General features: G+C 56.3%; 59 protein-coding genes and 1 other RNA gene (1 of these 60 only partly in view). 40 read left to right on the top strand and 20 right to left on the bottom strand.

Features of this window, described 5'->3' with window-relative positions; genetic code table 11:
* Together N2M06_RS14365 and tldD are read left to right on the top strand one after the other, a co-directional pair.
* A protein-coding gene (locus N2M06_RS14365) for a carbon-nitrogen hydrolase family protein (RefSeq protein WP_317075113.1) crosses the window boundary here: on the top strand, window positions 1–645 show its 3' portion. 183 nt of this gene lie to the left of the window's left edge; the window shows 645 of its 828 coding nt (coding positions 184–828); its start codon lies off the left edge, out of view; it ends in the stop codon at window positions 643–645.
* Window positions 642–2087, top strand: coding sequence for a metalloprotease TldD (gene tldD, locus N2M06_RS14360; RefSeq protein ID WP_019935056.1), 1446 nt, complete (start codon window positions 642–644; stop codon window positions 2085–2087). The genes N2M06_RS14365 and tldD overlap by 4 nt, the downstream gene beginning before the upstream one ends.
* 76 nt (window positions 2088–2163) lie before the next feature.
* Here tldD and yjgA read toward each other — a convergent pair whose 3' ends face one another.
* Window positions 2164–2685 carry a ribosome biogenesis factor YjgA gene (yjgA, locus tag N2M06_RS14355; protein WP_019935055.1) on the bottom strand — a complete coding sequence of 174 codons (522 nt, stop codon included), beginning with the start codon at window positions 2683–2685 and terminating at the stop codon, window positions 2164–2166.
* 110 nt (window positions 2686–2795) lie between these two features.
* Here yjgA and pmbA point away from each other — a divergent pair, with 110 nt between their 5' ends.
* Complete coding sequence (gene pmbA / locus N2M06_RS14350) at window positions 2796–4139, top strand: metalloprotease PmbA (RefSeq protein WP_346352194.1); 1344 nt, start codon at window positions 2796–2798, stop codon at window positions 4137–4139.
* A gap of 167 nt (window positions 4140–4306) precedes the next feature.
* Window positions 4307–5716 (top strand): IS4 family transposase, encoded by a 1410-nt coding sequence (locus tag N2M06_RS14345; protein ID WP_346350935.1) that lies wholly within the window; start codon window positions 4307–4309, stop codon window positions 5714–5716.
* A 107-nt stretch (window positions 5717–5823) separates the two neighbouring features.
* On the opposite strand, the gene mgtE is transcribed toward N2M06_RS14345, so the two are convergent.
* The 11 genes from mgtE to N2M06_RS14290 are packed head-to-tail and all read right to left on the bottom strand — an operon-like array spanning window position 5824 to window position 13863.
* The gene (gene mgtE, locus N2M06_RS14340) at window positions 5824–7185 is read right to left on the bottom strand and encodes a magnesium transporter (protein ID WP_019935053.1); all 1362 of its coding nucleotides are present in this window, start codon (window positions 7183–7185) and stop codon (window positions 5824–5826) included.
* Window positions 7186–7194: 9 nt separating this feature from the next.
* Window positions 7195–7470 (bottom strand): HPr family phosphocarrier protein, encoded by a 276-nt coding sequence (locus N2M06_RS14335; RefSeq protein ID WP_019935052.1) that lies wholly within the window; start codon window positions 7468–7470, stop codon window positions 7195–7197.
* Complete coding sequence (gene rapZ, locus N2M06_RS14330) at window positions 7457–8323, bottom strand: RNase adapter RapZ (RefSeq protein WP_346351097.1); 867 nt, start codon at window positions 8321–8323, stop codon at window positions 7457–7459. Before rapZ ends, N2M06_RS14335 begins: the two co-directional genes overlap by 14 nt.
* 10 nt (window positions 8324–8333) lie before the next feature.
* The gene (gene ptsN / locus N2M06_RS14325) at window positions 8334–8780 is read right to left on the bottom strand and encodes a PTS IIA-like nitrogen regulatory protein PtsN (RefSeq protein WP_019935050.1); all 447 of its coding nucleotides are present in this window, start codon (window positions 8778–8780) and stop codon (window positions 8334–8336) included.
* A 2-nt stretch (window positions 8781–8782) separates the two neighbouring features.
* Window positions 8783–9070, bottom strand: a complete 288-nt coding sequence (hpf, locus tag N2M06_RS14320) for a ribosome hibernation promoting factor (protein WP_019935049.1) — start codon at window positions 9068–9070, stop codon at window positions 8783–8785.
* 24 nt (window positions 9071–9094) lie between these two features.
* Window positions 9095–10531 carry an RNA polymerase factor sigma-54 gene (locus N2M06_RS14315; protein WP_019935048.1) on the bottom strand — a complete coding sequence of 479 codons (1437 nt, stop codon included), beginning with the start codon at window positions 10529–10531 and terminating at the stop codon, window positions 9095–9097.
* Between the two features lie 43 nt (window positions 10532–10574).
* Window positions 10575–11300 carry an LPS export ABC transporter ATP-binding protein gene (lptB, locus tag N2M06_RS14310; RefSeq protein ID WP_317075115.1) on the bottom strand — a complete coding sequence of 242 codons (726 nt, stop codon included), beginning with the start codon at window positions 11298–11300 and terminating at the stop codon, window positions 10575–10577.
* Window positions 11301–11302: 2 nt separating this feature from the next.
* Window positions 11303–11824, bottom strand: a complete 522-nt coding sequence (gene lptA / locus N2M06_RS14305) for a lipopolysaccharide transport periplasmic protein LptA (RefSeq protein WP_346351096.1) — start codon at window positions 11822–11824, stop codon at window positions 11303–11305.
* Entirely contained in the window at window positions 11793–12341 is a 549-nt protein-coding gene (gene lptC, locus N2M06_RS14300; protein WP_019935045.1) for an LPS export ABC transporter periplasmic protein LptC, read from the bottom strand. The genes lptA and lptC overlap by 32 nt, the downstream gene beginning before the upstream one ends.
* Window positions 12338–12892, bottom strand: a complete 555-nt coding sequence (gene kdsC, locus N2M06_RS14295; protein WP_346352193.1) for a 3-deoxy-manno-octulosonate-8-phosphatase KdsC — start codon at window positions 12890–12892, stop codon at window positions 12338–12340. The genes lptC and kdsC overlap by 4 nt, the downstream gene beginning before the upstream one ends.
* Window positions 12889–13863: a KpsF/GutQ family sugar-phosphate isomerase gene (locus N2M06_RS14290; RefSeq protein ID WP_019935043.1), complete on the bottom strand. Its 975-nt coding sequence runs from the start codon at window positions 13861–13863 to the stop codon at window positions 12889–12891. Before N2M06_RS14290 ends, kdsC begins: the two co-directional genes overlap by 4 nt.
* A 174-nt stretch (window positions 13864–14037) precedes the next feature.
* Here N2M06_RS14290 and mlaF point away from each other — a divergent pair, with 174 nt between their 5' ends.
* The 7 genes from mlaF to murA are packed head-to-tail and all read left to right on the top strand — an operon-like array spanning window position 14038 to window position 18545.
* Window positions 14038–14838 (top strand): phospholipid ABC transporter ATP-binding protein MlaF, encoded by an 801-nt coding sequence (gene mlaF / locus N2M06_RS14285; protein WP_317075118.1) that lies wholly within the window; start codon window positions 14038–14040, stop codon window positions 14836–14838.
* Window positions 14828–15607: a lipid asymmetry maintenance ABC transporter permease subunit MlaE gene (mlaE, locus tag N2M06_RS14280; protein ID WP_346351095.1), complete on the top strand. Its 780-nt coding sequence runs from the start codon at window positions 14828–14830 to the stop codon at window positions 15605–15607. The genes mlaF and mlaE overlap by 11 nt, the downstream gene beginning before the upstream one ends.
* Before the next feature lie 7 nt (window positions 15608–15614).
* Entirely contained in the window at window positions 15615–16088 is a 474-nt protein-coding gene (gene mlaD / locus N2M06_RS14275; RefSeq protein ID WP_019935040.1) for an outer membrane lipid asymmetry maintenance protein MlaD, read from the top strand.
* Window positions 16089–16110: 22 nt separating this feature from the next.
* Complete coding sequence (gene mlaC / locus N2M06_RS14270; RefSeq protein ID WP_346352192.1) at window positions 16111–16746, top strand: phospholipid-binding protein MlaC; 636 nt, start codon at window positions 16111–16113, stop codon at window positions 16744–16746.
* Complete coding sequence (locus N2M06_RS14265) at window positions 16743–17030, top strand: STAS domain-containing protein (RefSeq protein ID WP_019935038.1); 288 nt, start codon at window positions 16743–16745, stop codon at window positions 17028–17030. Before mlaC ends, N2M06_RS14265 begins: the two co-directional genes overlap by 4 nt.
* Window positions 17014–17274: a BolA family protein gene (locus N2M06_RS14260; protein WP_019935037.1), complete on the top strand. Its 261-nt coding sequence runs from the start codon at window positions 17014–17016 to the stop codon at window positions 17272–17274. Before N2M06_RS14265 ends, N2M06_RS14260 begins: the two co-directional genes overlap by 17 nt.
* A gap of 11 nt (window positions 17275–17285) precedes the next feature.
* On the top strand, window positions 17286–18545 hold the full coding sequence (gene murA, locus N2M06_RS14255) for a UDP-N-acetylglucosamine 1-carboxyvinyltransferase (protein WP_019935036.1): 1260 nt from the start codon (window positions 17286–17288) through the stop codon (window positions 18543–18545).
* Window positions 18546–18688: 143 nt separating this feature from the next.
* Here murA and degS read toward each other — a convergent pair whose 3' ends face one another.
* Window positions 18689–19786 carry an outer membrane-stress sensor serine endopeptidase DegS gene (gene degS, locus N2M06_RS14250; RefSeq protein ID WP_026344835.1) on the bottom strand — a complete coding sequence of 366 codons (1098 nt, stop codon included), beginning with the start codon at window positions 19784–19786 and terminating at the stop codon, window positions 18689–18691.
* A 94-nt stretch (window positions 19787–19880) separates the two neighbouring features.
* Window positions 19881–21239 (bottom strand): Do family serine endopeptidase, encoded by a 1359-nt coding sequence (locus tag N2M06_RS14245; RefSeq protein WP_317075121.1) that lies wholly within the window; start codon window positions 21237–21239, stop codon window positions 19881–19883.
* Window positions 21240–21447: 208 nt separating this feature from the next.
* Between N2M06_RS14245 and zapE the strand changes: the two genes are divergently transcribed.
* The 8 genes from zapE to N2M06_RS14205 all read left to right on the top strand — a co-directional run bounded on the left by zapE (window position 21448) and on the right by N2M06_RS14205 (window position 27635).
* The gene (gene zapE, locus N2M06_RS14240) at window positions 21448–22548 is read left to right on the top strand and encodes a cell division protein ZapE (protein WP_019935033.1); all 1101 of its coding nucleotides are present in this window, start codon (window positions 21448–21450) and stop codon (window positions 22546–22548) included.
* Between the two features lie 251 nt (window positions 22549–22799).
* Window positions 22800–23228 (top strand): 50S ribosomal protein L13, encoded by a 429-nt coding sequence (rplM, locus tag N2M06_RS14235; RefSeq protein ID WP_019935032.1) that lies wholly within the window; start codon window positions 22800–22802, stop codon window positions 23226–23228.
* 15 nt (window positions 23229–23243) lie between these two features.
* Window positions 23244–23636: a 30S ribosomal protein S9 gene (rpsI, locus tag N2M06_RS14230; RefSeq protein WP_019935031.1), complete on the top strand. Its 393-nt coding sequence runs from the start codon at window positions 23244–23246 to the stop codon at window positions 23634–23636.
* Window positions 23637–23933: 297 nt separating this feature from the next.
* Window positions 23934–24524, top strand: coding sequence for a ubiquinol-cytochrome c reductase iron-sulfur subunit (petA, locus tag N2M06_RS14225; protein ID WP_019935029.1), 591 nt, complete (start codon window positions 23934–23936; stop codon window positions 24522–24524).
* Window positions 24525–24528: 4 nt separating this feature from the next.
* Window positions 24529–25746, top strand: coding sequence for a cytochrome bc complex cytochrome b subunit (locus N2M06_RS14220; RefSeq protein WP_019935028.1), 1218 nt, complete (start codon window positions 24529–24531; stop codon window positions 25744–25746).
* The gene (locus tag N2M06_RS14215; protein ID WP_346351094.1) at window positions 25743–26477 is read left to right on the top strand and encodes a cytochrome c1; all 735 of its coding nucleotides are present in this window, start codon (window positions 25743–25745) and stop codon (window positions 26475–26477) included. The genes N2M06_RS14220 and N2M06_RS14215 overlap by 4 nt, the downstream gene beginning before the upstream one ends.
* An 88-nt stretch (window positions 26478–26565) precedes the next feature.
* Window positions 26566–27195, top strand: a complete 630-nt coding sequence (sspA, locus tag N2M06_RS14210; RefSeq protein WP_346351093.1) for a stringent starvation protein SspA — start codon at window positions 26566–26568, stop codon at window positions 27193–27195.
* A gap of 11 nt (window positions 27196–27206) precedes the next feature.
* The gene (locus N2M06_RS14205) at window positions 27207–27635 is read left to right on the top strand and encodes a ClpXP protease specificity-enhancing factor (RefSeq protein ID WP_346352191.1); all 429 of its coding nucleotides are present in this window, start codon (window positions 27207–27209) and stop codon (window positions 27633–27635) included.
* A gap of 46 nt (window positions 27636–27681) precedes the next feature.
* On the opposite strand, the gene dolP is transcribed toward N2M06_RS14205, so the two are convergent.
* Genes dolP through N2M06_RS14185 form a run of 4 tightly spaced genes read right to left on the bottom strand, consistent with a single transcriptional unit; the run spans window position 27682 to window position 30957 of the window.
* Complete coding sequence (gene dolP, locus N2M06_RS14200; protein WP_346351092.1) at window positions 27682–28260, bottom strand: division/outer membrane stress-associated lipid-binding lipoprotein; 579 nt, start codon at window positions 28258–28260, stop codon at window positions 27682–27684.
* A gap of 3 nt (window positions 28261–28263) precedes the next feature.
* Window positions 28264–28854, bottom strand: coding sequence for an SIS domain-containing protein (locus tag N2M06_RS14195; RefSeq protein WP_019935023.1), 591 nt, complete (start codon window positions 28852–28854; stop codon window positions 28264–28266).
* Between the two features lie 8 nt (window positions 28855–28862).
* Window positions 28863–29246 carry a YraN family protein gene (locus tag N2M06_RS14190; protein WP_040614592.1) on the bottom strand — a complete coding sequence of 128 codons (384 nt, stop codon included), beginning with the start codon at window positions 29244–29246 and terminating at the stop codon, window positions 28863–28865.
* On the bottom strand, window positions 29200–30957 hold the full coding sequence (locus tag N2M06_RS14185) for a penicillin-binding protein activator (protein WP_346351091.1): 1758 nt from the start codon (window positions 30955–30957) through the stop codon (window positions 29200–29202). Before N2M06_RS14185 ends, N2M06_RS14190 begins: the two co-directional genes overlap by 47 nt.
* 81 nt (window positions 30958–31038) lie before the next feature.
* Between N2M06_RS14185 and rsmI the strand changes: the two genes are divergently transcribed.
* The 21 genes from rsmI to N2M06_RS14080 all read left to right on the top strand — a co-directional run bounded on the left by rsmI (window position 31039) and on the right by N2M06_RS14080 (window position 54627).
* On the top strand, window positions 31039–31878 hold the full coding sequence (rsmI, locus tag N2M06_RS14180) for a 16S rRNA (cytidine(1402)-2'-O)-methyltransferase (protein WP_346351090.1): 840 nt from the start codon (window positions 31039–31041) through the stop codon (window positions 31876–31878).
* Window positions 31879–31929: 51 nt separating this feature from the next.
* An RNA gene (gene rnpB / locus N2M06_RS14175) (RNase P RNA component class A) lies at window positions 31930–32312 on the top strand.
* 203 nt (window positions 32313–32515) lie between these two features.
* Window positions 32516–32974 (top strand): division/cell wall cluster transcriptional repressor MraZ, encoded by a 459-nt coding sequence (mraZ, locus tag N2M06_RS14170; RefSeq protein WP_019935019.1) that lies wholly within the window; start codon window positions 32516–32518, stop codon window positions 32972–32974.
* Window positions 32975–32976: 2 nt separating this feature from the next.
* Window positions 32977–33921 carry a 16S rRNA (cytosine(1402)-N(4))-methyltransferase RsmH gene (gene rsmH / locus N2M06_RS14165; protein WP_019935018.1) on the top strand — a complete coding sequence of 315 codons (945 nt, stop codon included), beginning with the start codon at window positions 32977–32979 and terminating at the stop codon, window positions 33919–33921.
* Window positions 33921–34232: a cell division protein FtsL gene (ftsL, locus tag N2M06_RS14160; RefSeq protein ID WP_019935017.1), complete on the top strand. Its 312-nt coding sequence runs from the start codon at window positions 33921–33923 to the stop codon at window positions 34230–34232. The genes rsmH and ftsL overlap by 1 nt, the downstream gene beginning before the upstream one ends.
* Before the next feature lie 29 nt (window positions 34233–34261).
* Entirely contained in the window at window positions 34262–35977 is a 1716-nt protein-coding gene (locus N2M06_RS14155) for a penicillin-binding transpeptidase domain-containing protein (RefSeq protein ID WP_346352190.1), read from the top strand.
* Entirely contained in the window at window positions 35961–37433 is a 1473-nt protein-coding gene (gene murE / locus N2M06_RS14150; RefSeq protein ID WP_317075708.1) for a UDP-N-acetylmuramoyl-L-alanyl-D-glutamate--2,6-diaminopimelate ligase, read from the top strand. Before N2M06_RS14155 ends, murE begins: the two co-directional genes overlap by 17 nt.
* On the top strand, window positions 37430–38770 hold the full coding sequence (murF, locus tag N2M06_RS14145; protein WP_317075707.1) for a UDP-N-acetylmuramoyl-tripeptide--D-alanyl-D-alanine ligase: 1341 nt from the start codon (window positions 37430–37432) through the stop codon (window positions 38768–38770). Before murE ends, murF begins: the two co-directional genes overlap by 4 nt.
* Window positions 38764–39846, top strand: a complete 1083-nt coding sequence (mraY, locus tag N2M06_RS14140) for a phospho-N-acetylmuramoyl-pentapeptide-transferase (protein ID WP_317075706.1) — start codon at window positions 38764–38766, stop codon at window positions 39844–39846. The genes murF and mraY overlap by 7 nt, the downstream gene beginning before the upstream one ends.
* A 4-nt stretch (window positions 39847–39850) precedes the next feature.
* Window positions 39851–41149 (top strand): UDP-N-acetylmuramoyl-L-alanine--D-glutamate ligase, encoded by a 1299-nt coding sequence (gene murD, locus N2M06_RS14135; RefSeq protein WP_346351089.1) that lies wholly within the window; start codon window positions 39851–39853, stop codon window positions 41147–41149.
* Complete coding sequence (ftsW, locus tag N2M06_RS14130) at window positions 41146–42321, top strand: cell division protein FtsW (RefSeq protein ID WP_019935011.1); 1176 nt, start codon at window positions 41146–41148, stop codon at window positions 42319–42321. Before murD ends, ftsW begins: the two co-directional genes overlap by 4 nt.
* Entirely contained in the window at window positions 42318–43385 is a 1068-nt protein-coding gene (gene murG / locus N2M06_RS14125; protein WP_346351088.1) for an undecaprenyldiphospho-muramoylpentapeptide beta-N-acetylglucosaminyltransferase, read from the top strand. The genes ftsW and murG overlap by 4 nt, the downstream gene beginning before the upstream one ends.
* 13 nt (window positions 43386–43398) lie before the next feature.
* The gene (gene murC, locus N2M06_RS14120) at window positions 43399–44859 is read left to right on the top strand and encodes a UDP-N-acetylmuramate--L-alanine ligase (RefSeq protein WP_346351087.1); all 1461 of its coding nucleotides are present in this window, start codon (window positions 43399–43401) and stop codon (window positions 44857–44859) included.
* Entirely contained in the window at window positions 44856–45773 is a 918-nt protein-coding gene (locus N2M06_RS14115) for a D-alanine--D-alanine ligase (protein WP_346351086.1), read from the top strand. Before murC ends, N2M06_RS14115 begins: the two co-directional genes overlap by 4 nt.
* Before the next feature lies 1 nt (window position 45774).
* Entirely contained in the window at window positions 45775–46545 is a 771-nt protein-coding gene (locus tag N2M06_RS14110) for a cell division protein FtsQ/DivIB (RefSeq protein ID WP_317075701.1), read from the top strand.
* Entirely contained in the window at window positions 46505–47761 is a 1257-nt protein-coding gene (ftsA, locus tag N2M06_RS14105) for a cell division protein FtsA (protein ID WP_019935006.1), read from the top strand. Before N2M06_RS14110 ends, ftsA begins: the two co-directional genes overlap by 41 nt.
* Window positions 47762–47806: 45 nt before the next feature.
* Window positions 47807–48943, top strand: a complete 1137-nt coding sequence (ftsZ, locus tag N2M06_RS14100; protein ID WP_019935005.1) for a cell division protein FtsZ — start codon at window positions 47807–47809, stop codon at window positions 48941–48943.
* A gap of 96 nt (window positions 48944–49039) precedes the next feature.
* Window positions 49040–49963 (top strand): UDP-3-O-acyl-N-acetylglucosamine deacetylase, encoded by a 924-nt coding sequence (lpxC, locus tag N2M06_RS14095; RefSeq protein ID WP_019935004.1) that lies wholly within the window; start codon window positions 49040–49042, stop codon window positions 49961–49963.
* 257 nt (window positions 49964–50220) lie between these two features.
* Complete coding sequence (gene secA, locus N2M06_RS14090) at window positions 50221–52953, top strand: preprotein translocase subunit SecA (protein ID WP_346351085.1); 2733 nt, start codon at window positions 50221–50223, stop codon at window positions 52951–52953.
* A 238-nt stretch (window positions 52954–53191) separates the two neighbouring features.
* Complete coding sequence (locus tag N2M06_RS14085; RefSeq protein ID WP_346351084.1) at window positions 53192–53884, top strand: chemotaxis protein; 693 nt, start codon at window positions 53192–53194, stop codon at window positions 53882–53884.
* Window positions 53885–54009: 125 nt separating this feature from the next.
* Window positions 54010–54627 (top strand): chemotaxis protein, encoded by a 618-nt coding sequence (locus N2M06_RS14080; RefSeq protein ID WP_346351083.1) that lies wholly within the window; start codon window positions 54010–54012, stop codon window positions 54625–54627.
* 152 nt (window positions 54628–54779) lie between these two features.
* On the opposite strand, the gene N2M06_RS14075 is transcribed toward N2M06_RS14080, so the two are convergent.
* Both N2M06_RS14075 and N2M06_RS14070 read right to left on the bottom strand, forming a co-directional pair.
* Entirely contained in the window at window positions 54780–55235 is a 456-nt protein-coding gene (locus tag N2M06_RS14075; protein WP_257216433.1) for a methyl-accepting chemotaxis protein, read from the bottom strand.
* The gene (locus tag N2M06_RS14070) at window positions 55124–56356 is read right to left on the bottom strand and encodes a PAS domain-containing methyl-accepting chemotaxis protein (RefSeq protein WP_269467627.1); all 1233 of its coding nucleotides are present in this window, start codon (window positions 56354–56356) and stop codon (window positions 55124–55126) included. The genes N2M06_RS14075 and N2M06_RS14070 overlap by 112 nt, the downstream gene beginning before the upstream one ends.
* Between the last annotated feature and the right edge of the window lie 258 nt (window positions 56357–56614).

The raw sequence follows: 56614 nt of genomic DNA, 5'->3' as shown, positions 1-56614 counted from the left end.
CCGGTGCAAGACTGTCTGGCCCAGTGGGCAAGGCAATACGGCATCTGGCTGGTGGTGGGTTCCATGCCGACCCAGACAGAGCAGAGTGACAAGCTGCATACCAGCTGTCTGGTATTTAACGATAAAGGCGAGCGGGTAGCCTGTTATCACAAGCTGCATCTGTTTGATGTGGATGTGGCCGATGGCCATGGTCGTTATCGCGAATCCGATACCTTCAGCCCCGGTCATGAGTTATGTGTGGTTGACAGCCCCTTTGGTCGTCTGGGGCTGTCAGTCTGTTATGATCTGCGTTTTCCCGAGCTGTACCGGGCCCTGCGTGAACAAGGGGCGGATATTCTGCTGGTGCCGGCCGCCTTCACCCGCGTTACCGGCAAGGCACACTGGCTGCCCTTGCTACAGGCCAGAGCCATTGAAAATCAGTGTTATGTTCTGGCGGCAGCCCAGGTGGGTGAGCATGCCGGGGGCCGGCAAACCTGGGGGCATTCGGTGATCCTGGATCCCTGGGGGGACATTCAGGCCTGCCTGCCCAATGGTGAAGGCCTGATCGTGGCCCCCCTTGAACAACATCGCCTCGACAGCATACGCCGGCAAATGCCCGTGGCCCAACATGCCCGCCTGCGAGCGGTGTGGAGAGACAACGAATGAGTATTGAACAGATTAATCAAAGCCTGCTGGTGCCCAATGAGCTGGATATGGCCTTGCTCGATGCCCAGCTGGCGCGGCTCAGCCGCCACCAGATCGACTTTGCCGATCTGTATTTTCAGAACAGTGTGCATGAGTCCTGGGTGCTGGAAGACGGCATCGTCAAGGACGGCAGCTACAACATAGAGCAGGGTGTGGGCGTGCGCGCCGTCAGCGGTGAAAAAACCGGCTTTGCCTATTCTGACGAACTTAACGCCACGGCGCTGGATCAGGCGGTGAGTGCCGCCCGGGGCATTGCCGCTCACGGTGGCGACGGTCGCTTCAAGGTGGGCCAGCCGCAGCCGGTAACCGCCCGTTACAGGGGGCTGAACCCGCTGGACAGTCTGCCCCGGGAGCAAAAAATAGCCCTGCTGCAGCAAATGGACGCCTTTGCCCGCAGTCTGGATCCGTCCATTACACAGGTGATCGCTTCCATCTCAGGGGTATATGAAGAAATACTGGTGCTGGCCACCGACGGCACTCTGGCCACGGATCTGCGCCCGCTGGTGCGGCTCAACTGCTCGGTACTGGCAGAGCGCAATGGCCGGCGGGAGCGGGGCAGCAGCGGCGGTGGCGGTCGTTTTGGTTATGATTATTTTCTGGAAGAGATCGACGGCCAGCCCAGAGCCATGAGCTATGCCCGGGAAGCGGTGCGTCAGGCGCTGGTGAACCTGGAAGCGGTAGACGCGCCAGCCGGCACCATGCCGGTAGTGCTGGGTGCCGGCTGGCCCGGTGTGCTGCTGCACGAGGCGGTGGGTCATGGTCTGGAAGGGGATTTCAACCGCAAGGGCTCTTCTGCCTACTCCGGTCGCATTGGTGAAAAGGTGGCCTCGGAGCTGTGCACCATAGTGGATGACGGCACCCTGGCCAATCGTCGTGGCTCTTTGACCGTGGATGATGAAGGCACCGCCAGCGGCTATAACGTGCTGATTGAAAACGGCGTGCTCAGGGGCTATATGCAGGACAAGCTCAACGCCCGGCTGATGGGCATGGCACCCACCGGCAACGGCCGGCGCGAGTCTTATGCTCACCTGCCCATGCCGCGCATGACCAACACCTATATGCTGGCCGGCGAGACACCGCCGGACGAGATTATTCGCAGCGTGAAGAAGGGCATTTATGCGCCCAACTTCGGTGGTGGTCAGGTAGACATTACCTCGGGCCGGTTTGTGTTCTCGGCGTCAGAAGCCTATCTGATTGAAGATGGCAAGCTGACCGCGCCAATCAAGGGGGCCACCCTGATTGGTAACGGCCCTGAGGCCATGAGCCAGGTGTCCATGGTGGGTAATGATCTGAGCCTGGACGCCGGCGTGGGCGTCTGTGGCAAGGACGGCCAGAGTGTGCCGGTAGGCGTGGGCCAGCCCACCCTCAAGCTGGACCGCATGACGGTGGGCGGCACCCAGTAACCCGCCACTGAACGCAAAAAACGCCGGCATCATGCCGGCGTTGTTATTTTTATAAGGCTTCGCAGTGAAGGGCTGCTTACGGCTCCAGGTTTTGTTTCAGGTACTGGAACAGTTCCCGGTAGGCTTTGGGGGGCAGGCCGGCGGCCAGCTCCTTGCGGCCGGTGCGGGCCAGCTGGCGCAGCTTTTGCCGGTCGAGCTGGCGGTGCTGGGCCACCAGGTCATTCACCGCTTTGTCACCTTCCTTGATCAGCCGGTCGCGCCATTGCTCCAGCTTATGAAAACGGGCATTGGCCACGGCACTTTTCTGATCAAAGGCATTTAACGCGTCGCGAATAGCGGTGACATCCCGGGTGCGCATCAGCTTGCCGATAAACTGCAGGTGACGGCGCTGCGCCTCACGCTTGTTGGCCAGCTTGTGAGCCAGATCAATGGCGTCTTTCAGCTCGTCATCCAGAGGAACCTTGGCCAGCTCGCTCGGGTTGAGTTTAACCAGGTCCATGCCAAGCTGCTGCAACGCCTGACTTTCCCGTTTCATTTCGCTTTTACTGACCCATTCAATCTCGTCGTCATGATCGGGCTGGTCGTCGTGATGGCGCATTACGTCTCTCTGGAATCGTTAAATAATTGGCTGATGATGATTATTCTACCAGCTTCTCCCAAGGGGCGCAGGGGTCTGTTATGCTAGCAACAAACAGAACCAGCGATTTCATTATGACTCCTGAAGAGATTCACAACGAACAGCGTCAGCTAGAGCTGGCGGTAGAGCAGGCGCTGGAAAGCGCGAAGCGGCTGGGTGCGGACGCCGCAGAGGTTTCCATCAGCAAGCAAACCGGACTGTCGGTCAATACCCGCAATGCTGAGCTGGAAAACATCGAATTCAATAAAGACGGCGCCCTTGGCATTGCCGTTTATCGTGATGGCCGCAAGGGCTCGGCGTCCACCTCGGATCTGCGCCCCGACGCCATTGCCCGCACCGTGGCGGCGGCACTGGATATTTCCCGCTATACCACAGCCGACCCTCATGCCGGCCTGGCTGATGCGGATCAGCTGGCCTGGGAGTCCCCCGAGCTTGAACTGTGCTTTCCCCGTGTCATGGATCCTGCCGAGGGCATTGAGCTGGCGCTGCAATGCGAGCGCTCCGCGCTGGGGCGGGACAAGCGCATCAAACAGTCTGACGGAGCCAGTTACTCTGCCAATGTGGGCATTCGTGTCTACGGCAACAGCCATGGCTTTGTGAAAGGCTTTGCCGGCTCCCGCTACGGTATGAGTTGTGTGCTGATTGGCGAGCAGGACGGCGATATGCAGCGGGAGTACGGATTTACCTCGGCGCGCAGCTTTGATGATCTCTGGGCTCCGGAAACAGTGGCCGACGAGGCGGTCAGCCGTACCCTTGGCCGGCTTGGCGGCCGCAAAATCGGGACCACTCAGGCCCCTGTACTGTTTCATTCCGACGTGGCGGCGGGCCTGTTCGGCCATCTGGTCATGGGCATCAGCGGCGGCAACCTCTATCGCAAATCGTCCTTTCTGCTGGATGCCTGCGGTGAGCAGATATTTCCGGACTGGCTTACCATTCACGAGCAGCCTCACCTGCACAAGGGCCTGGCCAGTGCGCCTTTTGATAATGAAGGAGTGCGCACGGTCGAGCGTAATATCATTGAAAACGGTGTGCTGCAGACCTACCTGCTGACCAGCTACTCGGCGCGCAAGCTGGGCTTGCCGCTCACTGGCCATGCCGGCGGCATTCATAACTGGACCATTTCCAGCAGCGGCCAGAGCCATGCCGAACTGCTCAAACAAATGGGCACCGGCCTGCTGGTGACCGAGATGATGGGGCAGGGAGTGAACATAGTGACCGGCGATTACTCCCGGGGGGCCGCCGGCTTCTGGGTTGAGAACGGCGAAATTGCTTATCCGGTGGAAGAAATCACCATCGCCGGCAACCTGAAAACCATGTTTGCCGGCATTCAGGCCATCGGCACCGACGTGGAAACCCGCTCCAGCCTGCACACCGGCTCGGTACTGATCGACAAGATGAAGATTGCAGGGCAATAAACATAGCTGTAAGCCGGAAGCCTGTCTCTTAGTCACAAGTTTTTCTTGACATCAATTGAAAATAAAAGGTTGGCCGTAGTGCACTACGGCCAACCTTTTCCACCTAATGTTATTCTCAAACGCCCTATCACTATGATCTAATGGCATTTTGACTCAAAGAGCGTGCCATGTTTGAAGCCGATCCAACCCAGTGGGCAACATTGATTTTCGGAAATGCCAGGCTGGGTGACCCCCGTCGAACCAGAAGACTGACCAAGATGGCGGCAGACATGGCGGCACGCGCTGACGGCTCTGTTGCCGAGGCTGCGGTCGATCCTGCCAGCATTGAAGGGGCATACCGTTTTATTCGCAACGAGGTGATTTCACCGGACACCATTGCTGACGCCGGGTTTGAACGTACCCTTGCCATTGCCTCAGTGCGCCCGCTGGTGCTGGCGTTACAGGACACCACCGGACTCAGCTACAAGCATGCGGTGCGTGAGGAGCTGGGCGAGGTCAACTCCGCCAGTAACAAGAAAGCCTCAGCCAAAGGCAGAACCCTCTATGCCCATTCCACGCTGATGCTGGATGCCGATAATGAGTGCGTGATTGGGTTGGCTAACCAGTATTACTGGCACCGTGAGCAGAAACAAACCGGAAAAGGTCATCAGCTGCAGTGTCGTGAACGGACTAAAAAAGAAAGCTATAAATGGCAACGCGGTATGGAAACACTGGCCGGCCGAGTTAATGACATGAGCCATATCATCGATGTGTGTGACCGGGAGGCTGATATCTATGAATATCTCGCTTACCAGCAGCAGCATCAACATCGCTTTGTGGTGCGCGCCTCCGATAACCGTAATGTCCTCGACGACGAGACCTCGACAGGCAAACTGCATGATGTGCTGCAGGCACTGAAGCCCGTGGCGTGTTACCAGGTCTATGTGGCTCAGCGAGGTGGACGACCGGCCCGAACCGCCCATGTAGCCTTGAGCTATACCCAGCTGACCATCAAAAAGCCACAACGCGCCAACGCGGAGAAAACCCTGACGTTGAACGTGGTGTACTGTCAGGAAGTCGATCAGGACAGGAAAGACCCATTGCAGTGGATCCTGTATACATCAGAGCCGCTGCCTGATGCCGCAGCCGCCCTGCGTATTGTCCGTTTTTATGAGCTACGCTGGCGAATTGAGGAGTTCCATCGGGTGTGGAAATCCGAAGGCACCAAGGTGGAAGACGTGCGCATGCAGACTCGGGAAAACCTGCGCCGGATAGCGGTGGTGAAAGCGTTCATCGCCGTTCGCTTGATGCAGTTGAAAGAAGTGGCGCAGAATCGGGAAGATGCAAAAGCGGTGAGCTGCGAATGCCTGCTGCCCCCGATTGCATGGCGATTGCTCTGGCGTAAGACAGAGAAGAAGGCAGCCTTCCCGACACATCCCCCTTCGCTGTACTGGGCCTATTATGCTCTGGCCCGACTTGGCCGCTGGCATAACACCGCCAGGAATGGTCGGGTAGGAACGAAAGCGCTATGGAGTGGCTGGTTCACCCTGATGAATTACGTCGAGTCCTATGAGTTGTTCCATGGACTCGACTTGTGACTAAGAGACAGGCCGGAAGCTTGAAGCTGTAATAAGGGCCGCGCATGCGGCCCTTGGTGTTTTTTGGGGGCTTCCCGCTTCCCGCTTCTAGCTTTCGGCTTCCAGCCTCAGTGCAGCAGGATCAGTGTGGCCAGGCCGAGGAAGGACAGCAGGCCCACTGTGTCGGTGATGGTGGTTAATGCCATGGAGCCGGCCAGGGCCGGGTCGATATTAAAGCGTTTCATGATAATCGGAATACTGGCCCCGGCCAGGCCGGCTACCGACAGGTTGATAAACATGGCGGCGGCAATGACCAGGCCAATTTCCCAGCTGCCTTTCCACAGCCCCACCACCACGGAAATGGCCAGCGCCCACAGCATGCCGTTAAACAGACCTACCAGGGCCTCTTTGGTGAGCAGCCAGCGGGCGTTGCTGTCACTGATATGGCCCACCGCCATGCCGCGGATCACCAGTGCCAGAGTCTGGTTGCCGGCAATGCCGCCCATGGACGGTACTATGGTCATTAATATGGCCAGGGTGGCCAATTGGGAGAGAGTGGCTTCAAACATATTGGACACGCTGGCGGCGACCAGTGCCGAGCCCAGATTGATGGCCAGCCAGAAAGAGCGACGGCGGGCACTGACCAGTACAGGAGCAAAGGTGTCTTCGTCATCATCCATTTTGGCCATGCCCATCATGGAGTGTTCACCTTCTTCCCGAATAATGTCGACCACATCGTCGATGGTAATACGGCCCAGCAGCTGATTTTGCTCATCAACTACAGGGGCCGAGAGCCAGTCATGGCGCTCAAACAAATTCGCCACCTCGGTGTCGCTCATGGTCAGCGGAATGGCTTCGACTGTGGTATCCATGGCTTCGGCCACCGTCGTAGTGGGGGACTGTACGACCAGACTGGCGAGAGAAATATCACCCAGCAAGCGGTTATGCTGATCCACCACATACAGGGTATCCGTGCCTTCCGGCAGCTCGTTGTGCAGCCGCAGATAGCGCAGTACCACCTCTATGGTGACGTCCGGGCGCAAACTGATGAACTCGGTATTCATCAGTGAGCCGGCGGTGTCTTCCGGATAGGACAGCGCCAGCTCGGCTCTGTGCCTGTCCTGCTCGTCCATCTCGGTGAGCACCTGATTGAACAGCTGCTCGGGCAAATCCCGCAACACATAAGCCAGATCGTCCGACTCCATGTCTTCCAGTGCCACTGCCAGCTTTTCCGGCGCCATCAGCCGGATAATGCCATCGCGTACCTCTTCTGACAGCTCTTCCAGAATTTCGCCGTAATCGTCGGGGTCAATCAGTTGCCACAACACTTTGCGGCTGGGGGCAGGAGAAGACTCCAGCAGCCAGGCTACGTCGCCGGGGCGCATTTGCTGCAGCATGCGGCGCACATGCACGAACATGCCGCTGTTCAGCGCCTGAGTAATGGCTTCCAGGTGATCCGGTGTGCTGCTCTGATCTGCGGCGTCTGTCATGATCCCGAATTATTCCGATTCGTTAAAGCGTGCCGCCACCAGCTGCTCTACCGCATTCAGGGCGGCTTCGGCTTCCGGCCCTTCTGCCATCACCCTGATGGCCTGTCCCTGAGCGGTTTCCAGCATCAGCAGGCCCATCACGCTGTTGGCGGGAGCCTGTTTCTGCTGATTGCAGACGGTAACTTCAGCATCAAACTGCTGAGTAAGTTGCACCAGTTGTATGGCAGCCCGGGCGTGTAATCCGAGCTTGTTGACGATTTTCAGATCCCGTTCAATTTTCGGCATGGCGCTTTTCCAGCGTGCGGTGGCGCAGTTGCACACTCTTGCCCATCTGGCCAAACACCCTTGCCAGCTGCTCGGCGATAAATACAGAACGGTGCTGTCCGCCGGTACAGCCGATGGAGATGGTGACATAGCTGCGATTATTACGCTCCAGATGAGGCATCCAGGTGATCAGCAGATTTTCCAGCTGCCACAGGTATTTCATGACTTCCGGCTGACTGCTGAGGTAGTCGGCCACCGGCTGATCCTTACCTGTGTAAGGACGCAGCTCGGCAATCCAATGAGGATTGGGCAGAAAGCGGGCATCAAACACAAAGTCAGCATCTTTGGAAACGCCATATTTGTAACCAAAAGACTCAAATACCCAGTTCAGCTCTTTTTCTTTTTTGCCAAGAATACGCTCGCGAATAATTTCGCTGAGATCGTGAATGCTTAAGCTTGAGGTGTCGATACGCAGATCCGCATCGGAAGACAAGGGGGCCAGCAGATGAGTTTCTTCGCGAATGGCCTCATCCAGAGTCAGGCTGTGGCGCGAGAGAGGGTGCAGTCGCCGCGTATCGCCAAAGCGGCGGATCAATACTGCGTTTTCGGCATCAATAAAGAAACTGGATACCTGCACCTCGTCCATGGCCCGCACTTCGGCCAGAAAGGCTTCCAGCTTATCGGGGCTGTCGGGCAGGTTGCGCACATCTATACTCACCGCAACCGCGCCGGGCCGGTTCTGGCGCAGGCGGACCAGCTCAGGCAGTAACTCAACCGGCAGGTTATCGACGCAGTAGTGACCCAGATCTTCAAGCACCCGCAGGGCGACGGTTTTACCGGACCCGGAACGACCACTCACAATCACCAGCTGCATATAGGCTCCTTCAGGCAGAAATCATGATTTGATAAAGCTCTTCGTCACTGCCGGCCTGACGCAGCTGCCGGCAAATCTGTTTGTTGCTGAGCTTTTCAGCAATTAAGGACAGCGTTTTCAGATGTTGTTTACATTCCTGCTCCGGCACCAGCAGCGCAAACACCAGACCAACCGGCTGATTGTCGATGGCATCAAATTCTACCGGTTCGGCAAAAGTCAGCAGTACCGCGGTCGCCTTGTTGTCATTGCCAATACGACCATGAGGTATGGCAATGCCATTACCGATGCCGGTAGTGCCCATCTTTTCACGGGCCAGCAAACAGTCAAAAAGCGGCTGGCTGCCGATATTCAAATGTTCGGCAGCCAGCTCGCTGATAATTTCCAGAGCACGCTTCTTGCTCGTGCAGGGAACTGCACTGCGCGTGCAGTCCCTGCTTAGTATGTCGGCGACTTCCATGGTTACTTTTGCTTGAGCTTCTCTTTGTGTTTGATGATCTGACGATCCAGCTTGTCAATGAGTCCGTCGATGGCGGCATACATATTTTCATGCTGGGCGTTGGCAAACAGCTCACCACCACTGACGTGCAGTTTGGCTTCGGCAATTTGCTGCATTTTTTCTACATTAAGGATGACGTGCACATTGGTAATGTGGTCGAAGTGGCGCTCCAGCCGGGTAAACTTGCTATTAACATAGTCACGCAGTGCATCTGTGATTTCTACATGGTGTCCGGTCAGGTTAATTTGCATAACGTCTTCCTTCTGTCGTTGCCTTTAAACCAGGCGTTTACGCTGATTGGAAGGGGGGATGGCCAGTGACTCCCTGTACTTGGCGATGGTACGCCTGGCCACCTTAATCCCCTGCTCGGCCAGCAACTGAGCAATCTTACTGTCACTCAGCGGCTTGGCCGGGTTTTCTGCTCCGACCAGCTTTTTGATCAGAGCACGAATTGCCGTGGATGAACATTCACCACCATCGTCGGTGCCCACATGACTGGAGAAGAAATACTTAAGCTCAAACACGCCCCGGGGCGAGTGCAGAAACTTTTGTGTGGTCACGCGTGAGATGGTGGACTCATGCATCTCTACTGCCTCGGCCACATGGTTCAGCACCATGGGCTTCATGGCCTCTTCTCCATACTCAAAGAATGCCTGTTGTTGTTCAACAATACAATTGGCAACCTTGAGCAGCGTCTCATTTCGGCTGTCGAGACTTTTAAGGAACCACTTGGCATCCTGCAGATGATTACGAATAAACTGGCCGTCTTCACTATTGCGGGGCTTGTCGGCAAGTGCGGCATAGGTCTGATTCAGGCGTACCTTGGGCATGGCCTCCGGGTTGAGTTCCACGACCCAGGCACCGTTGCGTTTGGTGACCACCACATCCGGAATAACATATTCGGAGCTGCCCTGAATAATGCTGCTGCCGGGGCGGGGTTCAAGCTGCTGGATCAGATTCAGAACTTCTCTCAGCTCGTCTTCTTTCAGCCTGGTCTTGCGCTGCAGAGTACGGTAGTCGCGGTTACCAAGCAGATCCATGTGCTGTTCCAGCAGCAACCGGGCTTCTGCCAGCCAGGGGGTGCTGGCGGGAAACTGGTCGAGCTGAATACACAGGCATTCCTGCACGCTGCGGGCAGCTACGCCGATGGGATCGAAATGCTGAATGCGTTTGAGCACGGCTTCTACTTCGTCGGCTTCAATGCCCAGCTCGTCGGCCGAGGCTGCAGCTAACAGTTCGTCAATATCGGCGGTGAGATAGCCTGCATCGTCCACGGCATCGATAATCGCAAGGGCAATGGCCTGATCGGTATCACTGAAGGGAGTCAGGTTCATTTGCCAGATCAGGTAATCCTGCAGCGTTTCGGTGGTTTCTCCCTGATAGACATTATCTTCCAGCCCTTCCGGCAGACCGGCACCACCACTGACCGGAGAGGCGGTATAAACTTCCTCCCAGCTGGTGTCCATGGGCAGCTCTTCAGAAAGCTGATTACGTTCCATGGCGCTGTCTGCGGCAATTTGCTCCTCGTTGCGATTATCCTCAACCCTGATACTGTCCGGCTCCTCCTGCTCCAGCAGCGGATTACTGTCCAGTGCCTGCTGAATTTCCTGCTGCAGCTCAAGGCTGGACAGCTGCAGCAGACGAATGGCCTGTTGCAGCTGAGGGGTCATGGTCAGCTGCTGGCCAAGGCGTAACTGAAGAGTCGGCTTCATGTATGCTAACGTCCTTCCATATCAACCGCGCGAAGCGGTGCCTTCAGAGGCTGAATTGTTCACCAAGATAGACTTTCTTGACCTGCTCATTGGCCAGGATTTCAGCTGGTGTGCCAGCAGCAATACGGTGCCCGTGGCTGACAATATAGGCCTTTTCACATACATCCAGCGTCTCACGCACATTGTGATCGGTGATCAGTACGCCCAGGCCTCGATCTTTCAGATGTAATATAATTTTCTTAATATCAAGCACAGAGATGGGATCAACGCCGGCAAAAGGTTCATCAAGCAGAATAAAGCGCGGATCTGCCGCCAGTGCCCGGGCAATTTCCACCCGCCGGCGTTCACCACCGGACAGACTCATACCGAGACTGTCACGAATATGGACAATATTGAACTCTTCCAGCAGCTGTTCCATTTTTTCGTTACGGCCGTCGGCGTTCAGATCTTTGCGGGTCTGCAGTACGGCCATCAGGTTATCGGCAACGCTCAGGCGGCGAAAAATGGACGCTTCCTGAGGCAGATAGCCAATGCCGGCGCGGGCCCGCACATGCATAGGCTCATGGCTGATGTCATTGTCGTCTATGGTGATGCTGCCTGCATCCCGCTGCACCAGGCCTACAATCATGTAAAAGGAAGTGGTTTTGCCGGCCCCGTTGGGCCCGAGCAGCCCCACTATCTGGCCGGTGTTCACGGTCAGGCTGACATCAGCCACTACCTTCCGGCCTTTGTAGCTTTTCTGCAGCCCGCGTGCTTTCAGTCTGGCCATGGTCAGTCGTTACTCTGGTTGTCGAAATTCTGTACCTGCTCAGGCAGGAAAATAGTGGTGACCCTGTCTTTGCCACCCTGGCTTTCGGCTTCCATCTGCTCCTTGTCGATAAAGTAGCGAATACGGTAGCCAGTGACGATATTATCGTCCTGCTTGAGTTCGGCGTCCCGAATCAGGGTGATGGTGCGGGCGACCATGTCATAGCGAATTTCCCGTGCCTGTGCCTGTACCGGCTTGCCGTTATTGAGCACTTGCCGGTAAGTAGCCGGATTGCCCCTGGCGGTCATGGACTGCAGCCCCTGCTCATTGCGGATCACGACCAGTTCACTGGCACGCACATCTATGCTGCCCTGTTTCACCACTACATTATCGGTAAAGGTCACCTTGTTTTCGGCCAGCTCCACCAGCTGGCGGCCAGCGTCTATGGTAACCGGCTGACGATAGTCACTGTCTTTGGCCTGCACCTGACCCAGGCCCAGCAGGCCGCCAAGACTAAGGATTAAAGTAAGTTGCCCGGGTTTCATTCAGTAGTTCCACCGTTTGTTGATCAAGCTTGCCCAGCAGGCCTGTGCCTTGCGCCTGATACTGCGAGCTTTCCAGTCTTACTGTCTGATCGGAACGCAGCCTGTTGTTAATAAAATCCATCTCCAGATATTCGGTGGTCAGGGTTTCCACCAGCGCATCCGGTTGCAGCCCTTTGCCCACTACATTACTGGTCAGCACCGCATTATCGCCGGTGTTGATGGTGCCGTTATCACCGCTGAGACGCCATTGCGGCTGGCCGTCAGGAGAATAAAGCAAGATAACAGGTTTTTTCATCAGGGTCATGGAGAGGGACTCGTAGTACTCTGCCTGCTCCGCTTCCATGCCGCGATAGGGCAGTCCCTGTCGGTTGTACTGTATGCTGCTGAGGTTCGTTGCCACAAAATCGGGCTGAAAATCCTGTTCGTTTACCATGATGGTCTGATCGTTGCGAAACCATTGCCAGGTGATCAGCGCGGCCACAAACAGACCGGCAAATATCCAGGTCTGACGGTTCATACGCTCATGCCCTCAGCCTGTGCCAGTATGCCTTGGGCATCCAGCAACAGATCGCACAATTCACGGACGGCACCGTGTCCGCCGGTGGTGCGGGTAATGTAGCCAGCGCGCTGCAGCACCAGCGGATGCGCATCGGCCACTGCCACCCCCAGCCCGCAGTCCTGCATCACCGGCAGATCCACCACGTCATCGCCGATATAGGCCACCTGTTGTGCTGTCAGCTGCAGGTGATCAAGCAGCTCACCATAGCTGTGCAGTTTATCACTCTGACCCTGATAGATATGGCGCACACCCAATGCGTTCATGCGATCCGTGACGATGCGTGAGTTGCGTCCGGTGATCACCGCCACCTCGATGCCGGCGTTAAGCAGTGCCTTGATACCAAAGCCGTCACGGGTGGAAAAACTCTTGTATTCCTCACCGTCATTGCCCAGATAAATCATGCCGTCAGACAGCACGCCGTCCACATCACAGATCAGCAGGCGAATTTGTTTAAGTTGCTGCCAGATCTCCTGGCTGATATCACCATAAAGGGTCTGCACTGTCATCAGATCACTCCTGCGCGTAACAAGTCGTGCATATTAAAGGCACCGATAGGACGCTGCTGTTCATCCAATACCAGCAGACCACTGATTTTTTTCTCTTCCATCAGGTTAACGGCTTCTGCTGCCAGCATGCCCGGAGGAACCGTCGTGCAGCCTTTGGTCATCACCTGCTCGATGCGGGTGTTGTGTACATCCACTTTCTGATCAAGGGTCCGGCGCAGATCACCATCAGTATAGATGCCAGCCAGCCGGCCCTGATCATCGACGACGGCAGTAAAGCCCATACCAGTGCGGCCAATTTCCAGCAGTGCTTCTATGACCAGGGTATTCAGGCCCACACTGGGCACCTTGTCTTCCTTGTGCATGATGTCGGCCACCCGCAGCAGCAGCCGCTTACCCAGGGCTCCGCCGGGATGGCTGAGGGCAAAGTCGTCGGCAGTAAAACCACGGGCTTCAAGCAGCGCGACCGCCAATGCATCGCCCATGGCCAGGGCCGCCGTGGTACTGGCGGTGGGAGCCAGCCCGAGCGGGCAGGCTTCCTGCTCGACGCGAGTGCACAAATGTACATCTGCCTCCCGGGCCATGGTGGATTCAGGCTTGCCGGTCATGCAAATGAGTTTAAGACCACGCCGGCGCAGCACCGGCAACAGTGCGATAATTTCCTCGCTTTCGCCGGAGTTGGACAGCGCCAGCACCACATCCTTGCTGTCTATCATACCCAGATCACCATGGCTGGCTTCTCCCGGGTGAACATAAAAAGCAGGAGTGCCGGTACTGGCCAGGGTAGCAGCGATTTTATTGGCAATATGGCCTGATTTTCCCATGCCGGTGACAATGACCTTGCCGGGACATTCAAACATCAGCCGGCAGGCCTTGTTAAAAGATTCATCCAGATATTGAGAAAGGCCCTCCAGGGCTGCCTTTTCAATATCCAGAACACGTTGGGCAGTGGTGCGATAATCAAATTCAGCTGACATGAGGTTCTCCGCATTAAGGCCGCGACATTATAGAAAAGCCGGGGCCGAGAAGCGACCGGCTTGGTGCATTTGCCCGAGGGCTGCTCTGGTCAGAGGGTGGCGCAAATCGGTGTGCTGTAGTTGCTGATAGTCAGCCGAACTCATACAATCACTTCTTTTTTGCGGGGACATAGCGTGAGTCAAAGCCTTGTTGAAATAAGGGATCTTTGCTTCAGCCGTGGTGATCGACCTCTTTACGAGGGCATCAGCATGGACATTCCGCGTGGAAAGATCACCGCCATTATGGGCCCCAGCGGCATTGGCAAGACCACACTGCTGCGCCTGATTGGCGGCCAGATCAAGCCCGACAGCGGCAAAATACTCTTTGATGGTGCATCCATTCCTGCTCTGGGCCGCAAGCAGTTGTACGACGTACGTCGCCGTATGGGCATGTTGTTTCAGAGCGGAGCGCTGTTTACCGGTATGTCAGTATTTGACAATGTGGCTTTTCCGCTGCGTGAGCATAGCGGTCTGCCGGAAGCCATTATTCATACGTTAGTCATGATGAAGCTGGAAGCGGTCGGCTTACGTGGTGCGGCCGCGTTATTTCCGGCGGAGCTGTCGGGAGGCATGGCCCGGCGCGCGGCGCTGGCCCGGAGTATAGCGCTGGATCCCGAGTTGATTATGTACGATGAGCCTTTTGCCGGCCAGGATCCCATTAGTATGGGCGTACTGGTTCGGCTGATAGCTTCACTGAACCGTGCCCAGCAGCTGACCTCTGTGGTGGTAACTCATGATGTGGGTGAAGTGATGAGCATTGCCGATTACGCCTACATTATTGCCAATAAAAAGGTAATCGCAGCGGGAACGCCGGCAGAGCTGAAAGCGCATCAGGATCCGCAGGTGATCCAGTTTTTGCAAGGCGAAGCTGACGGCCCGGTACCCTTTCATTATCCGGCACCGGATTACAGGGAGTCACTTGCTTATGCTGACTGATATGATTGGTCGTCTGGGCCGCAATGGCGTATCGGCGCTGACGGCGTTAGGACGCAGTGGCTTTATGCTGACGCATGCGCTGGTGGGCAAGCCAGAGCCCAGAAAACATTTTCCACTTCTGATACAGCAATTACATGTGGTCGGTGTTCAGTCGGTGCTGATTATTCTGGTATCCGGACTGTTCATCGGCATGGTGCTGGCGCTGCAGGGGTATAACGTGCTGGTGGACTTTGGTGCCGAGGGCAGCCTGGGGCAGCTGGTGTCACTATCGCTGCTGCGGGAGCTGGGACCGGTGGTGACGGCGTTGCTGTTTGCCGGTCGTGCCGGCTCGGCACTGACTGCCGAGCTGGGCCTGATGAAAGCCACCGAGCAGCTGTCCAGCCTGGAAATGATGGGAGTGGATCCGCTGCGCCGGGTAGTGGCCCCCCGTTTCTGGGCGGGGGTCATCAGCATGCCCTTGTTGGCATTTATGTTTAATATCGTGGGTATCTGGGGGGCCAAACTGGTTGGGGTTGACTGGCTGGGCGTTGATGCCGGCGGCTTCTGGTCCACCATGCAGGCAGCCGTCGACTGGCAGGACGATATTATGCAGGGCTTTATTAAAAGTCTGGTGTTTGCACTGGTGGTGACCTGGATTGCGTTGTTTAACGGCCATGATGCCAGGCCGACGGCAGCAGGGATCAGTCAGGCAACCACCCGCACTGTGGTTCATTCTTCTCTGGCGGTACTGGGGCTCGATTTTGTGCTGACCGCCATTATGTTCGGGTAACTTAATAATGAAATACAGCAAACTGGAATTCAGCGTCGGCTGCTTTATGCTGGCCGGCATCGGTGCCTTGCTGCTGCTGGCCTTCAAGGTGGCGGGCGTCAGTGTTAACGGCCAGAGCGAAACCTATACCCTCTATGCCCGTTTTGACAACATAGGCGGCCTGAAAGTGCGCTCACCCATCAAGGTGGGTGGTGTGGTGGTAGGCCGGGTGGCCGGTATTCGCCTGGATGCAGAGAGTCAGGTACCGGTGGTAACGCTGGCGATTAATAAGGATGCCGGTGAATTTTCCGAAAGCAGCACCGCATCGATTCTGACTTCAGGTCTGCTGGGAGAGCAGTATCTGGGCATTACGCCCGGCTTTGCTGATGAAGACATGGGTATCGGCATGCTGGAAAATGGCGATACCATTACTGATACTCAGTCTGCTCTGGTACTGGAAGAGTTAATCGGCAAGTTTATCTATTCCATCGGTAAAGACTGAACCGGTAGTTCACTGAGGAGGAATCATGAAAAAAGTACTGATGTCCTGTTTGCTGGTCATCACCAGCTTGTTCACCATGCCTGCCATGGCAAATACGGATCCCTATCAGCTGGTGGATCAAGTGGCACAGCGCACCTTTGATCGGCTGAAACAGGAGCAGAGCAAAATTGCTGCTGATCCTGAGCACCTGCGGACCATAGTGCGGGAAGATATGTTGCCGGCAGTCGATGTGCGTTACTCCGCCTTTCGCGTTATCGGTGGCCAGCTCAAGAACACGACTTCCGAACAGCGCGAAGAGTTCGTCAAAGCCTTCAGTGATTATCTGGTGGTGACTTACGCCGATGCGCTGGCTGCTTACAAAGAGCAGACCGTCAATATTGGCACCGGCAGTACCTCTGCCGAAGAAACCCTGGCTACAGTACCTGTCACCGTAAAGGAGCCGAACAAGCCTGAAATCAAGCTGGAGTTCAAGCTGCGCAAGAACAAGCGCACCGGCGAATGGAAAGTATTTGATATGATTGCTGAAGGTATCAGCCTGCTGTCGGCCAAACAATCTGAACTCAGTGGTCTTATTCGTCAGAAGGGTATTGAGGCCGTGAGTGAGCAGCTGCGAGAGCTGACCCGGAAGCCGGTGACGCCGCTGGAAACCGGACAATGAAACTGAGCCGCCCGCTGACCCGCGAACAGGTGCCGGCCTGGTGGGCAGAGCGTGATACCCTGTTTGCCGATAGTCAGGCAGATTTGAGTGCAGTAGAACGCATTGATTCCACCGGGCTGGCGTTGCTGGTGCAATGGAGCCAGCAGCTCGCTGCTCAAAATAAGCGTCTTGCGTTGCTCTCACCGCCGAAGGAGTTTTATCCTCTGGCCGATTTATACGGGGTAGGCAGTCTGTTTGACCTGCCCGATAACGATTCACGGAGTCCACATGGATCTGAAGAATGAAGTAGAGCGCCGGCTGCGTGATGCGCTGGAGCTGGACGAGCTGCATGTAAAAAATGATGGTGACCACTTTCAGGTGATTGCCGTTGCCGATATGTTTGCCGAGATGAGCCGGGTGAAGCGCCAGCAGGCCATTAACGGCCCGCTGATGGACCTGATTGCCCAAAATGCCATTCATGCCCTGAGTGTGAAAACCTTTACTCCCGAGCAGTGGGCCCGGGAGCGTAAATTTATAATGCCGTCCTGACAGGAGCGCGAATGGACAAGTTCAGAATTCAGGGGCCCTGCCGGCTGGCCGGCGAGGTGACCATCTCCGGTGCCAAAAACGCCGCCCTGCCCATCCTTTTCGGCACCCTGCTGTGTGATGAAGCCATCCACCTTTCTAATGTGCCCAGACTGAAAGATGTGGATACCACCCTCAAGCTGCTGGCGTCCATGGGCGTGGATGTGCAGGTGAACGGCGGTGTTACCGTGCTGGCCGGTGGCGTAAACAGCCATATTGCTCCCTATGAGCTGGTGCGCACCATGCGTGCGTCCATTCTGGCGCTGGGGCCGCTGGTGGCCAAGTTTGGCAAGGCTGATGTGTCTTTGCCCGGTGGTTGTGCCATTGGTGCCCGCCCGGTCAACCTGCATATTCACGGCCTTGAGCAAATGGGTGCAAAGATCAGGGTCGAGGACGGCTATATCAAGGCCCGGGTTGATGGCCGTCTTAAAGGTGCCCATATTCTGATGGACATGGTCAGTGTGACCGGCACTGAAAACCTGCTGATGGCAGCAGTGCTGGCAGACGGGCGTACCATTATTGAAAACGCCGCCCGTGAGCCGGAAGTGGTGGATCTGGCCAACTTTCTCAATGCACTGGGTGCCAACATTCAGGGCATTGGGCAGGATACCCTGATCATTGATGGTGTTGAGGCCTTGCACGGCGGTAATTACAGTGTGCAGCCCGACCGCATTGAGACCGGCACTTTTCTGGTGGGCGCAGCGGTAACCGGCGGTGATATCACCTGCCGCAATACCGATCCGCATTTGCTGGAAGCGGTATTAGTAAAACTGCGGGAAGCGGGTGCTCTGGTAGAGACCGGTGAAGACTGGGTTCGCCTTGATATGACCGGTCGTACCCTTAAGCCGGTAGATATCAAAACCGCGCCTTATCCGGCCTTTCCTACCGATATGCAGGCTCAGTTTACCGTGCTGAATGCGGTAGCCAAGGGGGTGGGGCAGGTAACCGAAACCATTTTTGAAAACCGTTTTATGCACGTGCCCGAGCTGAACCGTATGGGTGCCAGCATTGAACTGAATGGTAATATGGCCATTTGCGGCGATACCGAGCAGCTGACCGGTGCCACCGTAATGGCCACGGATCTGCGCGCTTCGGCCAGTCTGGTGCTGGCCGGCTTTGTGGCCGAAGGTACCACCATAGTGGATCGCATCTACCACATTGACCGCGGCTATGAAGTGATTGAAGACAAGCTCGAAGCCCTGGGCGGCAACATAGAGCGGATCAAGGGCAACTGAAGCTGGAAGCGAGAAGTCGTTCGAGTGGACTGAAGTGACAATGAAAAGGGAAGACATGCAGTTGTCTTCCCTTTTTCGTTGGCAGCTCACTTTCTTCTAGCTTCTAGCTTCTAGCTTCTAGCTTCTAGCTTCTAACTTTCTGTTCAGCGCAGTCGCTGAAAGCGTCTGTCTTCTTCAATTTTCACCGGTACTGTCAGCATTTTGCCTTCTCGTAACAGGGTGACGCGAATTTCCGTGCCCGGCCGGGTTTCTGCTATCGTGTCCATGGCCTGGCGGGTATTGACGATTTCCTTACCATCAAGCGCCAGAATTACATCACCGCTGACAATACCGGCCTTGTCTGCCGGCGCATCCGGGCTGACGCTGTCTACATAAATACCAGCCCGCTCTTCCATATTGAGCAGGCGAGCCATTACCGGCGGAATGTCTGCACCGCCAATACCCAGGTAGCCCCTGATCACCCGGCCATTGGTGATTAATTCCTGCATGATACGGGCTGCCAGAGCATAGGGAATGGCAAAACTGATACCATAGCTTTCCTGATGGGCCACGCTCTGAAATGACGCCGTGTTAATGCCTACCAGCTCACCGTAAACATTCACCAGGGCACCGCCCGAGTTGCCCGCATTAATGGCGGCATCGGTCTGCAGCAGATCCTGGCGGCCGTTACTGTCCGGACCCATGCTCGACAGGCCGGTGCGGCCGGTGGCGCTGATAATGCCCTGAGTAATGGTCTGGCCCACGTTGTAGGGGTTGCCGATGGCCAGCACAATATCGCCCACCTGTGGGTTGATATCGTCACTTTGTGGAATTTCTGGCAAGCGGTCACCGTCGATTTTCAGTACGGCCAGATCCGTGGGAACATCAAAGCCAATGACTCTGGCAGCAATAATACGTCCGTCCTGCAGAGCCACTATGACCTGATCGGCATCGGCAATTACATGATAATTGGTCAGAACAAAGCCACGAGCTGACATAATGACCCCCGAGCCCAGGCCGGTTGCATTCAGGGTGGGGTTGGCGCTGCTGTGCTGAAAGCTGCGAGTATAGATATTGACCACAGCGGGGCCGGCACGGGAGGCCGCATGGGCAAAGCTGGTAACACCGGTTTGCGGATTACGCCACCAGTGTTCGAGAGATTGAGTACGCAGTTGAGGAAATAATAGCAACAGCAACACTGCCATCAGCACGCCATAAAGCGTACCTTGCAGGCAATATCTGATAAAAGTGGCTGGCCGCATGAAATAAGCCGGTGGCTGCTGAATCCGTAAAGCATAACATAAAGCCGTCATGAAGGGAGCCGCCCAGAGACAGACTCCCTTTCATTTCAGTAAGTTATCTTAGTACCAGATAGATGGATGAATTACCACGCTGAATATTCAGCGCCAGCACTTCGGGCTTACCCTCAATAATCTTGCGCAGCTCGCCCAGCTCTTTTACCCGCTGGCGGTTGACGCCGATAATGACGTCACCTTCCTCCAGGCCGGACATGGCCGCCGGTGAGCGGGGAACCACCTCAGTGACGCGCACGCCGCGTACGCTGTCACCACGGTCACTGTTGGCCAGTGAGGCACCTTCGAGCGCCTGATGCAGGGTGTTGGCAGCAACTTTCTGTTCACTGGCTTTGTCCAGCGTGACTTCAACGGTTTTTTCCTTGCCGTCACGGAAAAGGCCCAGTTCCACGGTGCGCTCTGCCCCCATGGTGGCTACCTTGGCGCGCAGTTCACCAAAGGAGCGAATGGGCTTGCCGTCCAGACTGATGATAATGTCTCCGGCCTTCAGCCCGGCTTCATCGGCAGCAGAGTCTTCCAGTACCTGACTGACAAAGGCACCGTGCTGACTGCGATAGCCAAAGGTGCGGGCCAGATCGGACGTGAGCTCGCCGCCCATTACACCAAGCACACCCCGGCGTACTTCACCATACTCAAGTATCTGATCTGCCAGGTTCTTCACCATGTTGGCCGGAATGGCAAACCCGATGCCGATATTGCCGCCGCCCGGGCCGAGAATGGCGGTATTGATGCCCACCAGATTTCCTTTGAGATCCAGCAAAGCACCACCGGAGTTACCCGAGTTGATGGCGGCGTCGGTCTGAATAAAGTTTTCCAGGTTTTCTACATTCAGGCCCGTACGACCCAGCGCGCTGATTACGCCGGTGGTCACTGTCTGGCCCAGGCCAAAGGGATTACCGATAGCAATGGCAAAGTCACCTACGCGTAACTGGTCTGAGTCAGCAAAGCTGATTTCTACCAGGTTTTTGGCGTCCACCTTGAGCACGGCAATGTCTGATTCCTTGTCTGCACCGATCAGTTCAGCTTCATATTCCTGGCCGTCGATCAGAGTAATCAAAATCTTGTCAGCATCTTCAACGACATGATTATTGGTGATCACATAACCTTTTTTGGCATCAATAATCACGCCTGAGCCCAGCGCCTGAAAGGGACGTTCCCGCACCTGCTCACCGGGCATGTTTGGGCCAAAAAAGAACCGGAACGGCTCGGGCAGGACCTGACGGCTGACCTTGTTTCCCGATACCGAGATATTGACCACGCCCGGGCTGACCTTCTCCACCACCGGGGCCAGACTGTTGATTTCACTGCCTGCGCCAAAGGGCAGGGCGGCTTGTGCCGCAGGAATGGTGGTCAGGCCCAGGCTCAGGGCCAGGGCGGACAACAGAAGACGTCGACCTTTCATGCATATGCTCCTAACTGTTAACACAATAAATGCCGGAAGTTGTCTGTCAGACTCATGGCGGCAAGGGGAGTTCCGCGCTGGTAACGAAATGCGGTTACCTTCATTAATTGTGCTTTTTGTGTGGAAGATCAAGCCTCTGCCGGCTCATTCTTGCTGCCGCCAACGGTCAGCCATACACTGAAGCCCCTGTATTTACTCCGTGACCGTCATGACTCCCAGCAGCAAATATCAGTCAGATCTGAATCGTCCCGATTTTGTGAAAGATGCCGCCCAGGCGCAGGCCGTTAGTCACCTGCAGCGTCTTTATGATGACCTGACGGCAGCTCCGCCCGTTACTCCCAGGCCCAGTTTGTGGCAGCGGCTGACCGGCAAGACAGAGACGCCGGTTACTGCAGTGCGCGGACTTTATTTCTGGGGTGGAGTAGGCCGGGGCAAAACCTATCTGATGGATACTTTCTACGACTGTCTGCCTTTTGAGCGCAAGCTAAGGGTGCACTTTCACCGTTTTATGGTGCGGGTACACGATGAGCTGAAAAGTCTGAAGGGGCAAGCAGACCCGCTTAAAGTGGTGGCAGAGCGGCTGGCGCGGGATGCCAGGGTGATCTGTTTTGACGAGTTTTTTGTGTCCGACATCACCGATGCCATGATCCTCGGCACCCTGTTCGAATATCTGTTCGGCCATGGGGTGACACTGGTAGCCACCTCCAATATTCCCCCCGATGAGTTGTACCGCAATGGCCTGCAGCGGGCCCGGTTTTTGCCGGCCATTGACCTTATCAAGGCTAACTGCGAAGTGGTCAACGTGGATTCGGGCACTGACTACCGGCTGCGGACCCTGCAGCAGGCTGAGATTTATCACTCGCCACTGGATGCCCAGGCCAGCGCTAACCTTGAACAGTATTTTTCTCAGCTCAGCAATGAGTCCGGACGCTGGGAAACTGAAATAGAAGTGAATCACCGGCAGTTAAGTGCCGTTGCGGAAGGTGATGGTGTACTTTACATTGACTTTCATGAGCTGTGCTGCACTGCCCGCTCGCAACTGGACTATATCGAGCTGGCCCGTTGCTACCATACGGTTTTACTGGCCAATGTGCAGCCCATGGGGCTCGACAGCGACGATGCTGCCCGGCGCTTTATCGCCATGGTAGATGAATTCTATGAGCGCCACGTGACGCTGATCATGTCGGCAGCGGTGCCTATGGAGCAACTTTATGGGGAAGGACGGCTTAATTTTGAGTTCCGGCGCTGTTTATCCCGGCTGACTGAAATGCAATCACATGAATATCTTGCCAGAGAGCACCTTCCTTAGTCACAATATGCGGCCCCGATCCGAGGCATGGTCGGGAAAAGGGCGGGCGAGCCAGCCGGTTTCAACGGGCATTGAAATTAGCAGGTGATTTTTAAGGCAACTTTACCTATAATCGCCCGGCCCACGTTACACAGCTGCCGATAAGGTGGCATCACAGTAAGCAGACAACTGCTCGAAGGGGCGGAAGGTCTGATCGTGTTTTGCGCATGTGCGCAAGTGTAGGATTCATTTTCAGTAATTTGGGTTCATCCATGAAAACTTTTGTTGCTAAGCCAGAAACCGTTAAGCGTGACTGGTATGTTGTTGATGCAGAGGGCAAAACTCTGGGTCGTCTGGCCACCGAGATTGCCCGCCGCCTGCGCGGTAAGCATAAGCCTGAATACACTCCTCACGTTGACTGCGGTGACTACATCGTGGTTATCAACGCCGAGAAAGTACAGGTAACCGGTAATAAAGCCGAAGACAAGATTTACTACTCTCACACCGGTTTCCCCGGTGGCATCAAGTCCATCAGCTTTGAAAAGCTGATCGAGCGCAAGCCCGAGATGGTTATCGAGTCTGCCGTACGCGGCATGCTGCCTCGCGGCCCCCTGGGTCGTGCCATGTACCGCAAGATGAAAGTCTTTGCGGGCAGCCAGCACAACCATGCTGCGCAACAACCTCAAGTACTGGACATCTAAGGCGGGATTAGGCAAATGGCAGAAACTCAATACTACGGTACCGGCCGTCGCAAAAGCTCCACTGCGCGTGTATTCGTAAAAGCGGGCAGCGGTAACATCGTTATCAACAAGCGTTCACTGGATCAGTATTTCGGTCGCGAAACCGCCCGCATGGTGGTTCGTCAGCCGCTGGAACTGACCGAGCTGAGCGAAAAGCTGGACCTGTACATCACCGTCGCCGGTGGTGGTATCTCAGGCCAGGCTGGTGCCATCCGTCACGGCATTACCCGTGCGCTGATGGAATATGACGAGACCCTGCGCGGTGCCCTGCGCAAGGCCGGCTTCGTGACCCGTGACGCCCGTCGCGTTGAGCGTAAGAAAGTTGGTCTGCACAAGGCGCGTAAGCGTCCCCAGTTCTCCAAGCGTTAATTGGGACTGCAGTCTTGTATATCAAAAAGCCCGGTTTATCCGGGCTTTTTTATGATCGAAAGCCCGTTTCTGCAGCGTGATTGATTGTTGCTTATTTGTTGATTTGAAACAAATTTGAGCCTGATATTCGCGATCTGTGACACGGTGCGCGTCCTTGTAAAAGTGCGCGCTTTTCATTAGAATTTCCGGGTTTTTTGTGGCAATTGAAACCAGAATATCCGCCGCGGTTGTCACACAGCAGTATCAATGCATGGAACGAAAAATAAATGCGCGGAGACCAAATGGGAGAGTTTTTGGATGAGCAATGCGCCAGTTGATACCGGTCGCCGCAGATTTCTGACCTGGTCAACCACAGTCGTGGGTGGGGTCGGAGCTGCTTTTGCCGCTGTGCCTTTCATCGCATCGTGGAACCCCAGCGCCAAGGCAAAAGCCGCCGGCGCGCCGGTAGAAGTCGACATCAGCAAAATGGAGCCCGGTCAGTTGATTCGGGTTGAGTGGCGTGGCAAGCCGGTTTGGGTGGTTCGCCGTAACCAGGAGATTCTGGACGGTCTGCCCAAGCATAATAACCAGCTGCGGGATCCTGCGTCCGAGCAGCCGCAACAGCCGGAATATGCCCAGAACGAATACCGTTCTATCAAGCCGGAAGTATTTGTGGCCGTGGGTCTGTGTACTCACCTGGGCTGTTCGCCCACCTATCTGCCTGACAGCTTTGGCGAGCAGGTACAGGGTGTGAGCGCCGGCTTTTTCTGCCCTTGTCATGGTTCCAAGTTTGATATGGCTGGCCGTGTGTTCCAGGGAGTTCCGGCTCCGCTGAACCTGGTCATTCCCCCTTATTACTATGTCAACGACGCCACCATACTGGTGGGTGAAGACAAGGAAGGAGCCTAACACCATGCTGGGTAAACTCGTAAGCTGGATCGACGAGCGCATTCCGATGACAGCGACCTACAACAAGCATGTAGGTCAGTATCCCGCGCCCAAAAACTTTAACTTCTGGTACTTCTTTGGCTCACTGGCCATGCTGGTACTGGTAAACCAGATCCTCACCGGTATCTGGCTGACCATGAATTACAACCCGTCCGGTGAAGGTGCCTTTGCCTCCATCGAATACATAATGCGTGATGTAGAGTACGGCTGGCTGCTGCGTTACATGCACAGTACCGGTGCGTCCGCCTTCTTTGTGGTGGTTTATCTGCACATGTTCCGTGGTCTGATCTACGGCTCTTACCAGAAGCCGCGCGAACTGCTGTGGCTGTTCGGCATGCTGATCTTCCTGGTACTGATGGCGGAAGCCTTTATGGGTTATCTGCTGCCCTGGGGCCAGATGTCGTTCTGGGGTGCGCAGGTAATTATCTCGCTGTTCGGGGCCATTCCGGTTATTGGTGACGATCTGACCCTGTGGATTCGGGGTGACTATGTTATCTCCGGTGCAACTCTGACCCGCTTCTTTGCGCTGCACGTGATTGCGCTGCCGCTGGTGCTGGTGATCCTGGTGTTCCTGCACATCGTTGCGCTGCACGAAGTGGGATCCAACAACCCGGACGGTATCGATATCAAGAAAAACAAGGATGAGAACGGCTGGCCAAAAGACGCCATTCCCTTCCACCCCTACTACACCGTAAAAGACATTGTGGGTGTGGCCGGTTTCCTGTTCTTCTTTGCGTTCGTGATCTTCTTTATGCCTGAAGGTGGCGGCTACTTCCTGGAAGCGCCGAACTTTGAAGCAGCCAATGGCCTGAAGACCCCTGAGCATATTGCGCCGGTATGGTACTTCACTCCCTTCTACGCCATTCTGCGTGCGGTTCCCGACAAGCTGATGGGCGTTATTCTGATGGGTCTGTCCATTGCCGTACTGTTTGTGCTGCCCTGGCTGGATCGCTGCAAGGTGCGCTCCTTCCGCTATCGCAGCAAGCTGCACCTGCTGAACATCGTTCAGTTTGTGATCTGCTTTATTATTCTGGGTATTCTGGGCGCGCTGCCGTCTACGCCGGTACTGACGCTGCTGGCACAGATTACGTCGTTCGGCTATTTTGCCTTCTTCGTGCTGTTGTTCTTCTACAGCAAAAACGAAAAAACCAAGCCGCTGCCAGAGAGGGTAACGTTCAAATGAAAAGGATAGTTGTTGCATTATTTGCACTGTTGCCGGCCCTGACCTTTGCCGCCGGCGGAAAGGTTCACCTCGATGAGGCGGATTACGATCTGAGTGACAAGGCCTCGCTGCAAAACGGTGCCAAGCTGTTTATGAACTACTGCTCAGGCTGTCACAGCACTCAGTATCAGCGTTATAACCGTGTTGCCGAAGATCTGGGTATTCCGGAAGACGTAATGCAGGCCAACCTGAACTTCACCGGTGTTGCCATCGGGGATCTGATGGAAAACGCCATTCCTGAAGCGGATGCCGCTAACTGGTTTGGCGCCGCACCGCCGGATCTGACCCTGGTGGCCCGGGTGCGTGGTGCCGACTGGCTGTATACCTATCTGCGCTCTTTCTACAAGGATGACAGCCGTCCGTTCGGTGTGAATAACCTGGTGTTCCCGTCCGTGGGCATGCCTCACGTACTGGAACCGCTGCAGGGCAGTGCCCATCTGAAAACCGAAACCCGCATGGTTGACGGTGTTGAAGTGGTCACTCCGGTGGGTATTCAGGCTGATGGTAATGGTGAGCTGACCCCGGCTGAATATGATCAGGCAGTACTGGATATTGTTAACTTCCTGGTCTATTCCGGTGAGCCGGTTAAACTGGAGCGCCAGCGCATGGGTTATTGGGTGCTGGGCTTTCTGGTTATCTTCTTCATCATTGCCTATCTGCTGAAGAAAGAATACTGGCGCGACGTGCACTGAGCCGACGTCGACTGAGCTGAGCAGGTGAGCGGCAATGGGGGTATAATGCTTCCATTGCCGTTCCCATTTTTGATTTCTGGAGGATTCAATGGCAGTTGCGGCCAATAAACGTTCCATCATGACGCTGTTTTCCGGTGCTGATGATATCTACAGCCATCAGGTACGTATTGTGCTGGCAGAAAAAGGCGTCAGTGTGGAAATCAGCCAGGTAGAGCCTGACAGCCTGCCCGAAGATATGCTGGAACTGAACCCTTACGGTACTCTGCCCACCCTGGTGGATCGTGAGCTGGTGCTTTATCAATCTCATATCATTATGGAATACCTGGATGAGCGCTTTCCTCATCCGCCCCTGATGCCGGTTTATCCGGTGGCCAGAGGTAACAGCCGGCTGATGATGCATCGGATTGAGCAGGACTGGTACACGCTGGCTGAGCGCATTCAGCGTGGTGACAAGGCGGATGAAGCCCGTAAAGAGCTGCGTGAAGCACTGCTGTCCATTGCGCCTGTGTTTGCCGAATATCCTTATTTTATGAGTGAAGAGTTCAGCCTGGTTGACTGCTATATGGGGCCGCTGCTGTGGCGTCTGCCGTCTCTGGGTATAGAGCTGTCCGGCCGTGGCGCTAAGGAAATCAAGGCGTATATGGTACGTCTGTTTGAGCGGGATTCCTTTCAGGCCTCACTGACTGAAACCGAGCGTGATCTGAGCAGCAAGGTGTGACCATGGATGAAATGACCCCAAGCCGTCCTTATGTGCTGCGGGCGTTTTATGACTGGTTGCTGGACAACGATCTGACGCCGCATCTGCTGGTTAATGCTGAAGTACCTCATACCGAAGTACCGCGCCAGTATGTGAATGACGGTCAGATAGTGCTGAATATTTCTCCCAGCGCTGTGCTCGGTCTGCAGATGGACAATGAAACGGTCAGCTTCAATGCCCGTTTTGGCGGCCAGCCGCTGCAGGTGTATATTCCGATGGCGGCAGTGGTGGCCATTCAGGCCCGTGAAAACGGTGCCGGCACTTTCTTTCCGCCGGAGCCGGCTTATGAGGCCTGGCTGGAAGCAGCCAGCGAAGAAACATTGCCTGAGTCCGTAACAGAGTCTGAGCCGTCTTCGCCTGCGCCTAAAAAAGGCAGACCAAACCTCAAAGTCATTAAATAAAAAACGCAGCCGCAAGGCTGCGTTTTTGTTTGCGCGTTTTGCCGGCTTAAGGAGCCGGCTGTATATATTCAAACGCGGTGACCACCCGGGATACGCCAGCCACGTTACGGCTCAGCTGCACGGCGATATCCGCTTCCTTGCGGGTTACCAGACCGATCAGAAATACTTCGGTATTTTCAGTCACGACCTTGAGCTTGGTGCCGTCAAGATTTTTTTCTGCCAGCAGTGTGCTTTTCACTTTTGAGGTAAGCCAGGTGTCCTTGCTTTGCTGGCTGAGAGAAACAGGCTGACCGGTGCGTATTTCATTAAAAACTTCCTTAACACCGGGCACGTCAGCCACTATTTGCTCGGCCCGGGTGCGGTATTCCTCGCTGGGAGTCTGACCAATCAGTAATACTTTTCCGTTAGTGGCAATGGCGGCAAAACGGCTCTGGTCCCACATGGGCTGTTCTTCTCCCAGCCGGTGAAGGGCACGCATCTCAATGGTTTGATCGCTGATTTGCGTACCTATGGTGCGCCTGTCGGTGATCATGTTGGCACCGGTTGCACCGCCTGCGGCCACCAGTCCGGCGCAGCCCTGCAGCAAGGTGAGTGAGCTCAGTATCACCATCAGTGTCTTGTTCATTAATCAGTCCTCCTGGCTGGGGAAAAGCGTGCGGTCAATCAGGTCGCACAGACAGTGCAGGGTGAGCAGGTTTACCTCGTGAATGCGCGGTGCCCGCAGTGCCGGAACCCTGATTTCCACATCATTGGGGCCAAGCAGGCCTGCCAGTTCGCCGCCGTCGCCGCCGCTCAGGGCGACGATGGTCATGTCCCGGCTGAGCGCCGCCTCGGCGGCCTTGATCAGGTTGCGGCTGTGACCGCTGGTAGAGATAACGACCAGCACATCGCCGCTTTGACCAAATGCTCGGATCTGGCGGGCATAGGCATCGTCAAAGTGATGGTCCACTGCAATGGCGCTGATGCTGCTGGTATCCAGGGTCAGACACATGGCCGGCAGCGCCGGGCGTTCTGTTTCATAGCGGTTGATAAGCTCGCTGACAAACAGCTGGGCCAGTGCGTTGGAGCCGCCATTCCCGCATACCAGCAGTTTGTTACCGTTGAGCAGGCACATGACCATCATCTGAGCCGCCGCCAGAATATCGTCGGGCAGCGCCTCGGCGGCGGCAATTTTGGTCTGAATGCTTTCAGTAAAGCTGGCTTTGATTTCTTCCTGCATGAGATTCCTCAAAAGGCGTTTTGTATCCAGTTAACCTGATCACCGTCAATGGCCACCAGATCGAAACGACAGGACTGATGGGCTTCATTCAGCCCTTTCATTTGTAAATAACACAATGCTGCACGGCGTAACTTTTGTTGCTTGCCATAGGTAACTGACATGGCTGCGCCACCAAAGTCTTCCCGTTGCCGAAAGCGAACTTCCACAAACACCAGGGTGTCGCCCTGGCGCATCACAAGATCGATCTCACCCGGTTTGCACTGATAGTTGCGTTGTACCGGCGTCAGTCCCTGAGCGCGAAGGTAGTCTTCGGCACGGCGCTCATACAGCGCGCCGTATTGTCGTTTATTCCTGAAGTTCGGCGTTTGCCCCGATCGGTATCCAGTTGCCATTGTCGTACTCCCTCCATAGCAGGTGCCGCTGTACTACGCCTTCCGGTGATACTGTCAGCTCGCCGGTCAGGCCCGGTACTCCGGGCGCACCACGACGCAACGCCGGCAGCTGGGGAATAATTGCCCGGGCGTCATAGCCAAGAGCAAACAGTCGCAGCCAGGCGCTGCCAGCACTCGGCCACAAGCCGAGAATCTCTTCTTTCAGCTGAGGTGCACCATCAAACATCCAGGGCATATCTGCCAGCCGCAGTCCGGCCAGTTCGCCCATGGGGGCTTCACCGGCAGGAATATAACTGCGTGAAATGACATAGGTCGGCAGGCGTGTGGCACGACTGTCCCGCACAAAATCAAAATAGGGAAGAATAAAGCGGGTTTCGGCGGCATTGGTGGGCATAAATACCGAGTCGGCAGCATGGTTGCGCAAAGCCCGGCGTATGTCCTTTTCAATGCTGGCCTGGTTGTTGAAGTAGGAAACGGCAGCCGGCTGACCACTTACTGTTTGCCACTGGCGGTTAAACTCGGCAGCAACTCGCCGGCCCAGTTCATTATCGGGGGCAAACACCAGTGGTTGCTGATGTCCTTCTTGCCACATGCGCCGTGCTGCGTCAGTGGCTTCTCCTTCGGGTGACAGCGAGAAATAATAGAACGTGGCCAGCTCGGGTTGATAGGCGGGCTGATTCAGCGCCAATACCGGCAAGGCCGGGTCCAGTTTGAGCAAGGTATCTACCTTGTCCTTCAACAGGGGACCCAGGACCATATCGGCACCAGACTGCATGACTTGCTGATACAAGGCAGCCATGTCCTGACTCTGGGTATCAAAAAAGCTGACCCGCACCGACTGTCCTTGTCCGGCACTGAGAATGCCGTTACGAATGGCATCGCCTTGCTCCGCCAGCCGGCCCGACAGCGGCAGTAATACCGCTATATGACTGGCATCAAAGGACGGTGCCTGGGCATTGCCCTGAACCAGCGGCAGATAAACCCGGGCCGGGTGCCCTGCATAGCTGCGCTCCCATGACAGCAGCTGCCAGTTTTTTTGCTCGGCGGGAATGTCCTGACTGTTCAGAATCGCCAGCAGGCGCAGCCAGCCGTTGGCTGTGGCCGAAAGGTTATCGCTCTGAGCGCTGCGCAGTACGGAGGGAGATTGAGCACTGAGTAATTGATAAATACGATCAATGTCCCGGCGTTGCTCAGGGCCCGACAGCAGTTCATTCCGGGCAATCAGCGCCAGGGCAGCCTGTACCGGCTGACGCTGCTGCTCATGGCCGTTGGCCTTGAGCAGCCACCAGTAGGCCTGACCGGAAGATGACAATGACCCTGTATCGATATTATCAAGCAGTGACAAGGTTTCGGCTGGCTGGTTTTGAGTCAGCCGGGAGGCAGCAGCAAGCAGCTGTACCACGGGTTGCTGAGACAGGCTTGCCGTGGCGCGCAACGCCTGCAATCTGGCTTCGGCTTCCTGCTGGCTGCCTTGTTGTAACAAAGAGCGAATGGTAAGCACCTGCCAGGCAAAAGCATTGTCACCGGTGGCGATATCAGCCTGAACCCGGTATTGATCTGCCGGACGCACCAGTGGGCTGAACATGTCTGGTGCCGGTTCCGGCGTAACGGCAGGCTGCAGAAACCCACTGCCACAGGCGGTGAGTATGGTTGAAAGCACCAGAGTAAACAGCAGTCGTGTTACACTGATGCGCTGAAGTTGAGTTGCCAATCCCTTATTTCCCATGCTGAGTCATTCTGGTCCTAAGTGTAATCGGGCCGGCACGGTGAAACAATTGCTTGCACAGGAGTCATGATGAGCCAAGCTGCCTTATATATTGTGCCTACCCCTATCGGTAACCTGGCTGATGTCAGCCAGCGCGCTCTGGATACTCTGAAACAGGTAGATGTCATTGCCTGCGAAGACACTCGCCACACCGGGAAATTATTATCTTATTATCAGATTGGCACACCGACCTGGGCCTTGCATGACCACAACGAGCAGCACAAGGCGGAGCAGCTGGTTACCCGGCTGCTGGAAGGGAAAAGCATAGCGCTGGTGTCCGATGCGGGTACACCGCTTATCAGCGATCCCGGTTATCATCTGGTCAACCGGTGTCGTGAGGCGGGTATTCAGGTAGTGGCGCTGCCCGGTCCCTGTGCGGCAGTGACTGCCTTGTCGGCAGCGGGGCTGCCTACGGATCGCTTTGTGTTCGAAGGCTTTTTGCCCGCAAAAGACAAGGCCCGTCGCGACAAGCTGGAAAGCCTGAAGGATGAACCCAGAACCATGGTGTTTTATGAGTCGCCCCGGCGTTTGCTGGATACGGTGACGGCTCTGGTTGAGGTGATGGGGGAAGCCCGCCGGCTGGTGGTGGCCCGGGAGCTGACCAAAGCCTTTGAAACCATTCACGGCCTGCCGGCAGGCGACATGCTGGCATGGCTTAAGGAAGACAGTAACCGCTGCCGGGGTGAAATTGTGCTGATGGTAGCCGGACACAAGGCTGATGCTGACGCTTTGCCGCTGCCGGCGCAGAAAACCCTGGCCTTGCTGAGTGCCGATCTGGGGCTGAAAAAAGCCGCTGCGCTGACTGCCGATATTTATGGGCTGAAAAAAAATGCATTGTATAAGCACGGGCTTGAAGCAGGCTTGTAACGATGCGGATTTACTCTGGCACCACAGGCGTGGCTGGGTTACACTGCGCACTGAGCTGGCCGGACAATCGCTGCTTCGTCGTTGTGCTTTTAGCAGACGGGCGAGGGGGAGGAAAGTCCGGGCTCCACAGGGCAGGGTGCCAGGTAACGCCTGGGGGGCGTGAGCCCACGACCAGTGCAGCAGAGAGCAGACCGCCGATGGCCTTCGGGCACAGGTAAGGGTGAAAGGGTGCGGTAAGAGCGCACCGCGCGGCTGGCAACAGTCCGTGGCACGGTAAACTCCACCCGGAGCAAGACCAAATAGGCCTCCTACAGGCGCGGCCCGCGCTGGAGGCGGGTAGGTTGCTGGAGCCGGCGAGCGATTGCCGGCCTAGAGGAATGATTGTCAATCGGGCTTGCCCGATACAGAACCCGGCTTACAGGCCAGCTCATTATCTTCCTTAAAACAGCGCAACTCTTCGAGTTGCGCTGTTTTATTATTCCCGGCCGCTTGCGCCAGCTTTTTATCCTTTATTCAGTAACCACCTTTTCTTCTGATGGCTATTTCCTTGCTTGAAATGCCGGTATTGCCTCCTTACACTTGTTGCGGTGGGAAAAAGTGGATCTTTGTGGAACAAAGCCAATAACAGGGACTCTGAATGTTGCGTGGTGCCCATGCCATCAGCCTTGACAGTAAAGGGCGGCTGGCCATACCAACCCGATATCGTGAGCCGTTGCGTGAACAATGCGACGGCTTATTGGTTTGTACCATCGACATCAGTCACCCCTGTCTGCTGCTCTATCCGCTTGGCGAATGGGAGCTGATAGAGCACAAGCTGCGCAGCCTGTCGAGCACACAGCCAACAGAGCGGCGTCTGCAGCGATTGCTGTTGGGCCATGCCACCGAATGTGAGCTGGACGGAAACGGACGCTTTCTGGTTCCGGCACCGCTGCGGCTGCATGCCGGGCTTGAGAAAAAAATCATGCTGGTGGGACAGCTCAATCGCTTTGAAATCTGGAGTGAGCTTCGCTGGCAACAACAAATTAACGATGATTTACTAGCTCTTGATCATGAGGGGTGGGAGTCATCGGAACGATTGCGGGACTTTTCGCTATAACAATGAGTGAACAACAGGCACACATTACCGTACTGCTGGATGAAGCAGTGGCCGGCCTCAATATTCGCCCTGACGGCATTTATGTGGATGGCACCTTTGGCCGGGGCGGTCACTCGCGCCATATTTTGTCAAAACTCGGCCCGAATGGCCGGTTACTGGCCATTGACCGGGATCCGGCCGCTATTGCCGTGGCTGAACAAATTGATGATCCCCGCTTTACTATTCTTCATGGCCCTTTCTCCCGTCTGGCCGACATGATGGAAGCCGCGGGACTGACCGGCAAGATTGACGGCGTTCTGCTCGATCTTGGTGTGTCTTCGCCGCAGCTGGATGAAGCCGAGCGCGGTTTCAGCTTTCAGAAAGACGGTCCTCTGGATATGCGCATGGATCCAACCAGCGGCCAGAGTGCCGCCGACTGGCTCAACCATGCCGATGCAGACGACATTGCCTGGGTGCTGAAAACCTTTGGTGAAGAGCGTCATGCCCGCAAAATTGCCCGGGCCATCGTGCTTGATCGCCAGACCACGCCCTGGACCCGTACCCGTCAGCTGGCAGAGATGATCGCCCGGGTGAACCCCAGTAAGGAAAAGAACAAGCACGCCGCCACCCGCAGTTTTCAGGCCATTCGCATCTACATTAACAGCGAGCTGGATGAAATTGACCAGGCGCTCAATGGTGCCTTGCGTGTGCTGGCAACCGGCGGTCGTTTGTCGGTGATCAGTTTTCATTCTCTGGAAGACCGGCTGGTCAAACATTTTATTCGTAAGCAGGAAAAAGGACCTGAAGTGCCTCCCGGACTGCCATTAACCGAGGCTCAGCTGGCCGGTGGCCGCACGCTCAAAAGTGTGGGCAAGGCACAGAAACCTTCAGCTGAAGAAGTGGCTGCCAACCCCAGAGCCCGCAGCTCAGTGCTGCGAGTCGCTGAACGACTGGACAGAGAAGCCTGATGGACAGCCGCATTAACCTGACCCGGGAAGTGGGACGGGATCTGTGGCGATACAAATGGCTGCTGCTGCTGGCCATTATTACCGTTATCTCGGCGATGTCAGTGATAGTGGTGACTCACAGTACGCGGCAGAAAACCAGTGAATATAATCAGCTGATGGCGGAGCAGGACAAGCTGGATATTGAATGGCGTAATCTGCTGCTGGAGCAAAATACTCTGATGGAGCACAGCCGGATTGAAGCACTGGCCCGGGAAAAACTGAATATGAAACGACCCGAGCCAAGCAAGGAGAAACTGGTGAGGCAACCATGAGCTGGCGCAAGAAGCAGAAAAAAGAACCCATGATGGCCCGTGGCCGGTTTTACTTTACCTGCGGCGTCATTTTACTGGCCTTTGTGGCCCTGTTTGCCCGGGCTGCATGGATCCAGGTAATTTCGCCGGATCGGCTACGTCTCGAAGGCGATCTGCGCTCGCTGCGTTCCACTGTAGTCAGTAATACCTCCCGTGGCATGATCATGGATCGTAATGGCGAAGAGCTGGCCGTTTCTGTGCCGGTGCAGGCGGTCTGGGCGGATCCCAAGCAGATCCATGCCGAGCACAGTCTGGATAAACAACAGGCCTGGCAGGCACTGGCAGAAGTGCTGGGTGTGCCACACGATACTCTGCTGAAGCGAGTACAGGATCCCAAACGCCGTTTTGTTTATCTGCAGCGACAGGTCACGCCGGCAGTAGCCGAATATATTCGCAAGCTGCGCCTGCCTGGTGTGCACCTGCGCCCGGAGGAACGCCGCTTTTATCCTACCGGTGAAATCAACGCCCACCTGGTAGGCATGACCAATATAGACGGCTCTGGTATCGAAGGGATAGAGCGGGGCTTTAATGACTGGCTGACCGCGCTGCCCGGTGAGCGCAAAGTGCGCAAGGACCGTCTGGGCCGGGTGATTGAAGATCTGGGTGTGGTATCGGCTGCCCGTGAAGCCAATCACATTGAACTGAGCATCGATCAGCGGGTGCAGGCACTGGCTTACCGTTCTCTCAAACGGGCCTTTGAATATCACAGAGCCACTTCGGCCTCACTGGTGATGCTTGATGTAAAATCCGGTGAAGTCATCGCCATGGTGAACGCACCTTCTTTCAACCCAAATAACCGTAGTCAGTATCAGAGTTTTCGTGCCCGTAACCGCGCCGTAACCGACACCTATGAACCCGGTTCAACTCTCAAGCCGATGATAGTGGTCAGTGCTCTGGAAAATGGTGTGGTCAATGCCAACAGCATGGTAGACACTAGCCCCGGCTGGATGCGGCTGGGCGGAAAACGGGTCTCAGATACCCGGAACCTCGGCAGTATCAGTGTGGAAACCGTGCTTAAACGCTCTTCCAATATGGGCATGGTACGGATGGCCATGCAGGAAACGCCGGCGCAGCTGCTTGATACTCTGTACCGCTTTGGCCTGGGTATCGACTCAGGCATGGGGCTGGTGGGTGAAAGCACTGGCATGGTTCCTCAACGCCGGCGCTGGTCCGAAATAGAGCAGGCGACCCTTTCTTTTGGATATGGCGTGACGGTAACCCCGCTGCAGCTGGCTCAGGCTTACGCCATTCTGGCTAACGGCGGTGTGCGTTATCCGCTTTCCATTGTGAAACGTAACCAGCCGCCCACCGGCGAGCAGGTCATTCCCCGCCAGCATGCCGATGCGGTATTACAAATGCTGGAAAGTGTGGTTAATCCCGGTGGTACCGCCACTCGTGCGGCTATTCCCGGTTATCGGGTGGGCGGCAAGACCGGTACCTCGCGCAAGGCCGTTGCCGGTGGTTATGGCAGTGATTATATGGGGCTGTTTGCTGGTGTGGCACCATTGAGTAACCCTCGTCTGGCCATGGTGGTGGTGATCAATGAACCTCAGGGCGATCAATATTACGGCGGTCTGGCGGCGGCACCCGTCTTTGCCGAGGTGATGAGCGGTGCCCTGCAGCTGCTGAATATTCGTCCCGATGCCGCCACCGAAGAACAATTCCAGCTGGCAGGACAGGAGGCAAGTGTTGTCCCTCACTCTTAGAGAGCTGGCAAGCGCGCTGGGGCATGCGGCCCCGGCCATTGCCATAAACAGAATGACCCTCGACAGCCGGGCTGTGTCTGCCGGCTGTCTGTTTATTGCTGTTAAAGGCCATCATGCCGATGGTCGTCGTTTTATCGAGCAGGCGCTGGAGCAGGGTGCGGCAGCGGTAATTTATCAGACCGACACTCAGGAAGAAGCCGGCCTGAACAGCCGGGACCACCGTTTGTTGGGCGTGTTTGACCTGCCGGCCAAATTGTCGCTGCTGGCGGGCGCTTTTTATGGTGAGCCTGCCCGGCAGCTGCAGCTGGCCGGTGTGACCGGCACAAACGGCAAAAGTACGGTTTCTCAGCTGATTGCGCACTGGGGTCAGCTGCTTGGTACTACCAGCGGTGTCATGGGAACCCTGGGTAATGGGCTGTGCGGCCAACTTGAGCCGGCGGTCAATACCACAGGGTCAGCGCTGGAGGTGCAGCAGCAGCTGGCGCGTATGCTTGGCGCTGGTGCACGCAGAGTGGCGATGGAGGTGTCGTCTCATGGTTTACACCAGCATCGCGTGGCTGCGCTTGATTTTGACGTGGCGGTGTTTACCAATCTGAGCCGGGATCATCTGGATTATCACGGCACCATGGCGGAATACAGTGAAGTCAAACGGAGCCTTTTTGAGCTGTGTACCAAAGGGCGGGTGATTAACGCCGATGACGTATTTGGCCGGCGCTGGCTGGGCCATTACCCCGATGCAGTGGCTTACAGTCTGCACGGGCGGGTAGCAGATTTCAGGGGGCGTCAGCTGGTGGCGGAAACCGTTCACTTTTATGGTGACGGAGTGAAAGTGACCATTAACTCCGACTGGGGGAATGGTGTATTATCCGCCCCCCTGATCGGCCGTTTTAATGTGGCCAACCTGCTGGCGGCGATGGGAGCACTGCTGGTGATGGGCGAGTCCTTTGAAAAGCTGCTGGCAACCGCGTCCAAACTGACGGGCGTGGCCGGGCGGATGGAGCCGTTTACTGCGCCGGGTAAACCCCTGCTGGTGGTGGATTATGCCCATACACCCGATGCGATTGAGCAGGTATTGCAGGCGCTGCAGCAGCATTGCAAGGGCCGGCTCTGGTGTCTGACCGGCTGCGGCGGCGATCGGGACAAGGGCAAGCGGGCCTTGATGGCGGCAGCAGCGGAACAAGGTGCCGATGTGGTTATCCTTACTGATGATAATCCCCGTACTGAGTCGCCGGCAGCCATTATTGCCGACATGCAGGCCGGGCTCAGCAATCCGGCGGTAGCGCAGGTAATCCATGGCCGGCGTGATGCCATTGCATACGCCATAGAACACGCGGACGAGCAGGATATTATTTTGGTGGCCGGCAAGGGCCATGAGGATTATCAGATTGTGGGTACAGAGATCATGCATTACAGCGACCGGGAAACTGTGGTGGCGCTGCTGGGAGTGACATTGTGATTACACTTTCACTGAGCCGGCTGGCTGAGGCATCCGGCGGTGAGTTGCGCGGCACCGATAAGAACATTCTGGCAGTATCCACCGACAGCCGGCAGCCCATGAGTGATGGCTGTCTGTTTGTGGCCCTGTCCGGCGAGCGCTTTGATGCCCATGATTTTACTGTTCAGGCAGTGAAGCAGGGTGCCGCTGCGCTGTTGGTGGAGCGCTGGCAGGATCTGGATGTGCCCCAGATCAGAGTGGCCGATACCCGGCTCGCGCTGGGCGTTCTGGGTGGTCTGGTACGTGATGCCAGCCATGCCAAAGTGCTGGCCATTACCGGCAGCTGTGGCAAAACCACGGTCAAAGAAATGGCCGCCAGCATACTGCGCCAGAAGGGGGAAGTGCTGGCCACCAGGGGTAACCTCAATAACGAGATTGGTGTGCCACTGACCCTGTGCGAGCTGACCGACAGCACTGACTACGCCGTGATTGAGCTGGGTGCCAATCATATCGGTGAAATCGCCTGGACCAGCTCGCTGACGAAACCCCATGCGGCCCTGATCAACAATGTGGAGGCGTCTCACCTGGAGGGCTTCGGCTCGCTGGAAGGCATCGCTCAGGCCAAAGGTGAAATCTACAGCGGTCTGGTGCCCGGCGGTGTGGCCATTGCCAACGGTGACAGTCCGTTCTGTAACCTGTGGAAACAACAGGTGGAACTGATTTATTTTGGTGAGCGCCGGGACTATCAGGCCCGTAATATCAGCCTGAATGCTGCTGGCTGTGCTCACTTTCGGCTGCTGACGCCCCAGGGCGAAATTGAAGTACAGCTGCCGGTGCCCGGCAAACACAATGTGGCCAATGCCCTGGCCGCTGCCGCCGGTACTGAGCAGCTGGGTGCCAGTCTGGCCGACATTGCGACCGGACTTGCCGCCTTCGGACAGGCCAAAGGTCGTTTACAGGTGTGGACGCGACCCGGTCTGACGGTGCTGGATGATACCTATAATGCCAGCGTAGCGTCGGTGCTGGCAGGGCTTGATACCCTGGCCAGCCTGCCGGGTTACCGCATTTTTGTGTTTGGTGATATGGCCGAGCTGGGTGATTACAGCCGCGAAATGCACAGCAAAGTGGGTGAGCATGCCCGCAAGCTGGGTATTGATGAGGTACTGACCGCTGGCCGGGACAGCCACCATACGGCAACGGCGGCCAATGGCCGTCATTTCGAGAATAAACAACAATTGTGGCCAGTGCTGAAAGCAGCGCTGGCAGCACACAACAAGGTGGTCGTTTTGGTTAAGGGTGCACGCAGCGCGCGGATGGAACAGCTGGTCCAGGCCATTCAGGAGGGAGAGCTATGCTAGTCTGGCTGGCGGAATGGCTGACTCCCCATTTCAGCTTTTTTAACGTTTTTTCTTATCTGACCTTCAGGGCCATCGTCTCCATTCTGACCGGCCTGATGGTGTCTTTATGGATTGGACCAAGGCTGATCCTCCGGCTGCAGAAGCTTCAAATCGGCCAGGTAGTACGCAACGATGGTCCTGAGTCTCATTTCAGCAAGGCGGGTACCCCTACCATGGGTGGCCTGATGATACTGATCGCCATTTCTGTCTCTGTGCTGCTGTGGGCACGGTTGTCCAACCCCTATGTATGGGTGGTGCTGTTTGTACTGATTGCCTTTGGTGCCATCGGCTTTGTGGATGACTACCGCAAGGTGGTACGCAAAAACACCGACGGTCTGATCGCCCGCTGGAAGTATTTCTGGCAGTCGGCGGCAGCGCTGACAGCGGCCATTTTTGTGTACTGGATAGCCAAGGATCCGGCTCAGACCCAGCTGGTTGTTCCGTTTTTCAAGGACGTCATGCCTCAGCTTGGTCTGTTTTTTGTGATCCTCAGTTACTTCGTGATCGTCGGCTCCAGCAATGCGGTCAACCTGACTGACGGGCTGGACGGCCTGGCGATTATGCCCACTGTAATGGTGGCAGCGGGCTTTGCCCTGGTGGCCTGGGCCACCGGTAACGTCAACTTTGCTGAATATCTGCATATTCCCTATGTGGCCAATGCCGGCGAGCTGACCGTGGTGTGCACTGCCATTGTCGGTGCCGGTCTCGGTTTTTTATGGTTTAACACCTTTCCCGCTCAGGTATTTATGGGCGATGTAGGCTCGCTGGCACTGGGTGCCACCCTGGGCGTGATTGCGGTGCTGGTACGCCAGGAATTTTTGCTGGTAATCATGGGCGGCATCTTTGTTATCGAGACCCTGTCGGTGATCCTGCAGGTGGGTTCCTACAAGCTGCGGGGCCAGCGAATTTTTCGCATGGCACCCATCCATCATCACTATGAACTGAAAGGCTGGCCCGAGCCTCGTGTGATTGTCCGTTTCTGGATCATTACCCTGATGCTGGTGCTTACCGGCCTGGCCACTCTGAAGCTGAGATAACATCATGACTCCTGCACGCACTGTGATTATCGGACTGGGGCAAACGGGGCTTTCCTGTGTGCACCACTGCGTGCGCAAGGGCGTGCGCCCTGTGGTGATGGATACCCGCACAGCGCCGCCGGGTGCCGAACAGCTGCCGGCAGGTCTGGAATGTTACTTTGGCGGCCTGAACCCTGAAGTGCTCTGTGGTGCCGACTTGATTATCGTCAGCCCGGGTGTGCCGCTGGCTACTCCTGAGCTACAGCAGGCGGCCGCCGCCGGGGTAGAAATTATCGGGGATGTGGAGCTGTTTCTGCGTGAATGTACAGCTCCAGTGATTGCCATTACCGGCTCCAACGGCAAAAGCACCGTCACTACCCTGGTGGGTGAGATGGCGGCTGAAGCCGGGCTGGCCGTGGGCGTGGGCGGTAATATCGGCACGCCGGCACTGGCGCTGCTGGAGCAGCCACTGGCGCTGGCGGTGCTGGAGCTGTCCAGCTTTCAGCTGGAAACCACGCCGGGGCTGAAGGCACTGGCGGCTACCGTGCTGAATATCAGTGAAGATCATCTGGATCGTTACGACTCGCTGGCACATTACCGGGATACCAAGCTCGGCATTTATCAGGGGGCAGGTCTGTGCGTTTATAACCGGGAAGACAGCGAGACATATCCGCCAAAGGGGAGCAAAGCGCTCAGCTTTGGCCTGAACGGGCAGGACTATGGCCGCCTGGAACAGAATGGCGAACTGTGGCTCAGTGTGCACGGCGAGCCGGTACTGGCAGTGCGCGAGCTGCGCATTGTCGGTGCTCACAACCAGCTCAATGCCCTGGCTGCCATGGCCCTGGCAGATAAAGCCGGTATTTCCCGCATCGCTCAGCTGGCGGTGCTGCGCCGTTTTACCGGCCTGGCCCATCGCTGCCAGTTTGTGGCTGAAAAAAATGGCGTACGCTGGATTAACGACTCCAAGGCCACCAATGTGGGAGCCACTCTGGCGGCCATCGACGGCATTGCCGGTGATATAAACGGCCGGCTCTGGCTGATTGCCGGTGGTCAGGGCAAGGGGCAGGACTTTTCTCCGCTGGTACCGCTGCTGAAGACCCGCATTGCCGGCATGGCCTGCCTGGGGCAGGACAAGGAGCAGTTGCTGGCGCTTGGTGCCAATACGCACGCCGTGGCCAGCATGAATGAAGCCGTGGCCTGGTGCGCCGGACAGGCCGCCGCCGGCGACTGGGTGCTGCTGGCACCGGCCTGTGCCAGTCTGGATATGTACCCTAACTATCCGGCCCGGGGCGATCATTTTGTGTCGCTGGTGGAGGCGCTATGAAGCTGCTGCCTGCTTTCAGCATGGACTGGCTGCTGCGGCCGTCTCAGGGGCATATCTATGATCGTCAGCTGGTTATTTTATCGCTGGCGCTGATGGCCATTGGGCTGGTCATGGTGTCGTCGGCCTCCATTGCTGAAGGCATCGCCGTGGGCGATGACGCTTTTTTCTTTGTAAAACGTCACGGTATCTTTTTGCTGGTTTGTCTGTTTCTGAGTGCCCTGGTGCTGCAGATCCCCATGGCCCGCTGGCAGCAATACAATGCCAGCTTTCTGATCCTGGCGCTGATCATGCTGATGCTGGTACTGGTGGTAGGCCGGGAGATAAACGGCAGTAAGCGATGGCTGGCGCTGGGGCTGTTCAACGTGCAGCCGGCAGAAATTGCCAAGCTGGCACTGTTTACCTTTCTGGCCGGTTTTCTGGTACGCAAGCAGGACGAAGTGCGCAGCCACTGGAAAGGCTTTCTCAAGCCGCTGGCGGTAATGAGCATGCTGTCCTTCCTGTTGCTGATGCAGCCGGATCTGGGCTCAGTGGTGGTGTTGTTTGTGACTACGCTGGGCATGCTGTTTATTGCCGGTGCCCGCATGGGCCAGTTTATCAGCCTGGTGCTGCTGGGTATGGCACTGGTAGCTGGGCTGATTGCCATGGCACCTTACCGGGTTAAACGGGTGACTTCGTTTCTGAATCCTTGGGATGATCCCTTTGGCAGCGGCTACCAGCTTACTCAGTCGCTGATGGCGTTTGGCCGGGGCGGCTGGTTTGGTGAAGGCCTGGGCAACTCCATTCAGAAGCTGGAATATCTTCCCGAAGCCCATACCGACTTTGTGTTTGCCATTCTGGGCGAAGAGCTGGGCTTTACCGGTGTATTGCTGGTACTACTGCTGCAGTGCTGGCTGGCGTTCAAGGCGCTGCGTATCGGCCAGAAGGTACTGATGGGCGGACGCCAGTACGAAGGCTATCTGGCCATGGGCATCGGCATCTGGTTCAGCTTTCAGACCGTAGTGAATGTGGGCGCGGCCTCGGGCATGCTGCCCACCAAAGGCCTGACCCTGCCACTGGTGAGCTATGGCGGCTCCAGTCTGCTGGTGATGAGTGCCGCCGTGGCCATTCTGGTGCGCATCGATTTTGAATGGCGTCGCGACAATATGCAGGCCAGACAGCGGGAGGCGCTATGAACAACAACAAAACGCTGCTGGTGATGGCTGGCGGCACTGGCGGCCATGTGTTCCCCGGGCTGGCGGTGGCGGATCTGCTGCACAGTGAAGGCTGGACCATTCACTGGCTGGGCACGGCGGATCGCATGGAGGCCCGGCTGGTGCCGGAGCACGGTTATCCGCTGCATACCATCAGTATTTCCGGGGTACGCGGTAATGGCATCAGGCGGCTGCTGGCGGCCCCCTTTAAAATCGCCAATGCGGTACGACAGGCGCGCAGAATTTTAAAAGCAACACAGCCCGATGTGGTGCTGGGCATGGGCGGCTTTGCTGCCGGGCCCGGCGGTGTGGCGGCCAGAATGGCGGGCATTCCGCTGGTGCTGCACGAGCAGAACGCCGCCGCCGGCATGACCAACCGCCTGCTGGCGCGTATAGCCAGCAAAGTATTAATGGCCTTTCCCGGTGCCTTTGACCAAGGCGAGGTGGTGGGCAACCCGGTGCGGCCCGATGTGGTGGCGCTGCCGGCTCCCGCCGAACGCATCGGCCCTGAGCCGCAGCCGCTGCGGCTGCTGGTAGTAGGCGGCAGCCTGGGGGCCAAAGTGCTTAACGACACCCTGCCCGAAGCGCTGGCACAAGTGCATGCGCCGGTGGTGGTGCGCCACCAGTGCGGCAAGGGCAACAGTGAGGCGGTAGGTGCTGCCTATCAGGCGCAGGGTGTGCAGGCCGAGGTGAGCGACTTTATTACCGACATGGCTGCCGCCTATGGCGAGGCCGATCTGGTGGTGTGCCGGGCCGGTGCCTTAACGGTATCGGAAGTGGCGGCTGCGGGCCTGGGTGCCATTTTTGTGCCGCTGCCTCATGCGGTGGATGATCATCAGACCAAAAATGCGCAAGCGCTGGTGAACGAAGGCGCGGCCCTGCTGATGCCGCAGGCCAGCCTGACGCCGGCGGCACTGGCACAACAGCTGGAGCAGCTGGCCGGTAACCGTGAACAGCTGCAGCAGATGGCCGGTAAAGCCCGGCAACTGGCAATTACCGATGCGGCGGCGCAGGTGGCACAGTGCCTGCGCACCCTGACCCAATAAACGAGAGACAGGCATGACCAAGGTTGAACTGGCAAAACTGAGAAGCATGATCCCCGAGATGAGACGGGTCAGACGCATTCACTTTATCGGCATCGGTGGTGCCGGTATGGGCGGTATTGCCGAGGTACTGGCCAACGAGGGCTATGCCATTACCGGATCCGACATCGCCTACAATCCGGTGACCGACCGGCTGCAGGCCATGGGTGCCACCATTTTTCTGGGCCACGATGCTCAGCAGGTGGCGGGTGCCAGCGTGGTGGTGGTGTCCACCGCCATTAATGCCGACAACCCCGAGCTGCTGGCGGCGCGGGATCTGCGCATTCCGGTGGTACGCCGGGCCGAGATGCTGGCAGAGCTGATGCGTTTTCGTCACGGCGTGGCGGTGGCCGGTACTCACGGTAAAACCACCACCACCAGCCTGATTGCCAGCATTTACGGCGAAGCCGGCCAGGATCCGACCTTTGTTATTGGCGGCCTGCTTAACGGTGCCGGCTGTAATGCCCGGCTGGGTTCCAGCCGTTATCTGATTGCGGAAGCAGACGAAAGTGACGCGTCTTTTTTGCATCTGCAGCCCATGGTATCCATCGTTACCAATATTGAAGCGGATCATATGGATACCTATGGCGGTGATTTCAGCAAGCTGGAAGGCACCTTTGTCGAGTTTCTGCATAACCTGCCGTTCTACGGTCTGGCGGTGCTGTGCATCGACGATGAGGTGGTCAAGGGCCTGCTGCCGCGCATTGGTCGTCAGTTTGTGACCTACGGCTTTCATCCCGAGGCCGACTACCGGGTAGAAGACTTTCACCAGCAGGCGGATCACAGCCGCTTTCGTGTATGTCGCCCCGATGGTACCTGCCTGGAGGTACAGCTCAACCTGCCGGGCCGGCACAATGCCCAGAATGCGGCGGCGGCCATTGCCGTGGCCTGCGAAGACGGCATTGAAGACGCGGCCATACTGGCGGCGCTGAAAAAATTTGAGGGAGTGGGCCGGCGCTTTCAGCAATACGGCGAGTTCGACACCGGCCGGGGCAAGGTCAAGCTGGTGGACGACTACGGCCATCACCCCAGCGAGGTGCGCGCCACCCAAAATGCAGTGCGCGCCGGCTGGCCCGAGCGCCGGTTGGTGACCATTTACCAGCCGCACCGCTATACCCGTACAAGGGATCTGTATGAAGATTTTGTCGATGTGCTGTCAAAAAGCGATGTGCTGATCCTGCTGGAGGTGTACAGTGCCGGCGAAGCACCGATTCCCGGTGCCGACAGCCGTGCTCTGTGCCGCAGCATTCGCAGCCGGGGCCAGGAGCCGGTGTATGTGGCGACTCCCGATGAAGTGCCGGGCGTGCTGGCGGAGCTGATGCAGGATGGTGATATCGTGCTGACTCAGGGAGCCGGCAATGTAGGCGCGCTTGCGCGCAAGCTGGGCGGGTTTGAACTCTCGGCGGAAGCCATGAAACAGCAAGGAGAGCAGTCATGAAACAATTCGGCAAGGTGGCAGTGCTGTTTGGCGGATGCTCCGCCGAGCGGGAAGTGTCATTGCGCTCCGGTGCTGCCGTGCTTACCGGTCTGCAGCGGGCCGGGGTGAATGCCCATGGCATCGACACCAAAGACTATCCGCTGGCACAACTGAAGCAAGACGGCTTTGACCGCGCTTTTATTGTGGTGCACGGCCGTGGCGGGGAAGACGGCACCCTGCAGGGGGCGCTGGAGCACTTGGGGCTTCCCTATACCGGCTCCCGGGTGCTGGGTGCGGCGCTGGCCATGGACAAGATCCGCACCAAGCAGGTGTGGCGAGCCATGGGGCTGCCCACCGCCGACTTTGAAATTGTGCGTAAGGGGCAGTATCAGGCCGCCGATGCCGATGCGTTGATCCATCGCTTTGGCGGCCCTGTGTTCGTCAAGCCATCTCATGAAGGGTCCAGCATCGGCATGGCCCGTGCGGAGAATGCGTCCGAGCTGGCCGCTGCCATTACTGCCGCCTTTGAATTTGATGACGAGGTGCTGCTTGAGCGCTTTATCGACGGCGACGAATACACCGTCAGCGTTCTCGGTGAGCAAGCGCTGCCGGCCATTCGCCTGCGCACGCCGCACACTTTTTATGACTATGCGGCCAAATACCAGTCGGGTGATACCGAATATCTGTGTCCCTGCGGCCTGAGTGAGCAGGAAGAAACCGAGCTGGGCGAACTGTGCCTGCGTGCCTTTGACGGCGTAGCCGCCACCGGCTGGGGCAGAGTGGACTTGATGCGTGACCGTGCCGGCCAGTGGTGGCTGCTGGAAGTGAATACGGTGCCGGGCATGACCGAAACCAGCCTGGTGCCCAAGGCGGCCCGGGTGGCCGGCCTCGATTTTGACCAGCTGGTGGTGCGCGTGCTGGATATGGCCCGCTGATATGAGCGAAGCCGCTGCCACCCGTACCCGGCTGGGGTTTTTATCCGGCCTGTTGTTTTTTCTGCTGGTGCTGGGTGCCCTGCTGTGGAGTCTGTGGCAGGCCATGATCTGGGTTACCGCAGCCAATCAGGTGCCGGTGAACAGCCTGATAGTGCAGGGCGAACACCGCTTTGTCAGCCGGGACGATATTCGCAGCGCTGTGCTGGCCCTGCCTGAACTGGGTAACTTTTTCACCCTGGAAGTAGACAGGGTGCAGCAGCAGCTGCAGGCACTGCCCTGGGTCTATCAGGCCTCGGTACGCAAGCAGTGGCCCGATACCCTGAGGGTTTACATTGTGGAGCAGCCAGCGGCGGCATTTTGGAATGACGACGCTCTGGTCAACACTCATGGCGAGGTGTTTGAAGCAAACCGGCAGCAGCTCGAGCTGATCCAGCTGTCGGGCCCGGACGGCGAGGCCCATAAGGTGCTGGAACAATACCGGCGGTTGCAGCCGCTGCTGGCAGCCGGCGGTTACGATATCAGCCGGCTGCATCTGACACCGCGGTTTTCCTGGGAACTGACCCTGGAAGACGGTGTCAGGCTGATACTGGGGCGGGACGATATTGCAGCCCGCCTGCAACGATTTGTGAATGTCTATCCGGGCATCATGGGGCGCGAGCGGGTAGCTTACCTGGACTTGCGTTACGATACCGGACTGGCAGTGGGATGGAAGCAGGACGAAGAGACCAAGAATGACCAAGAGCGCGGAACGAAATCTGATCGTCGGGCTTGATATCGGCACAGCCAAGGTCACTGCCCTGGTGGGCGAGGTGCTGCCGGACGGTGATCTGAACATCATCGGCCTGGGCAGTCATGCTTCAAAAGGCATGGACAAGGGTGGCGTGAACGATCTCGAGTCGGTGGTCAAATCCCTTAAGCGGGCGGTGGATGAAGCCGAAATGATGGCAGACTGTCAGATCACCTCTGTCTATCTGGGGTTGTCGGGCAAGCACATCGAGTGCCGTAATGAAACCGGCATGGTGCCGGTGTCTGAGGAAGAAGTGACCCAGGAAGACATGGACAATGTGATTCACACGGCCAAGTCGGTGCGTCTGTCCGACGAACATCGTGTGCTGCATGTTATTCCTCAGGAGTACTCCATCGACTTTCAGGAGGGGATTAAAAACCCCATCGGCCTGTCGGGCGTGCGTATGCATGCCAAGGTGCATCTCATCACCTGTCACAATGACATGGCACGCAATATTGAGAAATGTGTGGAGCGACTGGGACTGCGGGTAGACCAGCTTATTTTCAGCGCCCTGGCGTCCAGCTATGCGGTGCTGACCGAAGACGAAAAGGAGCTGGGTGTATGCGTAGTGGATATCGGCGGCGGCACCATGGACATGGCGGTGTTTACCGGCGGTGCCCTGCGTCATACCAAGGTGATCCCCTATGCCGGCAGCACGGTCACCAGTGATATCGCCTATGCCTTTGGCACGCCGCCGCTGGATGCGGAAGCCATCAAGGTGCGCCATGGCTGTGCTTTCAGCCGGCTGGTGAGCAAGGAAGACAATATTGAAGTGCCCAGTGTCGGTGGCCGGCCGGCGCGCAGCCTGCAACGTCAGACCCTGGCGGAAGTGATTGAGCCTCGCTACAGCGAGCTGCTTGGCATGATCAATCAGGAGCTGGCGCGAGTACAAACCGAGCTGAAAAAGTCCGGGGTCAAGCATCAGCTGGCAGCCGGTCTTGTGCTCACCGGTGGTGCCGCCCAGATTGAAGGGCTGGTGGAATGCGCCGAGCAGATTTTTCAGTGCCAGGTGCGTATCGGTCAGCCCGGCAGCATTAAGGGACTATCGGATTATGTTGAGACACCGGTGTACTCCACCGCCGTGGGGCTGTTGCAGTACGGCAAGGAGCACCAGTCAGCACCTCAACAGGAATACAACAGCAAGTCCAGTGTCACCGGCCTGTTCAGGCGGGTGGGTAACTGGCTGCGTGGTGAATTTTAAGCCTGGCAGGAAACCAGGCACCAAAGCGGAGAGAGGGTTAATCCTATGTTTGAACTGATGAATGATCACGAGCAGGAAGCCGTCATTAAAGTAGTTGGTGTGGGTGGCGGTGGTGGCAACGCCGTGGAACACATGGTGCGGGAAAACCTCGAAGGGGTGGAATTCCTCGCCATCAACACCGATGCCCAGGCACTGCGCAATGCCAGTGCCCATCACACCCTGCAGGTCGGCAGCGCCATTACGAAAGGCCTGGGCGCGGGCGCCAATCCGGAAGTGGGACGTGATGCAGCACTGGAAGACAAAGACGCCATTCGCGATCTGCTCGACGGTGCCGATATGGTATTTATTGCGGCCGGCATGGGCGGCGGCACCGGTACCGGTGCTGCCCCCGTGGTCGCTGAAGTAGCCAAGGAGCTGGGTATTCTGACTGTGGCCGTAGTGACCAAGCCCTTTGCCTTTGAAGGCAAGAAGCGCATGAACTACGCCCAGCAGGGCATCAACGAGCTGGCCAAGCACGTCGACTCGCTGATCACCATTCCCAACGACAAGCTGCTCAAGGTACTGGGCCGGGGCATTTCCCTGCTGGACGCCTTCAAAGCCGCCAACAACGTACTGCTGGGCGCGGTGCAGGGCATTGCCGAGCTGATCACCCGTCCGGGCCTGATCAACGTTGACTTCGCCGACGTACGCACCGTGATGCGGGAAATGGGCACTGCCATGATGGGCACCGGCCATGCTACCGGTGAAGACAGAGCCGAGGAAGCCGCCGAGAAGGCCATCTCCAGCCCGCTGCTGGAAGATGTGGATCTGGCCGGTGCCCGGGGCATTCTGGTGAATATTACCGCCGGTCTCGATATGAGCATTGAAGAGTTCGAAACCGTGGGTAACGCGGTCAAGGCCTTTGCCTCCGAGAACGCCACCGTGGTGGTGGGTACGGTACTGGATCCGGAAATCACCGACGAACTGCGCGTGACCGTGGTGGCCACCGGCATTGGTGCTGAGCGCAAGCCTGATATCACCCTGGTGAAGTCCGGTAACAGCCGTGACGATAATGGTCTGCGCCGGGCCGAAACGCAGGAAGAGCAGGGCGGCAAGGTAGCCGTCGGGGGCGATACCGCCCAGGCGAAAACCGATTTGGACTACCTGGATATTCCGGCCTTTCTGCGTAAGCAGGCTGACTGAAAATTACGCTGAATTAGCGTAATCGGGTAAAAGCATGCTAAAGTATGGGGCCATTTTAATGGTTCGAATCGGGCTATCTGACTGACGGACAATCCTATGATTAGACAACGAACTCTGAAAAATACCGTGCAGGCCACCGGAATCGGCCTGCATTCCGGTCACAAGGTGCAAATGCGCTTTGTACCCGCGCCGGCCAACACAGGTATCGTGTTTCGTCGTACCGATCTGGAACCGCAGGTCGAGATTCGGGCCGATGCCGCCCTGGTAAAGGACACCATGCTGTGTACCGCCCTGGTCAATGATCAGGGTGTACGGGTATCCACCATCGAGCACCTGTCCGCCGCGCTGGCGGGCCTGGGCATCGACAACCTCTATATTGAGGTGGATGCCCCCGAGGTGCCGGTCATGGACGGCAGTTCTCATCCTTTTATCTACCTGCTGCAGTCTGGTGGCATTCACGAGCTGAACGCGCTCAAGCGTTTTATTCGCGTGAAAAAGCCGGTGCGGGTGGAAGACGGCGACAAGTGGGCCGAGCTGCGTCCTTTTAACAAGGGCTTTCGCATGGATCTGACCATCGACTTCAAACACCCGGTGTTTGAAGGCCGCAGTCAGCATCTGCAGCTGGATTTTTCCGGTGCTGCCTTTGTCAAAGAGCTGAGCCGGGCCCGGACCTTTGGCTTTATGCGTGATATCGAATACCTGCATTCCCAGAACCTGGCCCTGGGCGGCAGCCTGGAAAACGCCGTGGTACTGGATGAATACAAGGTGCTCAACGAGGACGGCCTGCGTTACCCCGACGAGTTTGTGAAGCACAAGATGCTGGACGCCATTGGCGACCTCTATATGTGCAATCACAGTATTCTGGGCGAATTCTGTGCCTACAAGACCGGTCACGCCCTGAACAACAACCTGCTGCGGGCGCTGCTGGCTCAGGCTGATGCCTGGGAAATGATCACCTTTGGTGACGAAGGTGCCGAGTCGCCCATTCGCTATTACGATACTGCTTTTCAGCCTGCCTGATTAATTCCTCACGCCGGTATCTCTCCGCGCCGGCGTGCTTCTTTTATGCTGTTTTCTGTCGTATTGCCCGGTGCTTTTCAGCGATTGTCTTGAATAGCTGGTCTGTCGTCACCATATTCTGTTTACAAGTATTCAGTGGCAACCTCTTTTACCCGATGCCCCAACGGGTTACATTTGCATAATGTGATCTTTATAACCGTCTAATTATGGCCTCGCCGGTACGCGGGGCATTTTTTCAACATGACAATTGGCCAAGCATGATTACCAAACTCTTCACTCGAATCATTGGCAGCCGCAACGACCGTACGCTCAAGCGACTGCGCAAGGTAGTAAACGAAATCAACGCCATGGAGCCCAGGTTTGAGGCCCTGTCCGATGCCGAGCTGCAAGGCAAGACGGTAGAGTTCCGTACTCGTCTTGAGCAGGGAGAAACCCTGGAGCAGATTTTGCCGGAAGCGTTTGCGGTGGTGCGTGAGGCGTCCAAGCGGGTGTTTGGCATGCGCCATTTCGATGTGCAGATGATTGGCGGCATGGTACTGAACAATAACCAGATTGCCGAAATGAAAACCGGTGAAGGCAAAACCCTGACCGGTACTCTGCCAGTATATCTGAATGCCCTGACCGGCCGGGGAGTGCATATCGTCACGGTGAACGACTATCTGGCCCGCCGGGATGCGGAAGGTAACCGGCCTTTGTTTGAGTTTCTGGGCCTGACCGTAGGCTGTAACCTGCCTGGCATGGGCCATCAGGAGAAGCAGGCTGCTTATGCCTGTGACATTACCTATGGCACCAATAATGAATTCGGCTTTGATTACCTGCGCGATAATATGGCTTTCTCTCCAGAGCAACGAGTGCAGCGGCCGCTGAACTATGCCCTGGTGGATGAGGTAGACTCCGTCCTGATTGATGAAGCCCGCACGCCGCTTATCATCTCCGGCCCGGCGGAAGACAGTTCCGAGCTGTACAAGCGTATTGATACGCTGATCCCCAAACTGGTGAAGCAGGATCAGGAAGACACTGAGGAATATACCGGTGACGGCCACTATACGGTGGATGAAAAGAACAAGCAGGCACTGCTGACCGAAAACGGCCAGATTTTCGTGGAAGAAGAGCTCAAGCGCATGGGCCTGCTGGAAGAAGACGACTCTCTGTTCTCTGCCGGCAACATTACTCTGCTGGCTCATGTCAATGCCGGTCTGCGTGCTCATACCCTGTTTGAGCGTAACGTCGACTACATAGTGCAGAACGACGAGGTGGTGATCGTTGATGAGCACACCGGCCGTACCATGCCGGGCCGGCGCTGGTCCGAGGGCCTGCATCAGGCAGTGGAAGCCAAGGAAGGAGTAAAAATTCAGAACGAAAACCAGACGCTGGCCTCCATTACCTTTCAGAACTACTTCCGTCTGTATGACAAACTGGCCGGCATGACCGGTACCGCTGACACTGAAGCCTTTGAATTCCAGCATATTTATGGCCTGGATACGGTGGTGATCCCTACCAATAAACCCATGGTACGAAAAGACATGGGTGACCTGGTGTATCTGACCGCTGCCGAGAAATATCAGGCCATTGTGGCCGATATCAAGGACTGTGTGGAGCGGGGGCAGCCGGTGCTGGTGGGTACTGTGTCCATCGAAAACTCAGAGCTGATTTCCGGTGTGCTCAACAAGGAAGGCATTCCCCATCAGGTACTGAACGCCAAGTTCCATGAAAAAGAAGCGGAAATTATCGCTCAGGCTGGTCGTGCCGGTACCGTGACCATTGCCACCAACATGGCGGGGCGGGGCACAGATATCGTGCTCGGCGGCAGCTGGCAGGCGGAAATTGAAGCCTTGGGCGAAGGTGCCACCCCTGAGCAGATTGCTGCCATCAAGGCCGACTGGCAGGTGCGTCACGATGCGGTGCTGGCTGCCGGTGGTCTGCACATTATCGGTACCGAACGCCATGAGTCCCGCCGTATCGACAACCAGCTGCGGGGCCGAGCCGGCCGTCAGGGTGATGCGGGCTCCAGCCGCTTCTATCTGTCGATGGAAGACGCCCTGATGCGTATCTTTGCCTCGGACCGGGTGACCGGCATGATGAAAAAGCTGGGCATGGAAGAAGGTGAAGCCATTGAGCACCCCTGGGTGACCCGGGCCATTGAAAACGCCCAGCGCAAGGTGGAAACCCGCAACTTTGATATTCGTAAAAACCTGCTTGAATTTGACGATGTGGCCAATGATCAGCGTAAGGTGGTCTACGAGCAGCGTAACGAGTTGCTCGACTCCGGTGATATCAGCGAAACCATTGCCGTGATTCGGGAAGATGTGCTCACCGACGTGGTACACGAATATATTCCGCCTCAGTCGCTGGAGGAAATGTGGGATGTTGCCGGCCTGGAGCAGCGCCTGCAGAGCGATTTTGCCCTGGAGCTGCCCATTGCCGACTGGCTGAAGCAGGACGACAAGCTGCACGATGAGCAGATCCTCGAGCGGGTGCTGGCCGAAGCCAGCAAAACCTATGAAGAGAAGCAAGCCGTGGTGGGGGCCGAGGTGCTGCGCCAGTTTGAAACCTCGGTGATGCTGCAGACCCTTGACAACCTGTGGAAAGAGCATCTGGCGGCCATGGATCATCTGCGTCAGGGCATTCATCTGCGCGGTTATGCACAGAAGAACCCCAAGCAGGAATACAAGCGTGAGTCTTATGAGCTGTTTACTCAGATGCTGGACAACCTCAAGCGGGAAGTGGTGAGTATTCTCAGCCGGGTACGGGTGCAGTCTCAGGAAGATGTGGAGCAGGCCGAGGCAAAGCGTCGTGAAGCCGCCGAGCGGCAGGCTCAAAGCTACAGCCACGCTGAGGCAGACAATCCGCTGGCCGGTGAGCAGGCGGCTCAGACCGCTGACACCGAGGCAGCACCTTTTGTGCGCGATGGTCAAAAGGTGGGTCGTAATGATCCTTGCCCCTGTGGCTCGGGCAAGAAATACAAGCAATGCCACGGCAAGCTGAGCTGATCAGCTCATCATCATAAAATATCAATGCCGCCTTACAGGCGGCATTTTGTTGTTATCTGTCACGAATGACAGCCTGGCCGAACGATATTCCTGCCACTTCCGTCCCTTTAAGCATATTACGTCAAACCTATCTTGATTCATCCGGCTCCGGTTCCACTTCAGGGCGAATTAGCCCATAATTTTTCGCCCCGTGAGCAGGGGATTAACAATAATAAAACGGGATAAAAAAGAGGCAGATATGCATTATAAAGGAGCTCTGCGGCTGACGCTGTGGCTGGTGCCGAGGCTGTTGCTGCTGGGAGCCGTGATCTTGTGGTTGTTGTTACAGAGCCAGCGTGAGCTGGAGCGGGCACAGCAAGCCCGGTTTGACTATTTTGAAGCGGCTAATCAGATCCGCATGCTGTCAGGCCAGCTTAGCGCCCGGGTCCGCAGCTACGCCTATACTGGTTCCAAACGAGATCTTTCGCTTTATTACCATGTGCTCGCCATGACCGAGGGGCGGCATGCCCGGGTAAACGGCAAAACCATATCCAATGAACAGCTGTTGCAAAGCATGGCACTGACCAGAGAAGAGTTAAGTTTGCTGGAGCGGGCTCGTCAGGCCACGCTCACACTGGCTCGCCTGGAAGACGAAGCGCTGCGACTGACTGAAGCCGGATATGCTCATCAGGCACGACAAAAAGTCTTTAATGCCGACTACGACAGTTACAGCGAGCTGGTGACCAGCTCGGTTAATCAGTTTATCGGGCTGTTACTGAAACGGCTGGACCAGAATATTGAGCAGGAACGGCTGCAACACCGTTATGCCATGGCTGCCATGATCCTGATTTTTGTACTCCTGATACTGTGCATTCTGGTACTGAGCTGGTTGTTGCGTCAGGAGCCATGTGCTGTTGATATGTCAGGTGCTGAGCAAGAAAGTACCTTCTGAGGCTGTCCGTTTGATACCACCTTCCCGAAAAGGTTTCAAGTGAATCTTTTTTTCATTTTGCTAAATGAAGCTATAAGCTGTGCCGTCTGTATTTTTTATTGTGCACAATCATGAGGAAGGAAAAAATGGGCAGCAGTATGACCCTGAGGGTCATTATTCGGCTGATTATCACGGTGGCGCTGGGCTTTGCTCTGATCCTGGGGGGCGCGTTGTTTCTGCTGCTTCAAGCTCAGAGCCAGTTGGAAGCGACTCAGCACAAGCAGTTTGATAACTTCAGCTCAGTTAATGAAATGCGGAGCATGTCAGGCGAGTTGACGTCGACTATCCGTAATTATGTATCCACCACTTCCGGTGAGGAGCTGAGCCGCTATCACCGTATTCTGGATATGACGGAGGGACGCAGTCCCAGGCCCGATGGACACATCGAGTCCAATGAGCAGATGCTGAAAGGAATGCAGCTGACATCTCAGGAGCTGGCCTTGCTTGAGCAGGGACGCCAGGCGACGGTGATCATGGCCGGGCTGGAGGCTGAAGCCATTGAGCTGATGCAGACAGGTCAGAGCCGTGCAGCCTGGAGCCGGGTGTTTAATGAAGACTACGATCAGAACCGGGCGGTATTACAGGACTCGGTAGATCGCTTTATCTCTATGTTGCTGTTGCGTCTGGAGCAGGACATCGTCACCGCCCGGCAGAAAAAGCAGGTCATGGGGGAACCGCAGAATTCGGAAAAAATCGTACGCTAAGCTAACGGTGTTCTCGTGACAGCTCTTTGACTAGGCTTTCTAAGGCCATTCTGATAGCCCTGACTTCCTGAAAAGCCATGGCTAAAATTTGTGCGGCTAAAAGGGATAACCGATGGTAAAGTAAGTTATCCCTGTCGAGATACTGAAAAGCGTTATCCTCGTTTTTCCCAAAACTGTTTTGCCAGTTCGCTCAGAGCGCTAGTTAACTGAGCGACAGATTTCGCACTTTGCAAATTATTCTGCCCGGTCTGTACATTGGTATCAGCAGCATCGCGTATATTGATAATACTGCGGTTTATGTCTTCACTTACTGCTCCCTGCTGCTCGACCGCAGTCGCTATTTGCGCGTTCATGTCGGTAATTTCGTTAACGCGTTGGCCAATTCCATCAAGAGCTGTAGCTGCTTCCTCTGCGTGAGCTACACTCGTGTGCGCTTGCCGACTACTTTGCTCCATGACTGTAACAGCGGATTGCGCTCGCTCTTGTAGAGCGCTGATCATGCTTTGAATATCCGTTGTCGATTGCTGTGTGCGAGCAGCAAGACTGCGAACCTCATCGGCGACAACAGCAAAACCACGCCCCTGCTCACCAGCACGCGCGGCCTCAATTGCTGCGTTGAGTGCCAACAAATTCGTTTGCTCGGCGATCCCTCGTATAACGTCAGAACTTTTGATATCTCGTTACTTTGACCTTCAAGCTCATGAATAACCTGAGTGGCTTGCCTAATTTCACCTTCAAGGGCAGTGATTGACTGGCTTGTGTGGGCTACCAGACGCTGGCCAGATGCCGTCTCAGTGTCTGCTCTTCCGGCCGCATCTGCAGCATGCTGTGCATTGCTCGCAACCTCTTGAATGCTTGCCACCATTTGGTTTACTGCCGTTGCTATTTGATCTGTCTCTGCCTGCTGCTCAACTGTAAGTACATTGCTTGACTCAATATCCTTTAGTAGGCCTCGGGTGTGTTCGCTAAGCCGATTTGATGCATCACCTATGCGACCTACTATGGCGCCTGTTTCAGCTTGCATCATTCGTAAAGCAAACTCTATTTGGCCAAACTCATCGGTGCGCCCAGTGTAGAGGGATTGACTTAATGGGTTATTGGAAATATTCCTGGCTCTTTCAACCAGTCTTCCAAGAGGAGAGAGAATAGCCAAAACACTAACAGAGCTTAAGCTTCCTGACATTAAAGTGGCTAACAATAAGCTGCTTATTGATGTATCAGTAAGCATGCCGGCAGCCATTGCGCTTGATATAATACTACCCCATATGAGCAAGAGTATTTTCACGGAAAAGCTAGCAGCCAATTTCGGCCTCGCGGCCTTCCCGCTTCTCAATTGAGCATATAATTTTTCCGCAGCCAAAACCTGCTCAGGTTCAGGCTTGGTCCTTACAGACTGGTATTCAACAATCGAACCATTCTTAGCTATTGGCGTTACATAAGCACTTACCCAATAGTGGTCGCCATTTTTACAGCGATTTTTTACTAGCCCCATCCATGAGCGGCCAGATTTTAATGTACTCCACATATGCTCAAATGCAGCAGGCGGCATATCTGGGTGTCTTACGATGTTGTGAGGCTGGCCTAATAGTTCTTCCTCAGTGAAACCACTGATTTTAATGAAGTCAGGATTAACGTACGTGATATGGCTTTGAGGGGAGGTAGTCGAAAGAATATTGGCATCTTTTGGGAGTTCTAAGTTTCGACCCGTCACTGGTAAATTCTGGCGCATAAGAACCTCAAGGGTTGGCTGTTTTATTTTATTGTTTTCGGCATTAAGCCCAATTTCTTGAGCGTTACGATAAAGCTAGCATGGAAACGATAGGTGCAAGCAAGTTAAGGGTTGCATCGCGCATGTCAATCTAGGCTATACCCTAACTTGATGTCAGGCAGGGCCGCGCCGCTTCGTCAGAATAGAGTCTGCTTTCCCATTTTTTGACACATGCCCGCGAAGGTTATAGATTTCAGCCTGACAGAAATGGGCTTTGAG

It is taken from the genome of Oceanimonas sp. AH20CE76 (genome assembly GCF_039654065.1).
GTDB classification, from domain to species: Bacteria; Pseudomonadota; Gammaproteobacteria; order Enterobacterales; family Aeromonadaceae; genus Oceanimonas; species Oceanimonas smirnovii.
Note: the sequence above shows the minus strand (reverse complement) of the source record. Positions and strands in the feature narration are given on the sequence as shown.

Coding starts and splice junctions, on each gene's coding strand:
- ftsL (WP_019935017.1), top strand. CDS start 33,921: ATGGACAGCCGCATTAACCTGACCCGGGAAGTGGGACGGGATCTGTGG.
- rpsI (WP_019935031.1), top strand. CDS start 23,244: ATGGCAGAAACTCAATACTACGGTACCGGCCGTCGCAAAAGCTCCACT.
- N2M06_RS14155 (WP_346352190.1), top strand. CDS start 34,262: ATGATGGCCCGTGGCCGGTTTTACTTTACCTGCGGCGTCATTTTACTG.
- N2M06_RS14195 (WP_019935023.1), bottom strand. CDS start 28,854: ATGCAGGAAGAAATCAAAGCCAGCTTTACTGAAAGCATTCAGACCAAA.
- mlaD (WP_019935040.1), top strand. CDS start 15,615: ATGAAATACAGCAAACTGGAATTCAGCGTCGGCTGCTTTATGCTGGCC.
- N2M06_RS14260 (WP_019935037.1), top strand. CDS start 17,014: ATGGATCTGAAGAATGAAGTAGAGCGCCGGCTGCGTGATGCGCTGGAG.
- mlaE (WP_346351095.1), top strand. CDS start 14,828: ATGCTGACTGATATGATTGGTCGTCTGGGCCGCAATGGCGTATCGGCG.
- murA (WP_019935036.1), top strand. CDS start 17,286: ATGGACAAGTTCAGAATTCAGGGGCCCTGCCGGCTGGCCGGCGAGGTG.
- tldD (WP_019935056.1), top strand. CDS start 642: ATGAGTATTGAACAGATTAATCAAAGCCTGCTGGTGCCCAATGAGCTG.
- zapE (WP_019935033.1), top strand. CDS start 21,448: ATGACTCCCAGCAGCAAATATCAGTCAGATCTGAATCGTCCCGATTTT.
- N2M06_RS14315 (WP_019935048.1), bottom strand. CDS start 10,531: ATGAAGCCGACTCTTCAGTTACGCCTTGGCCAGCAGCTGACCATGACC.
- N2M06_RS14190 (WP_040614592.1), bottom strand. CDS start 29,246: ATGGCAACTGGATACCGATCGGGGCAAACGCCGAACTTCAGGAATAAA.
- lpxC (WP_019935004.1), top strand. CDS start 49,040: ATGATTAGACAACGAACTCTGAAAAATACCGTGCAGGCCACCGGAATC.
- N2M06_RS14265 (WP_019935038.1), top strand. CDS start 16,743: ATGAAACTGAGCCGCCCGCTGACCCGCGAACAGGTGCCGGCCTGGTGG.
- mraY (WP_317075706.1), top strand. CDS start 38,764: ATGCTAGTCTGGCTGGCGGAATGGCTGACTCCCCATTTCAGCTTTTTT.
- rplM (WP_019935032.1), top strand. CDS start 22,800: ATGAAAACTTTTGTTGCTAAGCCAGAAACCGTTAAGCGTGACTGGTAT.
- mgtE (WP_019935053.1), bottom strand. CDS start 7,185: ATGACAGACGCCGCAGATCAGAGCAGCACACCGGATCACCTGGAAGCC.
- N2M06_RS14115 (WP_346351086.1), top strand. CDS start 44,856: ATGAAACAATTCGGCAAGGTGGCAGTGCTGTTTGGCGGATGCTCCGCC.
- rapZ (WP_346351097.1), bottom strand. CDS start 8,323: ATGCAGCTGGTGATTGTGAGTGGTCGTTCCGGGTCCGGTAAAACCGTC.
- N2M06_RS14290 (WP_019935043.1), bottom strand. CDS start 13,863: ATGTCAGCTGAATTTGATTATCGCACCACTGCCCAACGTGTTCTGGAT.
- lptB (WP_317075115.1), bottom strand. CDS start 11,300: ATGGCCAGACTGAAAGCACGCGGGCTGCAGAAAAGCTACAAAGGCCGG.
- ftsW (WP_019935011.1), top strand. CDS start 41,146: ATGAAGCTGCTGCCTGCTTTCAGCATGGACTGGCTGCTGCGGCCGTCT.
- N2M06_RS14245 (WP_317075121.1), bottom strand. CDS start 21,239: ATGAAAGGTCGACGTCTTCTGTTGTCCGCCCTGGCCCTGAGCCTGGGC.
- N2M06_RS14080 (WP_346351083.1), top strand. CDS start 54,010: ATGGGCAGCAGTATGACCCTGAGGGTCATTATTCGGCTGATTATCACG.
- petA (WP_019935029.1), top strand. CDS start 23,934: ATGAGCAATGCGCCAGTTGATACCGGTCGCCGCAGATTTCTGACCTGG.
- murD (WP_346351089.1), top strand. CDS start 39,851: ATGACTCCTGCACGCACTGTGATTATCGGACTGGGGCAAACGGGGCTT.
- rsmH (WP_019935018.1), top strand. CDS start 32,977: ATGAGTGAACAACAGGCACACATTACCGTACTGCTGGATGAAGCAGTG.
- murC (WP_346351087.1), top strand. CDS start 43,399: ATGACCAAGGTTGAACTGGCAAAACTGAGAAGCATGATCCCCGAGATG.
- lptC (WP_019935045.1), bottom strand. CDS start 12,341: ATGAACCGTCAGACCTGGATATTTGCCGGTCTGTTTGTGGCCGCGCTG.
- sspA (WP_346351093.1), top strand. CDS start 26,566: ATGGCAGTTGCGGCCAATAAACGTTCCATCATGACGCTGTTTTCCGGT.
- secA (WP_346351085.1), top strand. CDS start 50,221: ATGATTACCAAACTCTTCACTCGAATCATTGGCAGCCGCAACGACCGT.
- dolP (WP_346351092.1), bottom strand. CDS start 28,260: ATGAACAAGACACTGATGGTGATACTGAGCTCACTCACCTTGCTGCAG.
- N2M06_RS14110 (WP_317075701.1), top strand. CDS start 45,775: ATGAGCGAAGCCGCTGCCACCCGTACCCGGCTGGGGTTTTTATCCGGC.
- N2M06_RS14215 (WP_346351094.1), top strand. CDS start 25,743: ATGAAAAGGATAGTTGTTGCATTATTTGCACTGTTGCCGGCCCTGACC.
- ptsN (WP_019935050.1), bottom strand. CDS start 8,780: ATGGAAGTCGCCGACATACTAAGCAGGGACTGCACGCGCAGTGCAGTT.
- hpf (WP_019935049.1), bottom strand. CDS start 9,070: ATGCAAATTAACCTGACCGGACACCATGTAGAAATCACAGATGCACTG.
- murG (WP_346351088.1), top strand. CDS start 42,318: ATGAACAACAACAAAACGCTGCTGGTGATGGCTGGCGGCACTGGCGGC.
- mraZ (WP_019935019.1), top strand. CDS start 32,516: ATGTTGCGTGGTGCCCATGCCATCAGCCTTGACAGTAAAGGGCGGCTG.
- N2M06_RS14345 (WP_346350935.1), top strand. CDS start 4,307: ATGTTTGAAGCCGATCCAACCCAGTGGGCAACATTGATTTTCGGAAAT.
- N2M06_RS14205 (WP_346352191.1), top strand. CDS start 27,207: ATGACCCCAAGCCGTCCTTATGTGCTGCGGGCGTTTTATGACTGGTTG.
- degS (WP_026344835.1), bottom strand. CDS start 19,786: ATGCGGCCAGCCACTTTTATCAGATATTGCCTGCAAGGTACGCTTTAT.
- ftsZ (WP_019935005.1), top strand. CDS start 47,807: ATGTTTGAACTGATGAATGATCACGAGCAGGAAGCCGTCATTAAAGTA.
- N2M06_RS14335 (WP_019935052.1), bottom strand. CDS start 7,470: ATGCCGAAAATTGAACGGGATCTGAAAATCGTCAACAAGCTCGGATTA.
- N2M06_RS14220 (WP_019935028.1), top strand. CDS start 24,529: ATGCTGGGTAAACTCGTAAGCTGGATCGACGAGCGCATTCCGATGACA.
- ftsA (WP_019935006.1), top strand. CDS start 46,505: ATGACCAAGAGCGCGGAACGAAATCTGATCGTCGGGCTTGATATCGGC.
- lptA (WP_346351096.1), bottom strand. CDS start 11,824: ATGAAACCCGGGCAACTTACTTTAATCCTTAGTCTTGGCGGCCTGCTG.
- rsmI (WP_346351090.1), top strand. CDS start 31,039: ATGATGAGCCAAGCTGCCTTATATATTGTGCCTACCCCTATCGGTAAC.
- N2M06_RS14085 (WP_346351084.1), top strand. CDS start 53,192: ATGCATTATAAAGGAGCTCTGCGGCTGACGCTGTGGCTGGTGCCGAGG.
- N2M06_RS14070 (WP_269467627.1), bottom strand. CDS start 56,356: ATGCGCCAGAATTTACCAGTGACGGGTCGAAACTTAGAACTCCCAAAA.
- yjgA (WP_019935055.1), bottom strand. CDS start 2,685: ATGCGCCATCACGACGACCAGCCCGATCATGACGACGAGATTGAATGG.